Origin of the sequence: Streptococcus sp. k-402, assembly GCF_013277515.1 — a bacterium.
Taxonomy (GTDB): Bacteria; Bacillota; Bacilli; order Lactobacillales; family Streptococcaceae; genus Streptococcus.
In genome coordinates this window covers 51,261-108,931 of the sequence record NZ_VMNB01000012.1, presented here as the reverse complement: position 1 = coordinate 108,931, position 57,671 = coordinate 51,261, and the positions used below count along the sequence as shown (strand labels likewise).

At 39.9% G+C, this 57,671-nt stretch carries 49 protein-coding genes, 1 tRNA gene, 4 pseudogenes and 1 riboswitch (1 of these 55 only partly in view); of the genes and pseudogenes, 35 read left to right on the top strand and 19 right to left on the bottom strand.

From position 1 onward, the window contains the following. The 3 genes in view from HT724_RS08550 to coaB are tightly spaced (at most 11 nt apart) and all read right to left on the bottom strand, a layout consistent with a single transcriptional unit that may run on beyond the window. Nucleotides 1–57 carry the start of an ECF transporter S component gene (locus HT724_RS08550; protein ID WP_000747412.1) on the bottom strand. It extends 507 nt beyond the left edge of the window, so 57 of the gene's 564 nt are visible here — the first part of the coding sequence; the start codon lies at nt 55–57; its stop codon lies off the left edge, out of view. Next, on the bottom strand, nt 41–592 hold the full coding sequence (coaC, locus tag HT724_RS08545; protein WP_173276450.1) for a phosphopantothenoylcysteine decarboxylase: 552 nt from the start codon (nt 590–592) through the stop codon (nt 41–43). The genes HT724_RS08550 and coaC overlap by 17 nt, the downstream gene beginning before the upstream one ends. A gap of 11 nt (nt 593–603) precedes the next feature. Next, nucleotides 604–1,293 carry a phosphopantothenate--cysteine ligase gene (coaB, locus tag HT724_RS08540; protein ID WP_173276449.1) on the bottom strand — a complete coding sequence of 230 codons (690 nt, stop codon included), beginning with the start codon at nt 1,291–1,293 and terminating at the stop codon, nt 604–606. Between the two features lie 232 nt (nt 1,294–1,525). On the opposite strand from coaB, the gene HT724_RS08535 reads away from it, so the two are divergent. The 3 genes from HT724_RS08535 (at nt 1,526) to radC (ending at nt 6,369) form a co-directional block, all read left to right on the top strand. Then, nucleotides 1,526–3,196, top strand: coding sequence for a formate--tetrahydrofolate ligase (locus HT724_RS08535; protein WP_173276448.1), 1,671 nt, complete (start codon nt 1,526–1,528; stop codon nt 3,194–3,196). 158 nt (nt 3,197–3,354) lie between these two features. Then, nucleotides 3,355–5,646, top strand: coding sequence for a DNA helicase PcrA (gene pcrA / locus HT724_RS08530; protein ID WP_173276447.1), 2,292 nt, complete (start codon nt 3,355–3,357; stop codon nt 5,644–5,646). A 42-nt stretch (nt 5,647–5,688) separates the two neighbouring features. Then, nucleotides 5,689–6,369 (top strand): DNA repair protein RadC, encoded by a 681-nt coding sequence (gene radC / locus HT724_RS08525; RefSeq protein WP_173276446.1) that lies wholly within the window; start codon nt 5,689–5,691, stop codon nt 6,367–6,369. On the opposite strand, the gene HT724_RS08520 is transcribed toward radC, so the two are convergent. The 7 genes from HT724_RS08520 to HT724_RS08490 form a co-directional block, all read right to left on the bottom strand. Then, complete coding sequence (locus tag HT724_RS08520; protein ID WP_173276445.1) at nt 6,366–7,055, bottom strand: gamma-glutamyl-gamma-aminobutyrate hydrolase family protein; 690 nt, start codon at nt 7,053–7,055, stop codon at nt 6,366–6,368. The genes radC and HT724_RS08520 overlap by 4 nt on opposite strands. A gap of 17 nt (nt 7,056–7,072) precedes the next feature. Continuing rightward, complete coding sequence (locus HT724_RS08515; RefSeq protein ID WP_173276444.1) at nt 7,073–7,714, bottom strand: redox-sensing transcriptional repressor Rex; 642 nt, start codon at nt 7,712–7,714, stop codon at nt 7,073–7,075. A gap of 82 nt (nt 7,715–7,796) precedes the next feature. Further along, on the bottom strand, nt 7,797–8,012 hold the full coding sequence (locus tag HT724_RS08510; protein WP_173276443.1) for a DUF4649 family protein: 216 nt from the start codon (nt 8,010–8,012) through the stop codon (nt 7,797–7,799). Between the two features lie 7 nt (nt 8,013–8,019). Beyond that, nucleotides 8,020–8,367 carry a DUF1831 domain-containing protein gene (locus HT724_RS08505; protein ID WP_000863540.1) on the bottom strand — a complete coding sequence of 116 codons (348 nt, stop codon included), beginning with the start codon at nt 8,365–8,367 and terminating at the stop codon, nt 8,020–8,022. A 4-nt stretch (nt 8,368–8,371) separates the two neighbouring features. Beyond that, on the bottom strand, nt 8,372–9,487 hold the full coding sequence (locus HT724_RS08500; RefSeq protein ID WP_173276442.1) for a cysteine desulfurase family protein: 1,116 nt from the start codon (nt 9,485–9,487) through the stop codon (nt 8,372–8,374). A gap of 9 nt (nt 9,488–9,496) precedes the next feature. Beyond that, the gene (locus tag HT724_RS08495; RefSeq protein WP_001283823.1) at nt 9,497–10,456 is read right to left on the bottom strand and encodes a ribose-phosphate diphosphokinase; all 960 of its coding nucleotides are present in this window, start codon (nt 10,454–10,456) and stop codon (nt 9,497–9,499) included. A gap of 110 nt (nt 10,457–10,566) precedes the next feature. Continuing rightward, on the bottom strand, nt 10,567–11,136 hold the full coding sequence (locus HT724_RS08490) for a CYTH domain-containing protein (RefSeq protein WP_173276441.1): 570 nt from the start codon (nt 11,134–11,136) through the stop codon (nt 10,567–10,569). A gap of 128 nt (nt 11,137–11,264) precedes the next feature. Here HT724_RS08490 and HT724_RS08485 point away from each other — a divergent pair, with 128 nt between their 5' ends. Genes HT724_RS08485 through pta form a run of 4 tightly spaced genes read left to right on the top strand, consistent with a single transcriptional unit; the run spans nt 11,265 to nt 14,649 of the window. After that, on the top strand, nt 11,265–11,936 hold the full coding sequence (locus tag HT724_RS08485) for a GTP pyrophosphokinase family protein (protein WP_173276440.1): 672 nt from the start codon (nt 11,265–11,267) through the stop codon (nt 11,934–11,936). Further along, the gene (locus tag HT724_RS08480) at nt 11,920–12,738 is read left to right on the top strand and encodes an NAD kinase (RefSeq protein ID WP_173276439.1); all 819 of its coding nucleotides are present in this window, start codon (nt 11,920–11,922) and stop codon (nt 12,736–12,738) included. The genes HT724_RS08485 and HT724_RS08480 overlap by 17 nt, the downstream gene beginning before the upstream one ends. Continuing rightward, nucleotides 12,735–13,631, top strand: a complete 897-nt coding sequence (locus HT724_RS08475; protein WP_173276438.1) for an RluA family pseudouridine synthase — start codon at nt 12,735–12,737, stop codon at nt 13,629–13,631. The genes HT724_RS08480 and HT724_RS08475 overlap by 4 nt, the downstream gene beginning before the upstream one ends. Before the next feature lie 43 nt (nt 13,632–13,674). Continuing rightward, on the top strand, nt 13,675–14,649 hold the full coding sequence (pta, locus tag HT724_RS08470; RefSeq protein WP_173276437.1) for a phosphate acetyltransferase: 975 nt from the start codon (nt 13,675–13,677) through the stop codon (nt 14,647–14,649). 140 nt (nt 14,650–14,789) lie between these two features. Here the strand turns inward: pta and pepT are convergent, their stop codons facing one another. Beyond that, nucleotides 14,790–16,013, bottom strand: a complete 1,224-nt coding sequence (gene pepT / locus HT724_RS08465; RefSeq protein ID WP_173276436.1) for a peptidase T — start codon at nt 16,011–16,013, stop codon at nt 14,790–14,792. A 153-nt stretch (nt 16,014–16,166) separates the two neighbouring features. On the opposite strand from pepT, the gene hemH reads away from it, so the two are divergent. After that, entirely contained in the window at nt 16,167–17,261 is a 1,095-nt protein-coding gene (gene hemH, locus HT724_RS08460) for a ferrochelatase (protein WP_173276435.1), read from the top strand. Between the two features lie 41 nt (nt 17,262–17,302). Here hemH and mscL read toward each other — a convergent pair whose 3' ends face one another. Both mscL and HT724_RS08450 read right to left on the bottom strand, forming a co-directional pair. Further along, on the bottom strand, nt 17,303–17,680 hold the full coding sequence (gene mscL, locus HT724_RS08455) for a large conductance mechanosensitive channel protein MscL (protein WP_000916792.1): 378 nt from the start codon (nt 17,678–17,680) through the stop codon (nt 17,303–17,305). Nucleotides 17,681–17,761: 81 nt separating this feature from the next. Continuing rightward, complete coding sequence (locus tag HT724_RS08450; RefSeq protein ID WP_173276434.1) at nt 17,762–18,193, bottom strand: GtrA family protein; 432 nt, start codon at nt 18,191–18,193, stop codon at nt 17,762–17,764. A 28-nt stretch (nt 18,194–18,221) separates the two neighbouring features. After that, nucleotides 18,222–18,319, top strand: a riboswitch (PreQ1 riboswitch). Between HT724_RS08450 and HT724_RS08445 the strand changes: the two genes are divergently transcribed. From HT724_RS08445 to dapA, 4 genes are all read left to right on the top strand, one after another. Then, complete coding sequence (locus HT724_RS08445) at nt 18,317–18,826, top strand: QueT transporter family protein (protein WP_000737071.1); 510 nt, start codon at nt 18,317–18,319, stop codon at nt 18,824–18,826. Its footprint overlaps the riboswitch before it by 3 nt. 99 nt (nt 18,827–18,925) lie before the next feature. Beyond that, nucleotides 18,926–18,998, top strand: a tRNA-Thr gene (locus HT724_RS08440). A gap of 379 nt (nt 18,999–19,377) precedes the next feature. After that, nucleotides 19,378–20,454, top strand: a complete 1,077-nt coding sequence (locus HT724_RS08435; protein ID WP_173276433.1) for an aspartate-semialdehyde dehydrogenase — start codon at nt 19,378–19,380, stop codon at nt 20,452–20,454. Between the two features lie 55 nt (nt 20,455–20,509). Then, a complete protein-coding gene (gene dapA / locus HT724_RS08430) occupies nt 20,510–21,445 on the top strand; it encodes a 4-hydroxy-tetrahydrodipicolinate synthase (protein WP_173276432.1) in 936 nt (311 codons plus the stop codon). Nucleotides 21,446–21,490: 45 nt separating this feature from the next. On the opposite strand, the gene mnmE is transcribed toward dapA, so the two are convergent. Both mnmE and HT724_RS08420 read right to left on the bottom strand, forming a co-directional pair. Continuing rightward, nucleotides 21,491–22,864, bottom strand: a complete 1,374-nt coding sequence (mnmE, locus tag HT724_RS08425; RefSeq protein ID WP_173276431.1) for a tRNA uridine-5-carboxymethylaminomethyl(34) synthesis GTPase MnmE — start codon at nt 22,862–22,864, stop codon at nt 21,491–21,493. A 137-nt stretch (nt 22,865–23,001) separates the two neighbouring features. Then, nucleotides 23,002–23,184: a 4-oxalocrotonate tautomerase gene (locus tag HT724_RS08420; RefSeq protein WP_001117401.1), complete on the bottom strand. Its 183-nt coding sequence runs from the start codon at nt 23,182–23,184 to the stop codon at nt 23,002–23,004. Between the two features lie 122 nt (nt 23,185–23,306). Here HT724_RS08420 and HT724_RS08415 point away from each other — a divergent pair, with 122 nt between their 5' ends. The 16 genes from HT724_RS08415 (at nt 23,307) to HT724_RS08335 (ending at nt 42,376) form a co-directional block, all read left to right on the top strand. Next, complete coding sequence (locus HT724_RS08415) at nt 23,307–23,897, top strand: thymidine kinase (RefSeq protein WP_054392867.1); 591 nt, start codon at nt 23,307–23,309, stop codon at nt 23,895–23,897. Then, complete coding sequence (gene prfA, locus HT724_RS08410) at nt 23,894–24,973, top strand: peptide chain release factor 1 (protein ID WP_001028807.1); 1,080 nt, start codon at nt 23,894–23,896, stop codon at nt 24,971–24,973. Before HT724_RS08415 ends, prfA begins: the two co-directional genes overlap by 4 nt. After that, entirely contained in the window at nt 24,973–25,809 is an 837-nt protein-coding gene (prmC, locus tag HT724_RS08405) for a peptide chain release factor N(5)-glutamine methyltransferase (protein WP_173276430.1), read from the top strand. Before prfA ends, prmC begins: the two co-directional genes overlap by 1 nt. Next, nucleotides 25,793–26,395: an L-threonylcarbamoyladenylate synthase gene (locus HT724_RS08400; RefSeq protein WP_173276429.1), complete on the top strand. Its 603-nt coding sequence runs from the start codon at nt 25,793–25,795 to the stop codon at nt 26,393–26,395. The genes prmC and HT724_RS08400 overlap by 17 nt, the downstream gene beginning before the upstream one ends. A 1-nt stretch (nt 26,396) precedes the next feature. Beyond that, nucleotides 26,397–26,828: a GNAT family N-acetyltransferase gene (locus HT724_RS08395; protein WP_173276428.1), complete on the top strand. Its 432-nt coding sequence runs from the start codon at nt 26,397–26,399 to the stop codon at nt 26,826–26,828. A gap of 62 nt (nt 26,829–26,890) precedes the next feature. Further along, the gene (gene glyA / locus HT724_RS08390; protein ID WP_173276427.1) at nt 26,891–28,147 is read left to right on the top strand and encodes a serine hydroxymethyltransferase; all 1,257 of its coding nucleotides are present in this window, start codon (nt 26,891–26,893) and stop codon (nt 28,145–28,147) included. Nucleotides 28,148–28,154: 7 nt separating this feature from the next. Next, nucleotides 28,155–29,129, top strand: coding sequence for a nucleoid-associated protein (locus HT724_RS08385; protein WP_049547194.1), 975 nt, complete (start codon nt 28,155–28,157; stop codon nt 29,127–29,129). Then, entirely contained in the window at nt 29,129–29,743 is a 615-nt protein-coding gene (pmp23, locus tag HT724_RS08380; RefSeq protein WP_173276426.1) for a cell wall hydrolase Pmp23, read from the top strand. The genes HT724_RS08385 and pmp23 overlap by 1 nt, the downstream gene beginning before the upstream one ends. A gap of 73 nt (nt 29,744–29,816) precedes the next feature. Next, on the top strand, nt 29,817–30,791 hold the full coding sequence (locus HT724_RS08375) for a DUF1002 domain-containing protein (RefSeq protein WP_173276425.1): 975 nt from the start codon (nt 29,817–29,819) through the stop codon (nt 30,789–30,791). Nucleotides 30,792–31,006: 215 nt separating this feature from the next. Then, a complete protein-coding gene (locus tag HT724_RS08370; RefSeq protein ID WP_173276424.1) occupies nt 31,007–32,398 on the top strand; it encodes an amino acid permease in 1,392 nt (463 codons plus the stop codon). A gap of 340 nt (nt 32,399–32,738) precedes the next feature. Next, a complete protein-coding gene (adcAII, locus tag HT724_RS08365; protein WP_173276423.1) occupies nt 32,739–33,656 on the top strand; it encodes a zinc-binding lipoprotein AdcAII in 918 nt (305 codons plus the stop codon). 7 nt (nt 33,657–33,663) lie between these two features. Then, on the top strand, nt 33,664–36,756 hold the full coding sequence (locus HT724_RS08360) for a pneumococcal-type histidine triad protein (RefSeq protein WP_173276422.1): 3,093 nt from the start codon (nt 33,664–33,666) through the stop codon (nt 36,754–36,756). 351 nt (nt 36,757–37,107) lie between these two features. Continuing rightward, a complete protein-coding gene (locus HT724_RS08355; protein ID WP_173276421.1) occupies nt 37,108–37,779 on the top strand; it encodes a CPBP family intramembrane glutamic endopeptidase in 672 nt (223 codons plus the stop codon). 512 nt (nt 37,780–38,291) lie between these two features. Further along, nucleotides 38,292–38,546 carry an AzlD domain-containing protein gene (locus HT724_RS08345; protein WP_240156737.1) on the top strand — a complete coding sequence of 85 codons (255 nt, stop codon included), beginning with the start codon at nt 38,292–38,294 and terminating at the stop codon, nt 38,544–38,546. A gap of 885 nt (nt 38,547–39,431) precedes the next feature. Next, the gene (locus HT724_RS08340; RefSeq protein WP_173276419.1) at nt 39,432–40,697 is read left to right on the top strand and encodes a hypothetical protein; all 1,266 of its coding nucleotides are present in this window, start codon (nt 39,432–39,434) and stop codon (nt 40,695–40,697) included. A gap of 791 nt (nt 40,698–41,488) precedes the next feature. Further along, nucleotides 41,489–42,376, top strand: a complete 888-nt coding sequence (locus HT724_RS08335; RefSeq protein WP_173276418.1) for a YegS/Rv2252/BmrU family lipid kinase — start codon at nt 41,489–41,491, stop codon at nt 42,374–42,376. A gap of 67 nt (nt 42,377–42,443) precedes the next feature. Here HT724_RS08335 and HT724_RS08330 read toward each other — a convergent pair. Further along, nucleotides 42,444–43,754: pseudogene (locus HT724_RS08330) on the bottom strand (transposase). Between the two features lie 298 nt (nt 43,755–44,052). Here HT724_RS08330 and rexB point away from each other — a divergent pair. The 5 genes and pseudogenes from rexB to HT724_RS10320 all read left to right on the top strand — a co-directional run. Continuing rightward, nucleotides 44,053–47,328, top strand: coding sequence for an ATP-dependent nuclease subunit B (gene rexB, locus HT724_RS08325; protein ID WP_173276417.1), 3,276 nt, complete (start codon nt 44,053–44,055; stop codon nt 47,326–47,328). After that, on the top strand, nt 47,325–50,975 hold the full coding sequence (addA, locus tag HT724_RS08320; RefSeq protein ID WP_173276416.1) for a helicase-exonuclease AddAB subunit AddA: 3,651 nt from the start codon (nt 47,325–47,327) through the stop codon (nt 50,973–50,975). The genes rexB and addA overlap by 4 nt, the downstream gene beginning before the upstream one ends. Before the next feature lie 17 nt (nt 50,976–50,992). Next, a complete protein-coding gene (locus HT724_RS08315; RefSeq protein ID WP_173276415.1) occupies nt 50,993–52,171 on the top strand; it encodes a hypothetical protein in 1,179 nt (392 codons plus the stop codon). A 202-nt stretch (nt 52,172–52,373) separates the two neighbouring features. Further along, nucleotides 52,374–53,135: pseudogene (locus HT724_RS08310) on the top strand (YSIRK-type signal peptide-containing protein); the annotation flags it as partial. A 3-nt stretch (nt 53,136–53,138) separates the two neighbouring features. Continuing rightward, nucleotides 53,139–53,441 (top strand): annotated as a pseudogene (locus tag HT724_RS10320) (ZmpA/ZmpB/ZmpC family metallo-endopeptidase); the annotation flags it as partial. 297 nt (nt 53,442–53,738) lie between these two features. Here HT724_RS10320 and HT724_RS08300 read toward each other — a convergent pair. Together HT724_RS08300 and rsmG are read right to left on the bottom strand one after the other, a co-directional pair. Then, nucleotides 53,739–55,022, bottom strand: coding sequence for a solute carrier family 23 protein (locus HT724_RS08300; protein WP_173276414.1), 1,284 nt, complete (start codon nt 55,020–55,022; stop codon nt 53,739–53,741). Between the two features lie 203 nt (nt 55,023–55,225). Further along, the gene (gene rsmG / locus HT724_RS08295) at nt 55,226–55,939 is read right to left on the bottom strand and encodes a 16S rRNA (guanine(527)-N(7))-methyltransferase RsmG (RefSeq protein ID WP_173276413.1); all 714 of its coding nucleotides are present in this window, start codon (nt 55,937–55,939) and stop codon (nt 55,226–55,228) included. A gap of 93 nt (nt 55,940–56,032) precedes the next feature. Between rsmG and HT724_RS08290 the strand changes: the two genes are divergently transcribed. Together HT724_RS08290 and htpX are read left to right on the top strand one after the other, a co-directional pair. Next, nucleotides 56,033–56,593: a LemA family protein gene (locus HT724_RS08290; RefSeq protein ID WP_173276412.1), complete on the top strand. Its 561-nt coding sequence runs from the start codon at nt 56,033–56,035 to the stop codon at nt 56,591–56,593. Between the two features lies 1 nt (nt 56,594). Then, on the top strand, nt 56,595–57,494 hold the full coding sequence (htpX, locus tag HT724_RS08285; RefSeq protein ID WP_173276411.1) for a zinc metalloprotease HtpX: 900 nt from the start codon (nt 56,595–56,597) through the stop codon (nt 57,492–57,494). Here htpX and HT724_RS10080 read toward each other — a convergent pair. Next, nucleotides 57,480–57,671: pseudogene (locus HT724_RS10080) on the bottom strand (hypothetical protein); the annotation flags it as partial. The gene htpX and the pseudogene HT724_RS10080 sit on opposite strands and share 15 nt — an antisense overlap.

Sequence of the window (57,671 nt, the reverse complement as noted above, 5' to 3'; positions counted from 1 at the left end):
CACGAGCATGGTTGCAAAAAAGATAGCAATGGGTGCAATATTAGAGCGTTTTTTCATCGAGAGTTTCCTTTATTCTTTCTAAAATAATTGTGAGGTCAGCTAAGGCTCCTCGTCCGTGGTCTCCACAAGCTAGTAGGGATTCCTTAGGAGCAATCAGCTGATAGCCGTAGGCTTCTAATGTTTTCAGATTAGCCTGAGTTGCTGGATGGTCATACATTTTTGTATTCATAGCAGGAGCTATTAGTTTGGGAATATGACTTGGCAAGGCTAAAGCTGTACTGGTCACCATGTTGTCCGCAAAACCAAGGGCTAGTTTTGCAATAGTGTTAGCAGTTGCAGGTACCACGATAAATAGATCAGTTTCTTTTCCCAGTTCGATATGGTTGACCTGTTCGGGATAGGGTTCCTTCATGACATCCAAGTGGACAGGACTCTGTGAGAGTACTTGTAGTGTCAAAGGTTGGATAAACTCTGTAGCAGCCTGAGTCATTAAGACAGTGACTTGATGACCTTGTTTTTTTAGAGAACTGACTAAATCTGCCGACTTGTAAGAGGCGATTGACCCTGTTACAGCCAAGAGAATATGTGCCATATCTTTCCTTTCTAAGAATGGTAGGCTTGAATTTTTTTAAGGAGGAGTTCTGCAATTTCTTCTTTAGTCTGGACTGTTTGAAGCTGATTTTTCTCAACAAAGATAGCACGATGCTGGTTCGCTGAGATTTGAGTCAGGTCATTTGCAATGATTAAGTCTGCTTGGTTCTTGATAAGACTTTTTCTAGCAATGTCAACCAGATGGTCTTCGGTAACATCAACCAGTAGCTTAAAGCCAATCAGATGAATAGCAGGATTACATTCCTTGACTAGAGAGATGATTTTGGGTGTCTTTTTTAGGAACAAAACCTGAACCTCGTCAGTTGAAGAAATCTTAGCTTGATGATTTTGCTTGCTTAAAAATTCTTCCAAATTAGAGCTAGCCTGAACCTCCTCAAGCCCCGTCATATAAACAGGAGTGTAATCGGACACCGCCATTGAGTGAATCAAAATCTGATAATTTGCAACCCGTTCTTGCATTTCCAGTAGAAGGTCGTTGGTATTGGTAATTTCTCGAATGCTTAGATTAGGGTGAGCTTCTGGCTTCTGAGCTCGTTTTGTAGTAATTAAACAAACTTCATGCCCTGCAGCAAGCAAGGTTTCTGTGATGATTTTCCCCAAGCGACCTGTAGAATGGTTAGTGATAGAGCGGACGCTATCGATAGCTTCACTGGTACCGCCCGATGTAACTAAAATTTTCATAGCACTATTGTACCAAAAAAAAAATAATAAGCAAAAGAAAGCGCTTGAATATATATAGAAAATAAAAAGAATCTACTATAGTTTCAAACTATAAAGCCATATAAAATTTAAGAAAGGACTTTAAAAACCTTAAAAATAGGGATATTTACGAACGTTTAGAGAGTTTTGGGATGTTAAAAATCTTGTTTTGTGTTATAATGAATTATCATATAAGAGGTTAGAGGAGTTTTGAATGAAAACAGATATTGAAATCGCACAGAGTATTGAGTTGAAACCTATTGTTGATGTTGTAGAGAAGCTTGGAATTTCTTACGACGATTTGGAGTTGTATGGAAAGTACAAGGCTAAGCTCAGCTTTGATAAAATTCGTGCAGTTGAGAGCAATCCAGTTGGGAAATTGATTTTGGTTACTGCCATCAACCCAACACCTGCAGGTGAAGGAAAATCAACTATTACCATTGGTCTTGCGGATGCCTTGAATAAGATTGGCAAGAAAACGATGATTGCTATCCGCGAACCATCTCTTGGTCCAGTAATGGGGATTAAGGGTGGTGCTGCAGGAGGTGGTTACGCTCAAGTTCTACCAATGGAGGACATCAATCTCCACTTTACTGGGGATATGCATGCCATTACAACTGCCAACAACGCCCTTTCTGCCTTGATTGACAACCACTTACACCAAGGAAATGAGTTGGGAATTGACCAACGTCGTATACTCTGGAAACGTGTTGTGGACTTGAACGACCGTGCTCTTCGCCATGTGACCGTTGGACTTGGTGGCCCTCTAAATGGTATTCCACGTGAGGATGGCTTTGACATTACCGTCGCTTCTGAAATCATGGCTATTCTTTGCTTGGCGACTGATATTGAAGATTTGAAACGCCGTTTGGCGAATATCGTTATTGGTTATCGTTACGACCGTACACCAGTTTCTGTAGGTGATTTGCAGGTTGAAGGTGCCTTGGCTTTGATTTTGAAGGATGCTATTAAACCGAACCTGGTTCAGACAATTTACGGTACACCTGCCTTTGTACATGGTGGTCCATTTGCAAATATTGCTCACGGATGTAATTCAGTCTTGGCAACAAGCACAGCCCTTCACTTGGCTGATTACACAGTTACTGAAGCTGGTTTCGGTGCAGACCTTGGTGCCGAGAAATTCCTTGATATCAAGACACCAAACTTGCCAACTTCTCCAGATGCAGTAGTTATCGTCGCAACCCTTCGTGCCCTTAAGATGAATGGTGGTGTGGCTAAAGACGCGTTGACTGAAGAAAACGTAGAAGCTGTTCGTGCCGGTTTTGCTAACTTGAAACGCCATGTAGAAAATATTCGTAAGTTCGGTATTCCAGCAGTCGTAGCTATTAACGAATTTGTCTCTGATACAGAAGCTGAAATTGCAGCCTTGAAAGAACTTTGTGCTTCAATCGATGTACCAGTTGAGTTGGCAAGTGTCTGGGCTGATGGTGCAGAAGGTGGAGTAGCACTTGCTGAAGCGGTTGTCAAGACTATCGCTGAAAATCCATCTAACTATAAACGATTGTATGACAATGGCCTTTCTGTCCAAGAAAAGATTGAAAAGATTGTTACTGAAATCTACCGTGGTAGCAAAGTGAACTTTGAGAAGAAAGCTCAAACACAAATCGCTCAAATCGTTCAAAACGGTTGGGACAAATTGCCAATCTGTATGGCTAAGACCCAGTATAGCTTCTCAGACAATCCAAATGCACTTGGAGCACCTGAAAACTTTGAAATTACCATTCGTGAATTGGTGCCAAAATTAGGTGCAGGCTTCATCGTTGCCTTAACTGGTGATGTCATGACCATGCCAGGACTTCCAAAACGACCAGCAGCCCTCAACATGGATGTTGAAAGCGATGGAACAGTATTAGGCTTGTTCTAATAGTTAAATTGAATTCAAATGAGTTTGGAAATAATATCCAAGCTCATTTTTATCTAGATATAAGGAGTTACCTTCTACACGTAACCAGTCTAGGTAAAGATATTTTCCTTGAATTCTGATATAATAGAAATATTGACTTCAAGAGTAAGGAAGAGAAGATGAACGCATTATTAAATGGAATGAATGACCGTCAGGCTGAGGCGGTGCAAACGACAGAAGGTCCCTTGTTGATCATGGCAGGGGCTGGTTCTGGAAAGACTCGTGTTTTGACCCACCGTATCGCTTATTTGATTGATGAAAAGCTGGTTAATCCTTGGAATATCTTGGCTATTACCTTTACAAATAAGGCTGCGCGTGAGATGAAAGAGCGTGCTTATAACCTTAATCCAGCCACTCAGGACTGTCTGATTGCGACCTTCCACTCCATGTGTGTGCGTATTTTGCGTCGTGATGCGGATCATATTGGCTACAACCGTAATTTTACTATTGTGGATCCCGGTGAACAGCGAACTCTCATGAAACGCATTCTCAAGCAGTTGAACTTGGATCCTAAAAAATGGAATGAACGAACTATTTTGGGGACCATTTCCAATGCTAAGAATGATTTGATTGATGATGTTGCCTATGCTGCCCAAGCTGGCGATATGTATACGCAAATCGTGGCCCAGTGTTACACGTCTTATCAAAAAGAGCTTCGTCAGTCAGAGTCAGTTGACTTTGATGATTTGATTATGCTGACCCTGCGTCTCTTTGATCAGAATCCTGATGTCTTGACCTACTACCAGCAGAAGTTTCAATACATTCACGTTGATGAATACCAAGATACCAACCATGCCCAGTACCAACTGGTCAAACTCTTAGCTTCCCGCTTTAAAAACATCTGTGTGGTTGGGGATGCGGACCAGTCTATCTACGGTTGGCGTGGTGCTGATATGCAGAATATTTTGGATTTCGAGAAAGATTATCCCCAAGCCAAGGTTGTTTTGTTGGAGGAGAATTATCGTTCAACCAAAACCATTCTCCAAGCGGCCAATGAGGTTATTAAAAATAATAAAAACCGCCGTCCTAAGAATCTCTGGACCCAAAACGCTGATGGGGAGCAAATCGTTTACTATCGTGCCGATGATGAGCTGGATGAGGCTGTATTTGTGGCTAAAACTATTGATGAACTTGGTCGCAGTCAAAACTTCCTTCACAAGGATTTTGCAGTTCTCTATCGGACTAATGCCCAGTCCCGTACTATTGAAGAAGCCCTTCTCAAGTCAAACATTCCTTATACCATGGTTGGTGGAACCAAGTTCTATAGCCGTAAGGAAATTCGTGATATTATCGCTTATCTTAACCTCATTGCTAATTTGAGTGACAATATCAGTTTTGAACGTATTATCAACGAACCGAAACGTGGAATTGGCCCAGGTACAGTTGAGAAAATCCGTGACTTTGCGAATGTGCAAGACATGTCCATGCTAGATGCTTCTGCAAACATCATGTTGTCTGGTATCAAGGGTAAAGCAGCCCAGTCTATCTGGGATTTTGCCAATATGATTCTGGATTTGCGGGAGCAACTGGATCACTTAAGCATTACAGAGTTGGTTGAGGCTGTTTTAGAAAAAACAGGTTACGTCGATGTTCTAAATGCTCAAGCGACTTTAGAAAGCAAGGCTAGGGTTGAAAATATCGAAGAGTTCCTTTCTGTGACGAAAAACTTTGATGATACCTCTGATGGTCCAGAAGAGGAAACTGGTCTGGATAAACTGAGTCGTTTCTTAAATGACTTGGCCTTGATTGCGGACACAGATTCAGGTAGTCAGGAGACATCAGAAGTGACCTTGATGACCCTGCATGCTGCCAAAGGTCTCGAGTTTCCAGTTGTCTTTTTGATTGGGATGGAAGAAAATGTCTTTCCGCTTAGCCGTGCAGCTGAAGATCAAGATGAATTAGAAGAAGAACGCCGTCTGGCCTATGTAGGAATTACGCGTGCAGAGAAAATTCTCTATCTGACCAATGCCAACTCGCGCCTGCTTTTTGGTCGTACCAACTATAACCGTCCGACTCGTTTTATTAATGAAATCAGTTCAGACTTGCTTGAGTATCAAGGATTGGCTCGTCCAGCAAATTCAAGCTTTAAAGCATCTTATAGCAGTGGTGGTCTTGCCTTCGGTCAAGGTATGAGTCTTGCCCAGGCTCTTCAAGATCGTAAACGCAGTGCAGCCCCAAAAACTATCCAGTCAAGTGGTCTCCCATTTGGTCAATTTACAGCTGGAGCAAAACCAGCGTCTAGCGAGGCAAGTTGGTCCATTGGTGACATTGCCCTCCACAAGAAGTGGGGAGAGGGAACTGTTCTGGAAGTTTCAGGTAACGGAGCTACTCAGGAATTAAAAATCAATTTCCCAGAAGTAGGTTTGAAAAAACTTTTAGCTAGTGTAGCCCCAATTGAGAAAAAAATCTAATTTTCCATCCTTCTCACGAATAATAAAGTGAGGAGGATTTTTATGTACAGTATTTTATTCCAAGAAGATTCACTATTACCAAGAGAAAGACTGGCCAAGGAAGGAGTGGAAGCGCTCAGTAACCAAGAGTTGCTAGCTATTTTACTCAGAACAGGAACACGTCAGGCCAGCGTTTTTGAAATTGCTCAGAAAGTCTTGAGCAATCTTTCAAGCCTAACAGATTTGAAAAAAATGACCCTGCAGGAATTGCAGAGTCTGTCTGGTATCGGTCGTGTTAAGGCTATAGAATTACAAGCTATGATTGAACTGGGGCATCGTATTCATAAACATGAGACCCTTGAGATGGAAAGTATTCTCAGCAGTCAAAAGTTGGCCAAGAAGATGCAGCAGGAGTTGGGACATAAAAAACAAGAGCACCTGGTGGCGCTCTATCTCAATACTCAAAATCAAATTATCCATCAACAGACTATTTTTATAGGTTCAGCCACTCGCAGTATCGCTGAGCCACGAGAGATCCTTCACTATGCTATCAAGCATATGGCGACTTCTCTCATCTTGGTTCACAATCATCCTTCAGGAGCGGTAGCGCCCAGTCGAAATGATGATCATGTCACTAAACTTGTTAAAGAAGCCTGCGATCTGATGGGAATTGTCCTCTTGGACCATTTGATTGTCTCACATTCTAGTTACTTTAGTTACCGTGAAAAAACAGATTTAATCTAAAGTTCATTAACGACATAGTCAAAGAGGTTTTTATCTTTGGGACGATTTACAAATAGAAATTCTGGGTGCCATTGGACACCGAGAAAGGGAACATCATCCGTACTCATGACAGCCTCAATGATACCATCTTTAGGATCATGAGCTGCAATCTTTAAATTTGGTGCTAAATCCTTGATGCTCTGGTGGTGGAAGGAGTTGATATGGGAAATTTCTCCATAGATTTCTCGAAGAACTGTATCAGGCTCTGTCACCAAGCGTTGAGTTGTGTACTCGGCAGAACAATCCTGCCAATGGTCTTCGATATCTTGGTACAGAGTTCCGCCCATGGCAACGTTAAAAAGCTGAGTCCCACGACAGACAGAGAAAATCGGCTTTTGCTGTTTGATAGCTTCCTTGATGAGGGCTAGTTCGAAGATATCTCTTTGAAGGTGGTAGTCATCGCTATCAATGGTTTTTGGTTCACCATAGAATTTTGGATCAACATTTTGCCCACCTGTCAAGATGAGCTTGTCAATCATACTGATATAGTGGCAGGCCATTTCTTGATCACCAATCGGTAGGATGATGGGAATCCCTCCAGCGTCTTTAACGCCTTCAACAAAGCCTTTTGCTGCGTAGCTCATCATGATGTCATCATCAGGATGAGTTTTTTCGTTTCCTGTAATCCCTATAACTGGTTTTTTCATAAAATGATTTTCGCTTTCTAATCCTCTTTTCGCATGAAATAGAGGAGGGTTTGGAGTTCACTTGTCAAATCGACATACTGAACGACCACATCTTTTGGTAAATGCAGATGGACTGGTGAAAAACTAAGAATTCCTTTTACGCCAGCATCAATCAAGAGATTAGCGACCTCTTGTGACTTGACGCTGGGAACGGTCAGGATAGCAGTCTTGACATCAGCATCCTTGATTTTATCCTTGATTTGAGAAATTCCGTAAATGGGAATCCCGTCAGGAGTTTGGGTACCGACTTCAGGATGGTCATCTAGGTCAAAGGCCATGATAATCTTCATCTTGTTACGCTCGTGGAAGCGGTAGTGGAGAAGGGCATGGCCCATATTTCCAATACCTACTAGCATGACATTGGTAATGGAGTTATCATTGAGCAAATCGGCAAAAAACGTCATCAGTTTTTTGACATCATAGCCAAAACCACGACGACCTAGTTCACCAAAATAGGAAAAATCACGACGAACTGTCGCTGAATCAATACCGATAGCCTCTGCAATTTGTTTAGAGTTGGCACGTTCAATCTTTTCTGCATGAAATCTCTTAAAAATTCGATAGTAGAGAGAGAGTCTTTTCGCTGTAGCTTTTGGAATAGCAGACTGTTTATCTTTCACAAAATCACAACCTTTCTATTCTTCTATTTTATAGAAACATTGTGAAAAAATCAACAAAAACAAGAAAAAACTAAGAAAAATCTTAGTTTTGATGTAAAAATTCTGCATGTGATAGAAAACGGTAGAGGTCTCCAACCAATCCTTGGTAAACTTCCTGCCCCTCAAAAGTCAAAGAAGTCACATAAAGTGTATCTGGTAGGGTCACACATCCTGACAAAGCCAGCATGAGAGCTTCATAATCCTCATACTTGAGTGTACGCTCTACCCGATAGCTGTCCTTATAGGTCAATTCAAACATTTTGGACCTATCTTTCCGATTTTGTAAAGACACCACGCTCTACTAAGCTATCCATGAGGAAATAGAATTTTTCTTGATGAATGTGGTGGTCTTCTGATTTGAAAATATCAACTAGACGTAGCCCAAACTTGTCAGTGATATTGATTTTAGCCCCTGTGAGCTCCTTGTTAATGATGATTTTGAGTTGGAAGCCTTCACCGCTGTTTGGTACCTTTTCAAGTAGGCGAGTCAGTTCATAGTTACCAACCTTAGTCTCAAAAAAGGTGTTGTCCTTTAGGGTAAATTTTTTAACAGAAGGGCTAAGAGTGTAGTCGTAACGACAATTTTTTAACTGAATGGTTTTTTCAAATGCCATATGGCTAACCTCCGATAATTTCTTTTAAGGTTTTTGCGAGGGTTTCTAGGTCTTCAACAGTATTTTGTGGCGAGAGACTGATACGAACGGATTCCTTCAAGCGGTCTGAATTTGCCCCGTACATGGCTTCAAGAACATGGCTGGATTGGACAATGCCTGCCGTACAGGCTGAGCCAGTAGAGATTGAAATTCCAGCTAAATCTAGCCGAAGGAGTAAGAGGTCATTTTTCTGACCAGGAAATCCAATATTGAGAACATAAGGGAGATGGTGTTCGCCTCTATTCAGGTAATATTGAACTCCCTCAACCTCTGCTAGAAAGGCAGTTTCTAGATTTTGTACATGTTGAAAATGTTCTTCTTGCTTTTCTAGGTCTTCTTTTAGGGCTGCAACCATGCCTACGATGGCAGGCAGATTTTCAGTTCCTGCACGTTTTTTCTGTTCTTGGTCTCCGCCATGGAGATAGGAATCAAAGTCCATGCTAGATGCGTAGAGAAAACCGATTCCCTTAGGACCATGGAACTTGTGGGCAGAAGCAGTGAGAAAATCAATGCCCAATTCTTCTGGGTGTATAGGGATTTTACCAATAGCCTGAACTGCATCGACATGATAGGCGGCTGGGTGTTGCTTGAGTATTTGGCCAATTTCAGCAATGGGAAGTAGGTTTCCTGTCTCATTATTGGCAGACATGGTAGAAACCAAAATCGTATCGTCACGTAAAGCTTTTTGAATTTGTTGAGCTGTGATTTCTTGCTTTTCTGGTTGGATAATAGTTACTTCAAAATCAAAGTGTTGAACCAAGTAATCAATTGTTTCAAGGACAGCATGGTGCTCAATGGCAGTTGTGATGATGTGTTTTCCTTGTTCTTGGTGACGAAGGCAGTAGCCAATGATGGCAGTATTGTTGCCTTCTGTCCCACCAGAAGTGAAAAAGATATGTTGAGGTTTTGTCCCCAGTAACTGGGCTAGTTCCTGACGGGCTTCTCGCAAGAGTTTGCCAGCTTGACGACCATGCCCATGAATACTAGATGGATTGCCATGGGTTTCTTGCATAACCTTGGTCATAGCTGAAATAGCAACTGCTGACATAGGAGTCGTTGCAGCATTGTCCAAATAAATCAAAGAATCACCTTATTTCTTTTTGTTGTAAGCAAAGAGTGGGCTGACTGGTTTTCTTTCGTGGATACGGACGATAGCATCACCAATTAACTCACTAGCAGTGATGTAGCATACGTTTTTAGGAGTTTTTTCTTTTGTTGCTACTGAATCAGTCACAAGAATTTCTTTAATATTAGTATTGTCAAGAAGTTCAGCAGCTCCTTCGACGAAGAGGCCGTGGCTAGAAACAGCATAAATTTCTGTAGCTCCTTCACGTTCAACGATTTTAGCAGCTTCAGAGAAGGTACGTCCAGTATTTAAAATATCGTCAATCAAGATAGCTTTTTTGCCTTCAACATCACCGATGATATAACCTTCGTTACGAGTTGCATCGTCTTGAGGGTAGTCGATAATGGCGATAGGAGCATCAAGATATTCAGCCAGACTACGAGCACGTTTGACACCTGAATTTTTAGGGCTAACAACAACAACATCTGAGCCAAGTAAGCCCTTATCGCAATAATGTTTTGCAAATAGGGGAACTGTATAGAGGTTGTCAACAGGAATATCAAAGAAACCTTGCACCTGAACAGCATGCAAATCAAGGGTAAGGACACGGTCAACACCAGCTTTAACCAGCATATTGGCAACTAGTTTAGCTGTAAGTGGCTCACGTGGTGAAGCAATGCGGTCTTGACGTGCATAGCCAAAATATGGAAGGACAACGTTGATACTGTGGGCACTTGCGCGCACACAAGCGTCAACCATGATCAACAATTCCATTAGGTGGTTGTTAACAGGGAAACTTGTAGACTGGATGATGTAAACATCATAACCACGGACACTTTCTTCGATATTCACTTGGATTTCTCCGTCTGAAAATTGACGTGATGATAGTTTTCCAAGTGGGACACCAACAGCTTGTGCAATTTTCTGTGCAATCTCTTGGTTAGAGTTGAGTGCGAAAAGTTTCATGTTTTTTCTATCTGACATTATAGACCGTCCTCTGTAAACTTTTTAAATCCTAGCCATATCTGCCTAGCCTATATGACTAGGATTTTTGTATTTTATCTTTTCTATTTTACCAAAAAATAGAGATTATTTCAGCTATTTTTTATGCTTTTGACAAATCGGACCAATTTTGAGGGAGCTTTTTGGTAGGAAATCTGATTTTCCTCTAAAAATTGCTGGAAATCCTGCTTACCTTGCTCCTGATTTTCCACTTCGAGCTCTAATTCGTAATCTGTAATATCAAAGTACTGACTCTCATCCAGTGCCATGAGACCAATAGATGTTTGCATTTCATAGCGAAGCGTTGTTAGACAACCAAGCACCAGCCATTCACTAGTTTGGATACAATGTTTCACCAATTCATCAAGAACCAGTCCCTGAGGAAGTTCTTCTTTAGCCAGATAGTTTTCAGCATCTTTTAGTTGTAATTTTTGATTGTATTCCATGTTTCCAACACTTTGCGGGACTTTGAGTGTCAATTCAGCCCAGTCTTCAAAAGTTCGAATGCGCATAGCAACTTTCTTTTCTCGCAGTTCAAAATCAGGCGTGTCGATGTAGTAATTTTTTTGAAGAATAGGAGTGACACCTGTGAACTTGTCTTTTAGACGATCATATTCATCTTTTTTCAAGAGTGTTTTCAATTCAATTTCTAAATGTTTCATTTTTCTTACCTTTTCTTTATCGTTGAAAGCGGATTTATGGTATAATAAGCATTGTATTTATTGTATATGAATCTGGAGAAAAAATCAAAGATATTTTTGAAGGATAATATGAAAACAAGGGAGAATATATGACCTTAGAATGGGAAGAATTTCTAGATCCTTACATTCAAGCTGTTGGTGAGTTAAAGATTAAACTTCGTGGTATTCGGAAGCAATATCGCAAGCAAAATAAGCATTCTCCGATTGAGTTTGTGACTGGTCGAGTCAAGCCAATTGAGAGTATCAAGGAAAAAATGGCTCGTCGTGGCATTACCTATGCGACCTTGGAACACGATTTGCAGGATATTGCTGGTTTGCGTGTGATGGTTCAGTTTGTAGATGACGTCAAGGAAGTAGTGGAGATTTTGCGTAAACGACAGGATATGCGAATCATACAGGAGCGAGATTACATTACTCATCGAAAGGCTTCAGGCTACCGTTCCTATCATGTGGTAGTAGAATATATGGTTGACACCATCAATGGAGCCAAGATTATTTTGGCAGAAATTCAAATTCGTACCTTGGCCATGAATTTCTGGGCAACGATAGAACATTCTCTCAACTACAAGTACCAAGGGGATTTCCCAGAGGAGATTAAGAAGCGACTGGAAATCACGGCCAAGATTGCCCATCAGTTGGATGAAGAAATGGGCAAAATTCGTGATGATATCCAAGAAGCCCAGGCACTTTTTGATCCTTTGAGTAGAAAATTAAATGATGGTGTAGGAAACAGTGACGATACAGATGAAGAATACAGGTAAACGAATTGACCTGATAGCTAATAGAAAACCACAGAGTCAAAGGGTTTTGTATGAATTGCGAGATCGTTTGAAGAGAAATCAGTTTATACTCAATGATACCAATCCGGATATTGTTATTTCCATTGGTGGGGATGGCATGCTCTTATCAGCTTTTCATAAGTATGAAAATCAACTTGACAAGGTACGATTTATCGGTGTTCATACTGGACATTTGGGCTTCTATACGGACTACCGTGATTTTGAGTTGGATAAGCTAGTGACTAATTTGCAGCTAGATACCGGAGCAAGAGTCTCTTACCCTGTTCTAAATGTGAAGGTCTTTCTTGAAAATGGAGAGGTCAAGATTTTTCGTGCCCTCAACGAAGCCAGCATTCGCAGATCCGATCGAACCATGGTGGCAGATATTGTCATCAATGGTGTTCCCTTTGAACGTTTTCGCGGAGATGGCTTAACAGTTTCAACGCCGACTGGTAGTACGGCTTATAACAAGTCTCTTGGCGGTGCAGTGTTACATCCTACCATTGAAGCTCTTCAGTTGACGGAAATTGCCAGCCTCAATAATCGTGTCTATCGAACGCTGGGCTCTTCCATTATTGTGCCTAAGAAGGATAAGATTGAACTCATTCCAACAAGAAACGATTACCACACCATTTCGGTTGACAATAGCGTTTATTCTTTTCGTAGTATCGAGCGAATCGAGTATCAAATTGATCATCATAAGATTCACTTTGTCGCGACTCCTAGCCATACCAGCTTCTGGAACCGCGTTAAGGACGCTTTTATCGGCGAGGTGGACGAATGAGGTTTGAATTTATCGTAGATGAACATGTCAAGGTTAAGACTTTCTTAAAAAAGCACGAGGTTTCTAAGGGGCTTCTGGCCAAGATTAAGTTTCGAGGCGGAGCTATTCTGGTCAATGACCAACCTCAAAATGCAACTTATCTGTTGGATATTGGAGACCGAGTTGTCATCGATATTCCCGCTGAGGAAGGCTTTGAAACTCTAGAAGCTATCGAGCGCCCACTGGATATTCTCTATGAGGATGATCATTTTCTAGTCTTGAACAAACCCTATGGAGTGGCTTCTATTCCTAGTGTCAACCACTCCAATACAATCGCTAATTTTATCAAGGGTTACTATGTCAAGCAAAACTATGAAAATCAGCAGGTTCACATTGTGACCAGGCTTGATAGAGATACTTCTGGCTTGATGCTCTTTGCCAAGCACGGCTATGCCCACGCACGATTAGACAAGCAGTTGCAGAAAAAGTCTATTGAAAAACGCTATTTTGCTTTGGTTAAAGGTGATGGATACTTAGAGTCAGAGGGGGAAATTATTGCTCCGATTGCGCGTGATGAAGACTCCATTATTACCAGACGGGTGGCTAAAGGTGGAAAGTATGCCCATACTTCCTACAAGATTGTAGCATCTTATGGGAATATTCATTTGGTAGATATTCGCCTGCATACTGGACGAACCCACCAAATCCGAGTCCATTTTTCTCATATTGGTTTTCCTTTGTTGGGAGATGACTTGTATGGTGGTAGTCTGGACGATGGCATTCAACGTCAGGCTCTGCATTGCCATTCCTTAAATTTTTATCATCCATTTTTAGAGCAGGACTTGCAGTTAGACAGTCCCTTGCCGGATGATTTCAGTAACCTTATTATCCAGTTATCAACTAATACTCTATAAAAACTGATTCAGAGTATAATTATTATTCTAAAGGAGAAAACTCATGGAAGTTTTTGAAAGTCTAAAAGCCAACCTAGTTGGTAAAAATGCTCGTATCGTTCTCCCTGAAGGGGAAGAACCTCGTATTCTGCAAGCGACTAAACGCTTGGTAAAAGAAACAGAAGTGATTCCTGTTTTGCTTGGAAATCCTGAAAAAATTAAAATTTATCTTGAAATTGAAGGGATCATGGATGGTTATGAAGTCATTGACCCTCAACATTATCCTCAATTTGAAGAAATGGTTGCTGCCTTGGTAGAGCGTCGCAAGGGCAAAATATCTGAAGAAGATGCACGCAAGGTTTTGGTTGAAGATGTCAACTACTTTGGTGTTATGTTGGTTTACTTGGGCTTGGTTGATGGAATGGTATCAGGTGCGATTCACTCAACAGCTTCAACAGTTCGCCCAGCCCTACAAATCATCAAAACTCGTCCAAATGTGACTCGTACTTCAGGAGCCTTCCTCATGGTTCGTGGCTCTGAACGTTACCTATTTGGAGACTGTGCTATCAACATCAATCCAGATGCAGAAGCTTTGGCTGAAATTGCCATCAACTCAGCAATCACAGCTAAGATGTTTGGCATCGAACCTAAAATTGCCATGTTGAGCTATTCTACTAAAGGTTCAGGGTTTGGTGAAAGCGTTGATAAGGTCGTTGAAGCAACTAAAATTGCTCACGACTTGCGTCCTGACCTTGAAATCGATGGTGAGTTGCAATTTGATGCGGCCTTTGTTCCCGAAACTGCAGCTCTGAAAGCTCCGGGAAGTACAGTAGCTGGTCAAGCAAATGTCTTCATCTTCCCAGGTATCGAGGCAGGAAATATCGGTTACAAGATGGCTGAACGCCTGGGTGGCTTTGCGGCTGTAGGACCTGTTTTGCAAGGTTTAAACAAGCCAGTTAATGATCTTTCTCGTGGATGTAATGCAGATGATGTTTACAAGTTGACCCTCATCACAGCAGCTCAAGCAGTTCATCAATAAAGAGAAGTGCTACTAAATAATTCGCATTTATAATTAAAAAACGCACAGTATCAGGAGCCGAAAACCTTGATACTATGCGTTTTATTGTGTGAAGATTTACTTCATTTTCTCTTAAAATTTAGTTTTTGTCCAGCCTATTTTTAGTCTTTATAAGCTACGATGCCAATGATGGTATCAACTGCACGTTCCATAGTCTGAAGGCTGACGTATTCAAAACGACCGTGCATATTCTCGCCGCCAGCAAAGATATTAGGGGTTGGGATTCCCATAAAGGAAATCTTAGAGCCGTCTGTCCCTCCACGAATTGGTTCGATAATAGGAGTGATACCCAGATCTTCCATAACGGCTTTAGCAATGGTAATTGGAGTCATATCTTTTTCAATGACTTCTTTCATATTGTAGTACTGGTCTGTCAAGTTGAGGGTGACACGGTCGCTACCAAGTTCTTGATTCATCTTATCAGCGATAGACTTCATAGTTGCTTTACGCGCTGCAAAGGCATCTTTTTCAAAATCACGAATGATGTAGCTAGCACTTGCCTCCTCAACGCTACCTGTTACATCCATTAGATGATAGAAACCTTGGTAACCATCCGTTAACTCAGGTCTGTCCTTTTCTGGAAGTTGATTGTGAAAATCAATTGCTAGCTGAAGGGCGTTGACCATTTGCCCTTTGGCAGTACCAGGGTGGACATTACGTCCTTGGAAATGCAATTCAGCACCCGCTGCTGAAAAGGTCTCGTACTGAAGTTCACCTAGTGGGCCACCATCAACTGTGTAGGCAAAATCCACATCAAAATCTTCTGCATCAAATTGATTAGCACCAACACCGATTTCTTCATCTGGACCAAAACCAACACGAATTTCACAGTGTTTGATTTCAGGGTGGGCAGTCAGATATTCAATGGCTGTCATAATTTCAGCAATTCCTGACTTGTCATCAGCCCCCAGCAAGGTTGTTCCATCGGTTGTGATGAGCGTTTGTCCTGGATATTTCTCAAGACTCTTGAAGTCGGCTGGATCGAGTTTGAAACCAGAATTCCCTAGTTCAATCACACCACCATCGTAGTTTTCAATTACCTGAGGATTAACTCCTTCGGCATTAAAATCAGCAGTATCCATGTGGGAGATGAAGCCAATTTTACGTGTTAAAGATGGATCGTTAGCTGGCAAGGTTCCAATAGCAAAACCATTCGGAAGGTAGTAGACATTTTGCAGTCCAACACGTTTCATTTCAGGAATAAGAACATTGGTTGCAAAGTCAACCTGACTCTGTGTACTTGGAGTAGTAGTAGAGTGTTCATCAGAGCGCGTGTTGACCTTAACGTAGGTTAAAAAGCGGTCCAAGAGATTTGGATAAGTCATAAAAAACTCCTTTTGAATTCATTTTTTCCATTGTATCATAGAAAAGAGAGAAAAACAAAAGACAGAAGTTAGGGCAATCTGCTATGTTAGCGTTTACTTATCAGTGGATTCATGATAAAATAAACTTGATAAAAACATCACAAGGAATCGATTATGAAAAAAGCAATTTTAATGATGACCTTTGGTTCACCAGAAGAGATTACCTTTGAAGGTGTAGCTGATTTTTTCACAAATATTCGTCGTGGAGTGAGACCTCAAGACCATGAGATTCAAACTCTTTATGATAATTATGTGCGAATTGGAGGTACTCCTCTGCAAAAAATTACCCGTGAAGAGGTTGCCTTGGTAGAAGCTAGGCTGGGGAATGAATATAGTGTCTATTTTGCCAATAAATTTTCCAGACCTTTTATTACAGATGTGATTGGTCAGATGGAAGCAGACGGCATTGAACAGTGTATTTGCTTGATTTTGGAGCCCCATTATTCTTTCTACTCTATCATGGGTTATGAGAAATTTTTAGAAAGCAAGCAAATTCAATTTTTGGTCATTAAGGACTGGTATCAGGAAGAAGCGCTCTTAAACTATTGGGCAGATGAAATTGCTAAGATTTTAAAGGAAGAAGTAAAGCAGGATAGCTTTAAAGTCATCTTTTCAGCCCACAGTGTGCCCATTTTTGCCTTGGATTTTGGCGATCCTTATATCGATCAAATTTTTGAAAATAGCAAGTTAGTTGCTGAAAAACTAGGCTTGAGTTCTGAACAATATACCAATACTTGGCAGAGTGAGAGTGATATTGGGATTCCATGGATTAAGCCAGATGTTTTGGAGTATCTCAGAGAACAGACAGAACATCCAGACCATTATATTTTTGTTCCTATCAGCTTCATTAGCGAGCATATTGAGGTCTTGTTTGATAATGATGTGGAATGTTATGACTTATGTCAGGAATTGGGTGTCAACTACCATCGCCTACCAATGCCAAATACGGATTCTCGTTTAATTGATGCCTTGGTCAATACAGTCAGAGCCAATGAACATCAAGAGTTTAAGGAATTTCTCCCGGAAGAAGAAACCTTTGATGAATTAGTTCCTTCAGACGAGACGAAAAACATTTTGGCTGAATCTGAAGATTTACAAATGCCAGAATTTGTGAAAAAACTGATTGAGAAAAAAGGTCGGGAAAATGTTAAGATGCCTTATCTGATTAAGAAAATGCTTGAGAAAGCAGGCAAGTTACCCAAAGAGTAAAGAAAAAAGGATTTAGCTTTGCGCTAGATCCTTTTAATCGATTATTTTTTCTCCAAAAGTGCTTTTATTTCTTGAAGGACTTCCAATTCGGTTGGTTTTTTTTCGTCAGTTTTTTCTTCCTTTATACCAGTGAGTTTCTGTGCTTTTTCAATACCCTTGATAATAAAGAAGAGGGCGGTACCGACAAAGATAAAATTGATAATAGCACTTAAAAAGTTACCATAGCCGACTCCATGCCAAGAAAGTTGAGCGATACGTTCGACTTTAGCAGCTTTCAAAGCGGGATTTAAAATAAGAGGAGTGATAATGTCGTTTACAAGTGAAGTAACGATAGCACCAAAAGCAGAGGCAATGACAACACCGACAGCAAGGTCAATAACATTTCCTCGAAGCAAGAATGATTTTAGATTTTTTAACATACTGTTTTCCTTTCAATATTTCGTGTTTCATTGTATCCTAAATCATTATAGAAGGCAATTAAAAGGCTCATAAATGGAACATTATTTTCTAAAAATATAGATCTTGCTCAAGATATAATTGATGATAATAATGAGTATTTGTGCAATTATTGTTTCAATAGCATTTATCTTATCAATGTTTTCATTTACGAATTGACCTATGATGTGAGGAAAATGAGTTACAAACAGAAAAGTAAAGAGCAAATCTAACAGAAAAGTAGAAAGGCGAGCAAGAGAAAATTTCAATAAACGGATAAGGCGATTCTTCCTTGCTTGCTTAAATACAATCCTATCATTTGTGATAAAGGCAAAGAGGATACCAAATATATTTGCTAAGGCAGTAGCAAGGAGTTCCTGATGACTTAGTTGATAAATGACCAATCGTGAGAGAATCGAAACTAGAGTTGTTGCAAGGCCAAAAAAGAGATAGGCTAAGATTTCATTGTTAAAAAATTTTTGAATAGGAATTTTCATGTTTTAAGTATAGCATAAAGCAGGCTATTGTGCTATACTAGTAAGGTTGAATAAAGCAACCCTTGGTGCTTAGCTTCTTTCACCAAGCATATTTTACGCGGACAACCCGCTAAAGGAGAAAAGATGAAAAAATTAACTATTCGTGATGTTGCAGACATTGCAATCGTTGCTGCTATCTATGTCGTTTTGACTGTCACACCGCCCCTAAATGCCATTAGCTATGGTGCTTATCAGTTCCGTATTTCAGAAATGATGAACTTTATGGCTTTTTACAATCCTAAGTACATCATCGGAGTTACCATCGGTTGTATGATTGCTAATTTCTTTAGCTTCGGACTGCTAGATGTCTTTGTTGGTGGCGGATCAACCTTGGTATTCCTCAGTTTAGGTGTTTGGCTTTTTGCAAAATATAGCAAGGATTACCTCTTTAACGGATTGATTCGAAAAGATCATTTCTTCTTTTCAATCCTCTTTTCAATTTCCATGTTTACTATCGCTGCAGAGTTAAATATTGTAGCAGAATTACCATTTTTCCTTACTTGGTTTACAACAGGTATCGGTGAATTTGCCTCATTGATTATTGGAGCGATTATTATCGGTAAAATTGGTCGTCGAATTGATTTAAGTAAATAGAAGAAGATAAGCTAGGTAGCCTTTACCTGGCTTTTTCTTATAGAAAATTTCTAAGGAAACTTGACAAGTTTTTCTGATTATAGTATACTTCTTAAGTAAGCTGATTTAGCTCAGTTGGCAGAGCGCATCCATGGTAAGGATGAGGTCGCCGGTTCAATCCCGGCAATTAGCATGATATGTATAGGGAAACTCTTGAATACGAGAGTTTTTTCTTATGCTCGCGAGAAAAAATTCTGACTTTTGTATAATAAAAGTCATACTGCAAAAATTTATTATTGACAAAACCAATTATCTCTAGTAATATAATAGATGCGATGAGTCGATAGGTAGTCTTCGGACTACTATTGAGCATAAGGAGGTCATAACGCAGGAGCGGACCTTGATGAGTTGTGTGAACCTGCTCATCACATGAAGATGCCTCTTAGTCCCTAGTCTAGCGACTGGGGATTTTTATTTTTCAAAAAATGATGAAAAAGCTTTGCAATTCATGGAAAAAGTAGTATAATACTTCTATTATAGAAATTTTTAGAAAATTCCGAAAGAGGTTATTTATGGGATATACAGTTGCTGTAGTCGGCGCGACAGGTGCTGTCGGAGCTCAGATGATAAAAATGTTGGAAGAATCAACACTTCCAATCGATAAAATTCGTTTACTTGCTTCTGCACGTTCAGCAGGCAAGACATTGAAATTTAAAGACCAAGATATTACGATTGAAGAAACGACTGAAACTGCTTTTGAAGGAGTTGATATTGCTCTCTTTTCAGCAGGTGGTTCTACATCAGCTAAGTATGCACCATACGCAGTTAAATCTGGAGCGGTAGTAGTTGATAATACATCTTACTTCCGTCAAAATCCAGATGTTCCTTTGGTTGTTCCAGAAGTCAATGCTCATGCACTTGATGCCCACAACGGGATTATTGCTTGCCCTAACTGTTCAACAATCCAAATGATGGTGGCGCTTGAACCAGTTCGCCAAAAATGGGGCTTGGACCGTATCATTGTTTCAACTTACCAAGCCGTTTCAGGTGCTGGTATGGGAGCAATTCTTGAGACACAACGTGAACTTCGTGAAGTCTTGAATGATGGTGTAACCCCACGTGATTTGCATGCGGAAATCTTGCCCTCAGGTGGTGATAAGAAACATTATCCTATCGCTTTTAATGCTCTTCCACAAATCGATGTCTTCACTGACAATGATTACACTTACGAAGAGATGAAGATGACTAAGGAAACTAAGAAAATTATGGAAGATGATAGCATTGCAGTATCTGCAACATGTGTGCGTATTCCAGTCTTGTCAGCTCACTCTGAGTCTGTTTACATCGAAACAAAAGAAGTGGCTCCAATAGAAGAAGTGAAAGCAGCTATCGCAGCCTTCCCAGGCGCTGTTCTTGAAGATGATGTAGCTCATCAAATCTATCCGCAAGCTATCAATGCAGTTGGTTCACGTGATACCTTTGTTGGTCGTATCCGTAAAGACTTGGATGCTGAAAAAGGAATTCACATGTGGGTTGTTTCAGACAACCTTCTCAAAGGTGCTGCTTGGAACTCAGTTCAGATTGCTGAAACTCTCCACGAACGTGGATTGGTTCGTCCAACTGCCGAATTGAAATTTGAATTAAAATAGTCATATCGTTTAGGAGTTCAGATGAACTCCTTCTTTGAAATAGAGAGGTGTTTTCATGTCTTATCAAGATTTAAAAGAGTGTAAAATCATCACAGCCTTTATTACTCCCTTCCACGAGGATGGTTCTATCAACTTTGATGCTATTCCAGCCTTGATTGAGCATTTATTGGACCATCATACGGATGGAATTCTTCTCGCAGGTACCACTGCTGAGAGTCCAACTTTAACCCATGATGAGGAGTTGGAACTCTTTGCGGCTGTACAAAAGATTGTCAATGGACGTGTTCCTTTGATTGCGGGTGTAGGTACCAATGATACGCGCGACTCTATTGAGTTTGTCAAAGAAGTAGCGGAATTTGGCGGTTTTGCTGCTGGACTTGCTATTGTACCTTACTACAACAAACCTTCTCAAGAAGGAATGTATCAGCACTTTAAGGCCATTGCAGATGCTTCTGATCTACCAATTATTATCTATAACATTCCAGGGCGTGTAGTGGTAGAATTAACTCCAGAAACCATGCTTCGTTTGGCTGACCATCCAAATATTATCGGTGTCAAAGAATGTACTAGCTTGGCTAATATGGCTTACTTGATTGAGCACAAGCCTGAAAAATTCTTGATTTATACAGGTGAGGATGGAGATGCTTTCCATGCCATGAACCTTGGTGCGGACGGGGTTATTTCTGTTGCATCCCATACAAATGGGGATGAAATGCACGAGATGTTTACTGCCATTGCAGAAAGCGATATGAAGAAAGCCGCAGCAATTCAACGTAAATTCATTCCTAAGGTCAATGCCCTCTTCTCTTATCCAAGTCCTGCTCCAGTTAAGGCCGTTCTTAACTATATGGGATTTGAAGCTGGACCAACTCGTCTACCTCTTGTTCCAGCACCAGAAGAAGATGCCAAACGCATTATCAAGGTTGTCGTAGATGGCGACTACGAAGCAACTAAGGCAACTGTAACAGGTGTCTTAAGACCAGATTACTAATAAGACAATAAAATCCATGACCGCACGAACGATAATGGATTTTTCTTATTTTCCTAAACAGAATTGGCTAAAAAGTTGGGTAATGAGTTCATCTGGTGCAGCATCCCCAGTGATTTCTCCGAGGATTTCCCAAGTACGAGTCAAGTCAACTTGAAGCAAGTCAACTGGCATCCCCAGTTCAAGACCTTGGTTAACAGCTTGTAGGCTTTCAACTGCTTTTTCAATCAAGGAAATATGACGGGCGTTGGACAAGTAGGTTGCATCTTGCTCGACTAGACCAGCATTTTCAAAGAAGAGGTTGTTGATTCTCTCTTCGATTTTATCGATGTTTTGATTTTTAAGAACTGAAATGCGGATGACATCTTCAGGGAGTTCCGAAGTTTCAATTGTTTCTGGCAAGTCGGTTTTATTAAGTAGAATAATGCGATTGGTATCTTGGCTAATTTCAAGAAGTTGTCTGTCTTGCGCAGTCAGTGGTTCACTGGCATTTAGCACCAGTAGAACCAAGTCAGCTTCTTTGAGGGCTTTTTTCGAACGCTCAACTCCGATTTGTTCCACGATGTCATCCGTTTCACGGATACCAGCTGTATCAATCAATTTGAGAGGGACACCGTTGATGTTGACGTATTCTTCGATGACATCTCGAGTAGTACCAGCAATATCTGTAACGATAGCCTTGTCCTCACGCAAGAGGTTGTTGAGGAGGCTAGATTTCCCAACGTTGGGGCGTCCGATGATGGCTGTGGAAATTCCTTCACGAAGGATTTTACCACGACGGGCTGTTCTAAGGAGATTGGTTAGTAATTGCTCAAACTCTATTGTCTTCTCACGGACAACAGCAGTAGTCGCTTCTTCAACATCGTCATACTCAGGATAGTCGATATTAACCTCAACTTGGGCAAGTGTGTTAAGGATTTCTTGACGGGTATTGTTAATGAGGTCAGAAAGGGAGCCGTCTAATTGCTTAACTGCAATGTTCATGGCCTTGTCAGTCTTTGCACGGATGATATCCATGACCGCCTCAGCCTGGGTCAAGTCCACACGTCCATTTAGGAAGGCACGTTTGGTAAATTCACCAGGTTCTGCCAATCGAGCTCCTTCACGGATAGCTAGCTGGAGAATCTCATTGGTCACCGCAATCCCACCGTGGGTGTTAATCTCGATAATATCCTCACGAGTGAAGGTCTTTGGAGACTTCATAGCTCCAACCATAACCTCGTCCATGACTTTTCCTGTCTGAGGGTCAACGATGTGACCGTAGTTGAGAGTGTGACTAGCAACCTGACTCAAGTCTTTCCCTTTGAAAATTTTTTGCGCAATTGCAAAACTTTCTGTTCCGCTCAAGCGGACAATACCAATAGCTCCTTCACCTAGTGGAGTAGAGATGGCAGCGATGGTATCAAATTCACGTGTAATCATAATATTTCCTTTAATTAATAGCTCTTTTCTTGGAAATTTTTCCAAGTCTCTTTTCAAATTGTAACAAATTTGAACTATTTCTTCAATGGATGCCACTTGGAGATTGAAAAAGCCTAAGCAATTCTGCTTAAGCTAGCTTATTTGGTGCGCATTTCTCCTTGTGGGAAGTAAGTTCCTTCTGGCATGTCGTTGATGATGACATGGACAGCAGATTGAGGGGCTCCAGTGTTGCGAACAACAGCTTCTGTTACTTCCTTAGCAAGAGCCTTCTTTTGCTCGAGCGTGCGTCCTTCAAATAAATCGATGCGTACAAATGGCATAATGGCTTCCTCCACTAGTTTTGATTTCTTCTATTTTACCACATTTTGCCGTTTAAAGCTTCAGAAAATTATGATATACTAGAATGTAGCAAAAATTTAGAAATGGACGTGAAGCAAGAAACATGGCACAGTTGTATTATCGTTATGGGACCATGAACTCTGGTAAGACGATTGAGATTCTCAAGGTGGCCTATAACTATGAGGAGCAAGGAAAAGGTGTTGTGATTATGACCTCAGCTCTTGATACTCGTGACGGTGTTGGCTATGTGTCGAGTCGTATTGGCATGAAACGCCCTGCCATTGCGATTGAGGAAACAACTGATATCTTCGGCTATATCCGAGACCTATCAGAAAAACCTTACTGTGTGTTGGTTGATGAGGCCCAGTTTCTTAAGTGTCATCATGTTTACGATCTAGCTCGTGTTGTTGATGAGTTAGACATACCTGTCATGGCTTTTGGTTTGAAAAATGACTTTCGCAATGAACTGTTCGAAGGTTCCAAGTATCTCCTGCTCTTAGCAGACAAGATTGACGAAATCAAGACCATCTGTCAGTATTGTAAGAAAAAGGCAACTATGGTTTTGCGTACACAGGATGGATTGCCCGTTTATGATGGAGAACAGATTCAAATCGGTGGCAATGAAACCTATATCTCGGTTTGCCGTAAACATTATTTTGCCCCTGAAATCAATAAGGAGAATGAAGAAAAATGAACATCTATGATCAACTACAAGCTGTAGAAGACCGTTATGAAGAATTAGGAGAATTGCTTAGTGACCCTGATGTTGTATCAGACACCAAGCGTTTCATGGAGCTTTCAAAAGAAGAGGCTTCAAGTCGTGATACGGTGACGGCTTACCGAGAATATAAACAAGTCCTTCAAAACATCGTTGATGCTGAAGAGATGATTAAGGAATCAGGTGGAGATGCGGACTTGGAAGAAATGGCCAAGCAAGAGCTCAAAGATGCCAAGGCTGAAAAAGAAGAATACGAAGAAAAACTGAAAATCTTGCTCCTTCCAAAAGATCCAAACGATGATAAGAACATCATTCTTGAAATTCGTGGAGCAGCTGGTGGAGACGAAGCAGCGCTTTTCGCTGGAGACCTGTTAACCATGTATCAAAAGTATGCGGAAGCCCAAGGCTGGCGCTTTGAAGTCATGGAAGCCTCTATGAATGGTGTCGGTGGATTCAAAGAAGTAGTTGCTATGGTTTCAGGTCAATCTGTATACTCTAAACTCAAGTATGAGTCTGGTGCTCATCGTGTGCAACGTGTCCCTGTGACAGAGAGCCAAGGTCGTGTCCATACATCAACTGCTACAGTTCTTGTCATGCCTGAAGTAGAAGAAGTTGAATACGATATTGATCCAAAAGACCTTCGTGTTGACATCTATCACGCCTCTGGTGCTGGTGGACAGAACGTCAATAAGGTTGCGACTGCCGTTCGTATTGTTCACTTGCCAACCAATATCAAGGTCGAGATGCAAGAAGAACGTACCCAGCAGAAAAACCGTGAGAAGGCCATGAAGATCATCCGTGCGCGTGTTGCTGACCATTTTGCCCAGATTGCACAAGACGAACAAGACGCTGAGCGTAAGTCGACAATTGGTACTGGTGACCGTTCAGAACGGATTCGTACTTATAACTTCCCACAAAACCGTGTCACAGATCACCGTATTGGCTTAACCCTCCAGAAACTAGATACCATTTTGTCTGGTAAATTGGACGAAGTTGTGGATGCCTTGGTGCTCTATGACCAAACACAAAAATTAGAAGAATTAAACAAATAATGAAATTAGCTCAATTATTTTCAGATTTTGAAGAAGAGTTGATAAGACAAGGAGAGGAAGCAGAAAGCCTCTCTTTTGTCTATCGTAGCCTGAAAAATCTATCTTTTACAGATTTTGTTTTTGCCCTCCAGCAGGAAGTGACAACAGAGGAAGAATTATTTGTAGAGGAAATTTACAAGCAGTTAGCGGCTCATAAACCAGCCCAGTATATCATTGGTCATGCAGATTTCTTCGGAATGCAGTTAAAAGTGGATGAGCGTGTTTTGATTCCTCGTCCAGAGACAGAGGAGTTGGTTGAGCTTATCTTGGATGAAAATTCTGAGGAAAATCTTAAGGTCCTAGATATCGGGACTGGAAGTGGAGCCATAGCCCTTGCATTAGCAAAAAATAAACCAGATTGGTCAGTGACAGCAGCAGATATTTCTCAAGAGGCGCTTGACCTTGCCTCCGAGAATGCTAAAAATCAAAATCTTCAAATATTTTTAAAAAAATCTGACTGTTTTACAGAAATTTCTGAAAAATATGATATAATTGTTTCCAATCCACCCTATATCTCTCGTGAAGATGAGTCAGAGGTGGGTTTGAATGTTTTGCATTCAGAACCTCACCTAGCCCTCTTTGCAGATGAGGATGGCCTAGCTATTTACCGTAGAATTGCGGAAGATGCAAAAGACTATCTCAAAGATGGTGGTAAGATTTACCTTGAAATTGGATACAAGCAAGGTCAAAGTGTTCCTGAACTTTTTAGGAAGTATCTTCCTGCAAAGAGAGTTCGAACATTCAAGGACCAATTTGGTCAAGATAGGATGGTCGTGGTTGATGATGGACAGGATTAAACAAGAGTTGGAAAATGGTGGAGCTGTCGTTCTACCTACAGAGACAGTTTACGGTCTCTTTGCCAAGGCTTTAGACGAAAAAGCAGTTGATCATGTTTACCAACTCAAACGTCGTCCTAGAGACAAGGCCCTTAATCTCAATGTTGCCTCTTTAAAGGACATCTTGCATTTTTCAAAGAATCAGCCAACTTATCTACAAAAACTTGTAGAGACCTTTTTACCGGGTCCCTTGACCATTATCCTTGAAGCCAATGACCGAGTTCCCTATTGGGTCAATTCTGACCTTGCAACGGTGGGATTTCGGATACCAAGTCATCCCATCACGCTTGATTTGATTAGAGAGACGGGACCCTTGATTGGACCGTCTGCCAATATTTCAGGTCAGGCAAGTGGAGTAACCTTTGAACCAATTCTGAAGGATTTTGACCAAGAGGTTCTGGGTCTGGAAGACGATGTTTTTCTAACTGGACAGGATTCAACTATTTTGGATTTGTCGGGAGACAAGGTGAAAATCTTACGCCAAGGGGCCATTAAGCGAGAAGATATTCTTGCTCAGTTGCCAGAGATTTCTTTTGAGGAGGAATGAGATGCTGAGAGATTTAAGAGAAACTGATGTGAAAGCCATTTGTGACATCAACCAAGAGGCTTTGGACTATTCTTTTAGTCTGGAGGACACGGCTAGTCAATTAGCTAGTCTATCTCAGGATTTCCATCATTTCTTACTTGCTTATGAGGATACAGCTAGTCATGCCTTGCTTGGATATGTCCACGCTGAGGTCTATGAATCACTTTATTCTAAAGCAGGATTTAATGTTTTAGCTTTAGCAGTTTCACCTCAAGCGCAAGGTCAAGGTATTGGTAAAAGTTTACTACAAGGGTTGGAACAAGAAGCTAAAAGACGTGGTTATGGGTTTATCCGCTTAAACTCTGCCGATCATTGTCTGGGAGCTCATGCATTTTATGAAAAAGTTGGTTATACTTGTGATAAAATGCAGAAACGGTTTATTCGCATCTTTTAGTTTGATTTTCTAATAAGAAAATGAAACTAATGGACTAGTCACACAATAAAAGGAGAAGACCTATGATTTTTGATAAAGATGATTTTAAAGCATACGATGCTGATCTCTGGAATGCTATTGCTAAAGAAGAAGAACGCCAACAAAACAACATTGAGTTGATTGCTTCGGAAAACGTAGTTTCCAAGGCTGTTATGGCAGCTCAAGGGTCTATCTTGACAAACAAATATGCCGAGGGTTACCCAGGACACCGTTATTATGGTGGAACTGATGTGGTAGACGTGGTAGAAACTCTAGCCATTGAACGTGCAAAGGAAATTTTCGGTGCTAAATTCGCCAATGTCCAACCTCACTCAGGAAGCCAAGCTAACTGCGCGGCTTACATGGCCTTAATTGAGCCAGGTGATACCGTTATGGGGATGGATTTGGCAGCAGGTGGACACTTGACCCACGGAGCTCCTGTTAGCTTCTCTGGTCAAACCTACAACTTTGTTTCTTATAGTGTGGACCCTGAAACGGAATTCTTGGACTTTGATGCTATCTTGAAACAAGCCCAAGAAGTAAAACCAAAACTGATTGTAGCTGGTGCTTCAGCCTATTCTCAAATTATCGACTTTTCAAAATTCCGTGAAATTGCGGATGCTGTTGGGGCTAAACTCATGGTAGATATGGCTCATATTGCTGGTTTGGTTGCAGCTGGTCTACATCCAAGTCCAGTTCCATACGCTCATATCACAACAACAACAACCCACAAAACTCTTCGTGGACCTCGTGGTGGTTTGATTTTGACCAATGATGAGGACCTAGCTAAGAAGATCAATTCAGCTATTTTCCCAGGTATTCAAGGTGGTCCTTTGGAACATGTTGTAGCTGCCAAGGCTGTTTCCTTCAAAGAAGTTTTGGATCCAGCCTTCAAGGAATATGCTGTTAATGTGATCAAAAACAGCAAGGCTATGGTAGAAGTCTTCTTGCAAGACCCTGATTTCCGTATCATTTCTGGTGGGACTGAAAACCACCTCTTCCTAGTGGATGTGACTAAGGTTGTAGAAAACGGAAAAGTTGCTCAAAACTTGCTGGATGAAGTCAATATTACTCTAAATAAAAACTCAATCCCATACGAAACCTTGTCACCATTCAAGACAAGTGGTATTCGTATCGGATCTGCAGCCATAACTGCACGTGGATTTGGTGAAGAAGAAAGTCGCAAAGTGGCTGAACTGATCATTAAAACCCTTAAAAATGCAGAAAATGAGGCTGTATTAGAAGAAGTGAGAAGTGCAGTCAAAGAATTAACAGATGCCTTCCCATTATACGAGGACTAAAACTTTTATGGACATTTATATTAAGAAAGCCATTATCCATCAGTTCAGTCCGGATGATACCGAGCTGTTCTTGGCGGATAAGTTTCTCAATATCACTCCAAAAATCGAAGAATACCTGCGGAAAAAAATTGAACGTGTGTATTCAGATGAAGCCAAGACTGGGATTTTCGAAGAAGAAAATCCCTTCTTCAATCACATCACAGACGATTTGTTGGAGACATCAGTAACACTGGCTAATCTCTGGAAAGAAGAGTTCAGTATTTCTGAAAACCTCAAGACCAATGACTTGATTTTTGTGCAATTTTCTAAAGAAGGTGTGGAACATTTCGCTTTCTTGCGAATTGCCCTGCGTGAGACCTTGACTCACCTCGGTGGAGAAGTTGATAATCCAATCAAGCTAACTCAGAATAACCTGCCTGGATTTGGAACGGGTGCTGATGAGGCCTTAGTGGTTAATCTTCAAAGCCGTAAGTACCATCTGATTGAAAAACGCATCAAGTACAACGGGGCTTTCTTGAACTATTTTTCAGATAATCTCCTAGCCGTCGCCCCTAAGATTTCTCCTAAAAAATCTATCAAGGAATTAGAAAAAACGGCCCAGAGAATTGCTGAATCTTTTAATACAGATGATTTTCAATTTCAATCCAAGGTAAAATCAGCGATTTTCAATAATCTGGAAGAAAGCAATGAATTGTCACCAGAAAAATTGGCCAACGACCTTTTTGACAATAATCTGACGGCTCGTTTGAGCTTTATTGACCAAGTCAAAGAAGCCGTACCAGAACCAGTTCAATTTGATGAAATTGATGCCAGTCGCCAATTAAAGAAATTTGAAAACCAAAAACTCTCCTTGTCAAATGGAATTGAGCTCATCGTTCCCAATAACGTCTATCAAGACGCCGAGTCTGTTGAGTTTATCCAAAACGACAATGGAACCTACTCTATCTTAATCAAAAATATCGAGGATATCCAAAGTAAATAATGTTTAAACGAATTCGAAGAGTGCTTGTACTAGCAGTCTTCCTTTTTGCTGGCTATAAAACTTACCGCCTTCACCAAGATGTCAAGCAAGTTATGACTTATCAACCCATGGTGCGCGAAATCTTGAGTGAAAAAGACACCCCAGCAAACGAAGAGCTCGTGCTCGCTATGATTTATACTGAAACAAAAGGAAAAGAAGGCGACGTCATGCAGTCTAGTGAGTCTGCAAGTGGTTCAACCAACACCATCAACGATAATGCCTCTAGCATTCGGCAAGGTGTGCAAACTCTGACAGATAATCTCTATCTGGCGCAGAAGAAGGGTGTTGATGTCTGGACAGCTGTTCAAGCCTATAATTTTGGACCTGCCTATATCGATTTTATAGCCCAAAATGGTAAGGAAAACACCCTAGCACTGGCCAAACAGTACTCCCGTGATACTGTTGCTCCCTTGCTGGGCAATACCACTGGAAAGACTTATAGTTATATTCACCCTATTTCTATCTTTCACGGTGCTGAACTTTACGTAAATGGGGGAAACTATTATTATTCTAGACAGGTGCAACTTAACCTTTACATCATCAAATGTTTCACTCTCTTTTCAACATCTGGCTAGTCCAGGTGTTTTTGTTATAAGTTTTCTTTAAGATAGATATATTACTCTAGAGAGGTAAAGGAGGGAATTCCCCATGAGAAAGAAACTCTTTCTGACCAGTGCTGCGGTCTTGTGGGCAGTAACAGCTATGAATAGCGCCCATGCAGCAACAGATGTTCAAAAAGTCATTGACGAAACCTATGTTCAACCTGAATATGTTCTAGGTTCTTCACTATCTGAAGACCAAAAAAATCAAACCCTTAAAAAACTGGGCTACAACGCCTCAACAGACACCAAAGAACTCAAGACCATGACACCTGATGTCTATTCTAAAATCATGAATGTGGCAAATGACTCTAGCTTACAACTGTATTCATCAGCAAAAATTCAAAAACTGGGTGACAAGTCGCCACTTGAGGTCAATATTGAGACACCAGAAAACATCACTAAGGTGACTCAGGATATGTACCGAAATGCAGCCGTAACTTTGGGTGTGGAACACGCTAAAATCACTGTAGCTGCACCTATTCCAGTGACAGGTGAGAGTGCCTTAGCAGGAATTTATTATTCGCTAGAAGCTAATGGAGCTAAGGTGCCACAAGCCAACAAAGACTTGGCTCAAGAAGAGCTAAAGGCTTTGTCGGATATCAATGCTGAAAACAAGGATAAATCAGGCTATGATGCTAATAAATTAAACGTTGCCCTAGCTGATATCAAGTCAGGACTTGCCAAAGCGAAAGAAAGCAAGGGAAGTCTGACAGAAGAAGATGTTCGTAAAATCGTTGAAGATACCTTGAAAAATTACAAACTCGATCAGGTTATAACAGGAAACCAAATCAATATCATCATCAACTTTGCTTTGAATCTCTCAAAGAGTGATATCCTCAGCAATGCAGACTTCACTAAAACCCTAAATGACCTTAAACAAAGTATTGTTTCACAAGCTGGCGACAGTTTTAAAAATATCAACCTTAACTTCGATGCGGATAAGGCGCTAGAAGACGGGGGTAACTTCTTAAGTTCCCTCTGGCAAGCCATTGTCAACTTCTTCAAGAGTTTTGGTTCTTAATACTCTTCGAAAATCAAATTCAAACCACGTCAACGTCGCCTTGCCGTACTCAAGTACAGCCTGTGGCTAGTTTCCTAGTTTGCTCTTTGATTTTCATTGAGTATAAGCTATTACAAAAAGGTAGTCAGATTTTTTTAGAAAATTATTTTATAAATATTCACAAATCTCCTATATTTATGGTAAAATAGAATCATCAGTTTATTTTGGAGAAAAAGATGAATATATTTAGAACAAAGAATGTAAGTTTAGATAAAACGGAGATGCACAGACATTTGAAGTTATGGGATTTGATTTTGCTGGGTATTGGAGCCATGGTAGGGACAGGTGTCTTTACAATCACAGGTACTGCAGCTGCAACACTTGCTGGTCCAGCCCTAGTGATTTCAATCGTCATTTCTGCCTTGTGTGTGGGATTATCAGCCCTCTTTTTTGCAGAATTTGCTTCACGAGTACCCGCTACAGGTGGTGCCTACAGTTATCTCTATGCTATTTTAGGAGAATTTCCAGCTTGGTTGGCTGGCTGGTTAACCATGATGGAATTCATGACAGCCATATCTGGTGTGGCTTCGGGTTGGGCAGCTTATTTTAAAGGCTTGCTTTCTCAATATGGGATAGTCCTTCCTCAGGCTTTAAATGGCACCTTTAATCCTCAAGCAGGGACGTTTGTTGATTTATTGCCTATTCTTGTCTTGGTCTTGGTGACTTCGCTTGTTTTACTAAATGCTAAGGCAGCCTTGCGCTTTAATTCGATTCTAGTGATTTTGAAATTTTCCGCTTTAGCTCTCTTTGTTTTAGTAGGAATTTGGAATATTAAGCTTGATAATTGGAGTAATTTTGCTCCTTATGGTTTTGGACAAATCTATGGTGCTAGTACTGGTATTATGGCTGGTGCGTCCTTGATGTTCTTTGGATTTTTAGGCTTCGAATCCATTTCTATGGCTGTAGATGAGGTCAAGACTCCTCAAAAAAATATTCCCAGAGGGATTGTCTTATCGCTTTCTATCGTAACCATTCTTTATGCCTTGGTGACGCTTGTCTTGACTGGTGTGGTTCACTATAGTCATCTAAATGTTGATGATGCCGTTGCCTTTGCCCTTCGTAGTGTTGGGATTAGTTGGGCAGCCAACTATGTGTCATTGGTGGCTATCTTGACCTTGATTACAGTTTGTATTTCGATGACCTATGCCCTATCGCGTATGATTTACAGTTTAGCACGTGACGGCTTGATGCCTGCTGCCTTTAAAGAACTAACGAGGACTAGCAAGGTACCCAAAAATGCTACTATCTTGACAGGTCTAGCTTCAGCAGTAGCAGCAGGAATGTTTCCATTAGCTAGTATCGCAGCCTTCTTAAACATTTGTACCTTGGCCTACTTAATCATGCTGGCTTACGGCCTGATTCGCTTACGGAAAGAAAAAGGGATGCCAAAAGCTGGGGAATTTAAAACACCACTGGTACCCTTATTACCGATTTTATCAATCATCATTTGTTTATCCTTTATGTTGCAGTATAATATGGAAACCTGGATTGCTTTCTTGATTGCCTTGTTGATAGGAAGTTTTATTTACTTTACTTATGGTTATAAGCATTCTACCATAGAAGAATAATACTCTTCGAAAATCTCTTCAAACCATGTCAGCTTCGCCTTGCCGTATGTATGTGACTGACTTCGTCAGTTTTATCTACAACCTCAAAACAGTGTTTTGAGCTGACTTCGTCAGTTTCATCTACAACCTCAAAGTCGTGCTTTGAGCAGCCTGCGGCTAGCTTCCTAATTTGTTCTTTGATTTTCATTGAGTATATAAAGTGAAAGTCTGTTGAGTTGTTGAAACTCAGCAGATTTTTATATGTGAAAGAAATTTCAATTTTTTTCTAAAAATATCTTGACAGATTAAATTTTTAGGAGTAGAATGTTTACTAGTTAATTAAACGGTTAAGGAGTTGTTCATGAAGAAACAAAATTTATTTTTAGTCTTGTTAAGTGTTTTTCTTTTATTGCTAGGAGCCTGTAGTCAAAAGGAAAGCCAGACAGGAAAGGGGATGAAAATTGTGACCAGTTTTTATCCTATCTACGCTATGGTTAAGGAAGTATCTGGTGACTTGAATGATGTTCGGATGATTCAGTCAAGTAGTGGGATTCACTCCTTTGAGCCTTCGGCAAATGACATCGCGGCCATCTATGATGCAGATGTCTTTGTTTACCATTCGCATACGCTCGAATCTTGGGCAGGAAGTTTAGATCCCAATCTAAAAAAATCTAAAGTGAAGGTCTTAGAGGCTTCAGAGGGAATGACTTTAGACCGCGTCCCAGGGCTAGAAGATGTGGAAGCAGGGGATGGAGTTGATGAAAAAACGCTCTATGACCCTCACACTTGGCTAGATCCTGAAAAAGCTGGCGAAGAAGCTCAGATTATCGCTGATAAACTTTCAGAGGTGGATAGTGAACATAAAGAAACTTATCAAAAAAATGCGCAAGATTTTATCAAAAAAGCTCAAGAATTGACTAAGAAATTCCAGCCTAAATTTGAAAAAGCGAGTCAGAAAACTTTTGTAACACAACATACAGCCTTTTCTTATCTAGCGAAGAGATTTGGACTTAATCAACTTGGTATTGCAGGTATCTCTCCTGAACAAGAACCAAGTCCAAGACAACTAACAGAAATTCAGGAATTTGTTAAGACCTATAAGGTTAAAACGATTTTTACAGAAAGTAATGCTTCTTCAAAAGTAGCTGAAACTCTTGTCAAATCAACAGGTGTGGGTCTTAAAACTCTGAATCCTTTAGAGGCAGACCCACAAAATGACAAGACCTATTTAGAAAATCTTGAAGAAAATATAAGTGTTTTAGCAGAAGAATTAAAGTGAGGAAAGAATGAAAATCAATAAAAAATATGTAGCAGGTTCAGTGGCAGTTCTTGCCCTAAGTGTTTGTTCCTATGAACTTGGACGGTATCAGGCTGGTCAGGCTAAGAAAGAGTCTAATCGAGTTGCTTATATAGACGGTGATCAGGCTGGTCAAAAGGCAGAGAACTTGACACCCGATGAAGTCAGTAAGAGAGAGGGAATCAACGCCGAACAAATTGTCATCAAGATTACGGATCAAGGTTATGTGACTTCTCATGGAGACCATTATCATTACTATAATGGGAAGGTTCCTTATGATGCTATTATCAGTGAAGAACTGCTGATGAAAGATCCTAATTATCAGTTGAAGGATTCAGACATTGTCAATGAAATCAAGGGTGGCTATGTCATTAAGGTAAACGGTAAATACTATGTTTACCTCAAGGATGTTGCTCACGCGGATAATATTCGGACAAAAGAAGAGATTAAACGTCAGAAGCAGGAACACAGTCATAATCATAATGCAAGCACAGATAATGCTGTTGCTGCTGCCAGAGCTCAAGGACGCTATACAACGGATGATGGTTATATCTTTAATGCCTCTGATATTATAGAAGATACGGGTGATGCTTATATCGTTCCTCATGGCAATCACTTCCACTATATTCCGAAGAGTGACTTGTCTGCTAGTGAATTAGCTGCTGCCCAAGCCTTCTTATCTGGAAAAGGCGGTCAATTAAGTACGGTTGAATACCGTTCTAACAGGGGAGAAACAAGATCTAGTGTGAGAAGGAGTCCATCTGAGACACCTCAAAATCCTGCAACAGATTCTGAAAGTCAAAGTGAGGATTTAGCTAGTCTCCTTCAAGAATTGTACGCTTTGCCACTTAGCCAACGTCATGTGGAGTCTGATGGATTGGTATTTGACCCAGCACAGATTATAAAACGTACTGCAAATGGTGTGGCAGTTCCTCACGGGGATCATTTCCATTTCATTCCTTATTCGCAAATGTCTGCTTTGGAAGAAAAATTGGCTCGAAATCTACCAATTGGAGGTCAGCCAGTTCAAAAGCATTCTGATAATACGAAACCAAGCAGTACAGATAAACTAAGTTCAACCATTAAACCAAACTTTAATCTCAATACGCAAGCACCGAATAGAGCAACTGGAGGCGCCTATACAACGGATGATGGGTATGTCTTTAGTCCGACAGATGTGATTGAAGATACAGGAGACGCTTTTATTGTACCGCATGGAAATCATTTCCACTATATACCAAAAGGCGCTTTGTCTGCAGGGGAATTAGCTGCAGCCCAAGCCTATTGGAATGGGAAGCAGGGGTCTCGTCCTTCTTCAAGTTTTAGTCATAATGCAAATCCAGCTCAACCAAGCTTGTCAGAGAACCACAATCTAACTGTCACTCCAACTTATCATCAGAATCAAGGGGAAGATATTTCAAGCCTTTTACGTGAATTGTATGCCAAACCTTTGTCAGAACGCCATGTAGAATCGGATGGCTTGGTATTCGACCCAGCACAAATAACAGATCGTACAGCAAATGGTGTTGCTGTGCCTCACGGAAATCATTATCACTTTATCCCTTATTCACAAATGTCTGATTTAGAGCAGAAGATTGCAAGAATGATTCTGTTAAAAGGGCAAAATGGTGCAGTCGTGCCAGGAATGCATTATTTGAAACCAGCACCAAAACCGCAAGCTCAACCGTCAACTGAGAAAAAACAAACTAATTTTGCAGTAGAACAGGTTGTTAGAAAAGTTGGAAAAGGCTATGTTGTGGAAATTGCTGGTGTCAGTCACTATGTTTTTGCTAAAGACTTGGCTAAGGATAAGATTGATGCTATTGAAAATCTCTTGTCTAAGAAAACTCAAGAGACACATGCTCTAGTTGCGAAGAAAGAAAACGTCTCTTCTCGTGACAAAGAATTTTATGATAAAGCTTATAATCTGTTAACCCAGGCTCATAAAGCCTTGTCTGAAAATAAGGGGCGTGCTGTTGATTTCCAAGCCTTAGACAAATTAGCAGAACGCTTGAATAATGAATCTTCTAATAATAAAGTAAAATTGGTAGATGATTTATTGGCATTTCTAGCACCAATTACCCACCCAGAACGCCTTGGCAAACCAAATGCTCAAATTGCCTATACAGACGATGAAATTAAATTAGCGAAATTAGCAGGTAAATATACAACCTCAGATGGCTACATTTTTGACGAACATGATATTGAAAGTGATGCAGGAAATGCCTACGTCACTCCACACTTGAACCATAGCCACTGGATTAAAAAAGACAGCTTATCTGAAGCTGAAAGGGCAGCAGCTCAGGCTTATGCTAAAGAAAAAGGCTTACAAGCTCCAAATTCTACTGAAGCAAAACCAGAGGCAACAGGGACAGAAGCTATCTATAACCGCGTAACAGCTGAGAACAAGGTACCATTAGAAAAAATACCAAATCATTTACAGTATACTGTAGCTGTACAGAATGGTTACTTTATCATTCCTCACTTTGATCACTATCATAATCTTAAGTTTGCATGGTTTGACGAAGGACTCTATAAGGCACCTGAGGGTTATACCTTAGAAGATTTATTTGCGACTGTAAAATACTACGTTGAACATCCGGACCAACGTCCTCATTCAGATAATGGTTGGGGTAATGCTAGCGACCATGTTCGTAAAAATCAGGCAGACCAAGACGGTAAACCTGATGAAAATAAGGAACATGATGAAGTAAGTGAGCCAACTCGCTCTGAATCTGATGAAAAAGAGAATCACGCTGGTTTAAATCCTTCAGCAGATAATCTTTATAAACCGAGCACTGATGAAGACGAGACAGAGGAAGAAGCTGAAGATACTACAGAAGAGCCAGAAGTCCATCAAGTAGAGACTGCAAAAGTAGAAGCTAAACTCAAAGAAGTAGAAGCTTTACTTGATAAAGTAACGGATGCTAGTCTGAAAGCTACTGCGACTGAAACCCTGGCTAGTTTACGAGGTAACTTGAGCCTGCAAACCATGGATAATAATGATATCATGACAGAAGCAGAAAAATTACTTGCTTTGTTAAAAGGTAGTGAGTCAGTTACGACGAAACCAGAAGCATAAGTTTATCCTATTAAATCAAGATGATGTAAGAGTCAGTAGCAATACTGGCTTTTATTTGTCTTGCTCCGTAAGGTGCAGGACAAATAAACCACCCGATTTTTTGGGGTCTTGATTTCATTTAGGAGAAAGCAATCTATATCCAAGGTTAGTAACTTAATCATAGGTCTTCCTTTGTTAGAGAAGATGATGATAAAAGGATAGGGTCTAATTGATTTTACAGTTTAGGATGTTTTGATGGCAATTCATGATTTGAGGAGGATATTTGGAAAATATATGCTATACTAAACTTGTGATTAAATTAAGCAAACTATTATATTCAATAAGTTAGTCAAGGAAAACAGAGGATTTAAGATGAAAAAACGAATTGTTCAAATTTTACTAGCCTTGTCCTTAATTTTTTACAAATCAACTTGGTTTTGGGGAATTTTCAATCACCTCGCAAAGCCTTATCTACCAGCAAGTCGTGAATTTTTTCAGATTCTACTTTGGATGGAGAGTGGAGGTCTTTTATTAGCGGTCATCTATCTACTAGTTTTTGCAGGAAAGAAGACTTTTCATTTCAAATGGCAGTTGAGGTACTTTATCTACCTTTTACTGGGCTACATCATTTCGTATATGTCGGACTTCTTCTTGTCTTATTTCATACCCTCGTCTTCAAATCAAATTTCTTTGAATGAAACGATAGAAATGATAGGGAGACAGGAATTACCCTATTTCTTGCTCATCGTTTGCTTCATCGCTCCTATTGCTGAGGAGTTGATTTATCGCGGTGTGCTTATGACAACCTTTTTCAAAAACTCACCTTGGTACGGAGATGTCTTGCTTTCTGCTATTATTTTCGGTTATATTCATATCAATTTTACTTTAACTCCTCTTGCTTTTTTCATTTATGCTAGTGGAGGTCTTATTTTGGCTCTATTGTATCGTATGACTAAAAATCTCTACTATCCAATACTAGTTCATATTTTCATCAATATCACTGCCTTCTGGAATGTGTGGTTACTCCTATTTTCAGGAAGTTAGCTTACTAAAACAATGTCGGAACTTTCCAGCATTTTCTTTTCGATATCGGAGTGGTGTGTAGCCACTTATTTTTTTGAATTGATTTTGAAAATAAGATTGGCTTGAGAAAGCTAGATAGCTACTGATGTGGCTAATGGATTTATCTGTGTGGACTAACAACTCTTTAGCCTCTTCAATTTTGGCTTCTATGATAACTTCGTTAATGGTCTTTTTGGTTTCAGATTTGAATTGCTTACCAAAGAAGGAGTAACTAAAACCAATGTGATTTGCGATCATTTGAACAGACAATGGGATATTATATTAGTATGACTTTGAATATGGTCAAGGGCCTCTTTCACAGGCTGACTAAGATTGGACTGTGATTTGCTATCTGCAACACGTTTTACAAAATCCATATACATGGTAAGGTCAGTCCGTATATGCTGATTTCATCTGACAAGCGCTCGTACTCCGTAATATAGATATCCTGATAGTTACAGTACTTCGAAAGGAATTGGAGGTAAATGTATAAAATGACGTTTGATCAACAAATTATAGCAATTGCTATGGTCATACTGGGAACTGTTATCACACGCCTTGTCCCGTTTATTCTTTTTTCATCCAAAGAGAAAACGCCAGCTTATATTCTCTACCTTGGGAAAGTTCTCACTCCAGCTATTTTTGGATTAATGGTCGTCTTTAGTCTCAAAGATACGAGTTTCACGAATACTAGTGATCTTCTTCCAAAGTTGCTAGCTATTTTAGTTGTTATCTTCTTGCATAAGTGAAAAAAGAATATGTTAATTTCGGTTGCTGGTGGCTCCCTATTTTATATCACCTTGTATTCTTTAGTTTTTTAGGAGGTTGGTATGTTGTAAAAATGGAATAGGTTTCATTTATTAAGAACTTTTGTCTCACTCTTGATTTGTCTCTTTCTCTTTTTCCGTAAAAATCTAGGATTACTTTTCTTTTCAGAGCTCTTATCTGTCTATTTTATCCTTATAGGTGGAAAAGATTTTCTATCATATTTGAGTAAGACAAGAAGTGTTTGAACTCTTGCACAGTCATTTTTCCCTATTCTTCTGTCCATCTGGTTGGTCTATGTTAGTTTTGAAGGCCTAGCTAGAGATATTCCTTACTACATTGGAACATGGGCGATCATGCTAGGAATAGCTAATATTATCATTGGCTGGTAAATCTGTCGACTATAAATAGAAAATGCCAAACAGACTGTCATTACAGGATTTATCTTGATTTTATTTGTTATGTTAGTACTGATTCAACAAAACATAAGTGGAAGTATCTTTGCTTATCTAATAGAACTGTTCTTCTTGATAGATTGTCTGGTTTCAATTTTTAGATATCGGTCCAAAACAAATATTTAGTAAACCATTCTATTATTTACCTTGAAGAGTAGAATGGTCTTTTTCTCAAGAATTTTATCCTTTATAAGTTTACTATTTTGTGATATTTGTCTGGCGTAAGAGCAGCCAACAACTGATTACCATAGAATTTTAATTAGTAGCTGACTAGTCCTTGTGTTATCTTGCTATATCGTGCGGAAATATTTCTATGTACAGGGTTCTAATACCTATATTTTTGACAATAATATAAGAAAATAGTATACTAAATAGACAGTCATTGATTGTAGTGATAACGGTTAGGAGAAAATAGTGTTAAAACGTATTTTAAATATAGCATTAGCTTATGTCGGTGTTGTTATTGGTGCTGGACTATCTTCAGGCCAAGATTTAATGCAATACTTTGTTAGTTTTGGTAAATGGGGTATCATTGGAACGATTGTTCTTGGAATCATAAGTATTATTTTTGGTAAAATTATCATTACCTTAGGAAGCTATTTCCGTTCAAATGATCATTTTGAAGTTCTTTCCCAAATTGCCGGGCCTATTACTAATAAGATTCTTGATTTTGCTTTAATTGTTTCCTGCTTTGTAATTGGTTTTGTTATGATTGCTGGGGCTGGTTCAAACCTTAACCAACAATTTGGTTTGCCATTTTGGTTGGGAGGATTGATTTGTGCTATCTTGGTCATTATTGTCAGTTTTCTTAATTTTGAAAAGATTACCAGCGTTCTTGGGATATTTACTCCTTTGGTCTTTGTCATGATTATCATTATGGCAGTCCATACGTTCGTAGGGAAAAGTTTTGATTTTGAAGAATTAGAAGCAATCACAGCTACACTTTCTTCTCCGATGCCCAATGTCTGGGTTTCTTTACTAAATTATTTCGCACTAACTGTTATGACTGGTGTATCCATGGCATTTGTCTTAGGAGGTTCTGTCATGAGAATTGGTGTTGCAGAAAAAAGTGGTCTCTTAGGTGGACTTGTAGTTAGTTTGATTATTACCGTAGCAACTGGTATTTTATACGCCAATATAAAACTTGTTTCAACTGTTGATATTCCTATGTTAACCATTGCGGAGCAAATTCATCCTCTATTTTCTTTGCTGTATGCTCTAATTATTTTTGGACTTATTTTTAATACAGCTTTCAGTTTATTTTATGCCTTGGCAAAACGTTTCTCTTCAAACAAACCTAAGCGCTTTTACCCTATTCTAATTGCTACGGTCGCTATAGGATATGGTTTATCTTTTATGGGATTTAAAGAATTAGTCTCTATTATGTATCCTCTTTTAGGTTATGTCGGTTGTCTAATGCTGGTCATTTTAGCAGTGGCATGGATAAAAGAAAGAGGAAACATCAAAGGGGAAAAATCTTTAAGACGAAAGATGATTCGATTGATAACCAAAAAATATGACGATGACCAAGAATATACTATTAGAGATAAAGCGACATTTCACCAACTCGGTGAAGATTCTATTATAGATACTAAAAGTATCAAAAGTGATATCAAGGATTTGGTAAAAGAACAGTTTGTTGATGATGATGCAAAACATGATGGAAGCATCTTATCTTAAATGATAATAAAGTTGGAGAAAAATCTTTAAAATCAGAAAAGTGCATGTTATCAGGTGTCAAAAACACTTGATAATATGCCTTTTATTATAGCGATATTCATCTTCTTCAAAAATTTCTTCAAACCATGTCAGTCTAATCTACAAATTCAAAACAGTGTCTTGAGCTGACCGCGTTAGTTTGATCTGTAACCTCAAAGTCCTGCTTTAAGCAAGTTGTGGCTAGCTTTCTAGTTTGCTATTTGATTTTGATTGAGTATTATTTCATATTCTCTTAAAAATTGAGTTTTTTTCATCCTTAGCTGAACTGACTTTTGAAGTATTTTCATTTTCAGATTAGTAGATAATGAACATTAACTCATCTATCTGCTAGTCAGACAAGGACTGACTTATATATGGGGAAAATCTTCTTTCAAGTGAGTTTTATCTTTATTCGGAACTAGAAAATAGCAATAATATCTACGAACTATATTCCATCGTGTGGAGGAGAGAGACTAATTTGGATGATTAAGAATAACCTACTAGTAAAAAATAGATCATTTTTTAATATGAGATAAAAACCGATATTAAAAGCAATTTATTTCTATTTTTTAACATTTCATTGTATAATAGCAATATACGCAAATATCATGTGTCATCAGGTTAATACTATTAGAAAATCTTTTTAAACTACATCAGGCTAATATACAGACTCAAAACAGTATCGTGAGTAGCCTACGGCTAGTTCCCTAGTTTACGCTTTGATTTTCATCGAGAATAACCTTTCTATTTCAATTTTAAGGAGAAAATACAGAGTGAAAAAAATAATGCTAATTATCAATCCAACTTCTGGAGGAGAAAAAGCTTTAGATTACAAAGAGAAGCTGGAGAATAAAGCAAGAGAGTATTTTGATGATGTGGAAACTAAAATTACTCAAAAAGCTAAAGATGCTACAAATTTCGCAGAAGAAGCTGTTAGAGAAAGATATGAATCAATTCTAGTTTTTGGTGGAGATGGTACAGTCAATGAAGTTATTTCAGGGATTGCTGAAAGGGACTATATTCCTAAACTGGGAATTATACCAGGTGGTACTGGTAACCTGATTACAAAACTTTTAGAAATCAATCAAGATATTGACGGAGCTATTGAAGATCTGGATTTCAATTTAACTGATAAGATTGATATCGGAAAAGCAAATGGTCACTATTTTGGATATATCTTTAGTATCGGGTCTCTCCCTGAAGCCATTCATAATGTTGAAATTGAAGATAAAACGAAATTTGGTATCTTGGCTTATGCAGTTAATACCATGAAGTCTGTCATGACAGATCAAGTCTTTAACATTAAAGTTGAAACCGAAAATGGAAATTACCTTGGGGAAGCAAGTCATGTTTTAGTACTTCTAACAAATTATTTTGCAGATAAAAAAATCTTTGAAGAAAACAAGGATGGATATGCAAATATTCTAATTTTGAAAGATGCTTCTATATTCTCTAAATTATCTTTGATTCCGGATTTGTTAAAAGGAGATCTTGTAGAGAATGAAAATATTGAATATATAAAGGCACGTACTATTAAAATTTCTTCTGATATCGAATTAGAGTCGGATGTTGATGGCGATAAATCAGATAATCTACCAGTCGACATCAAGGTACTAGGACAACACATTGAAGTGTATTCCGTACCTAAGAAACAATCATAAAACTCAAAGCCTTGTTACCGAGGCTTTTTTTATGGCTCTTTGTCAACTGTAGTGGGTTGAAGAAAAGCTAAGCTCGAGAAAGGACAAATTTCGTCCTTTCTTTTTTGATGTTCAGAGCGATAAAAATCCTTTTTTTGAAGTTTTCAAAGTTCCGAAAACCAAAGGCATTGCGCTTGATAAGCTTGATGAGATTATTGGTCGCTTCTAATTTTGCGTTAGAATAGGGTAGTTGAAGAGCGTTGACAATTTTCTCTTTGTCCTTGATAAAGGTTTTAAAAACAGTCTGAAAAAGAGGATGAACCAGCTTAAGATTGTCCTCAATAAGTCCGAAAAATTTCTCTGGTTCCTTATTCTGAAAGTGAAAAAGCAAGAGCTGATAGAGATTATAGTGGTGTTTCAAGTCCTCTGAATAGCTAAAAAGCTTGTCTAAAATCTCTTTATTCGTCAAGTGCATGAGAAAAGTAGGGCGATAAAAACGTTTATCACTCAATTTATGACTATCCTTTTGAATGAGCTTCCAGTAGCGCTTGATAGCCTTGTATTCATGGGATTTTCTCTCAAACTGATTCATGATTTGGACACGGACACGACTCATAGCACGGCTGAGATGTTGCACAATGTGAAAGCAATCTAGAACGATTTTAGCACATGGGAGTGAAACAGTCTGGGAGACTGTTTCAGCCTGAGCCTAGAAATTCGAAAGCGAAGCTGTTTAGCTAAGTCATAGTAAGGGCTAAACATATCCATAGTAATAATTTTGACGCGACATCGGACAGCTCTATCGTAGCGAAGAAAGTGATTTCGAATGATAGCTTGTGTTCTTCCCTCAAGAACAGTGATGATATTGAGATTGTTAAAATCTTGCGCAATGAAGCTCATCTTTCCCTTTGTAAAAGCATACTCATCCCAAGACATAATCTCAGGAAGACAAGAAAAATCATGTTTAAAGTGAAAATCATTGAGCATACGAATAACAGTTGAAGTTGAGATGGAAAGCTGATGGGCAATATCAGTCATAGAAATCTTTTCAATTAACTTTTGAGCAATCTTTTGGTTGATGATACGAGGAATTTGATGATTCTTCTTGACTATAGAAGTCTCAGCGACCGCCATTTTTGAGCACTGATAGCACTTAAAACGACGCTTTCTAAGGAGGATTCTAGTAGGCAGGCATACCAGTTGTTTCAAGGTAAGGGAGCTTAGATGGTTTTTGAAAGTCATATTTCTTCATTTGACTTCTGTACTCAGGGCAAGACGGGGCGTCATAGTCCAGTTTAGCGAAGATTTCTTTGTGAGTATCCCTATTAACGATATCTATAATTTGGATATTTGGGTCTTTGATATCAAGAAGTTTTGTGATAAAATATAATTGTTCCATAGGATTCTTTCTAATGATGGTTTTGTCGCTTTTCATTATAGATCTTATGGGACTTTTTTTCTACAACAAAATAGGCTCCATAATATCTATAGGGGATTTACCCACTACAAATATTATAGAGCCTTTTTTATTATGTGATTTTCAGTAGCCAGATTTATTCTATCTAATACAAGTAAAGCTAAGTATTTAATATTTAGCAGATGATGAAGAAAAGAAAGGATGGCCTAAATATTTTAACAGATTTACGAGACTAATCATGGTATAATAAAAGGTAATGAAAAATTCCAACGAGGCAGAGATGAAATTACTTTATACTGATATTCGGACTTCTTTGACTGAAATTCTAACCAGAGAGGCGGAAGAGCTAGTTGCTGCTGGCAAGCGGGTCTTCTACATCGCCCCCAACTCTCTTTCTTTTGAAAAGGAACGCGCCGTGCTGGAATGCTTGTCCCAGCAGGCTTCTTTTGCGATTACCGTCACGCGCTTTACTCAAATGGCTCGTTACCTGATTTTGAATGATTTGCCTGCCAAGACCAGTCTTGATGATATTGGTCTTGGGATGGCCTTTTACAAATGCCTGGCCGAACTTGATCCCAAAAACTTACGAGTATACGGTGCCATCAAGCAGGACACTCAATTTATCCAGCAGTTGATTGATCTTTACCACGAGATGACCAAGGCTCAGATGAGTTTTTTGGACTTGGAGAGTTTGACGGATGAGGACAAGAGGGCCGATTTACTCTTGATTTTTGAGAAGGTAACGGCCTATCTTAATCAAGGTCAATTGGCTCAGGGAAGTCAGTTATCCCATTTGATTGAGGCTATTGAGAATGACAAAGTTAGCAGTAATTTTACTCAAATCGCCTTGGTTATTGATGGATTTACCCGTTTTTCTGCCGAAGAAGAGCGAATTGTGGCCTTACTTCACGGCAAGGGTGTTGAGGTTGTCATTGGGGCTTATGCTAGTAAGAAAGCTTATACTAGTCCTTTTAGCGAGGGCAATCTCTACCAAGCCAGTGTGGAGTTTCTCCATCATCTAGCCTCTAAATACCAAACACCTGCTCTGGACTGTTCTCAAACTCATGAGAAGATGGATAGTTTTGACAAGGCCTCTCGTTTGCTAGAGTCTTCTTATGATTTTTCAGAATTAACATTGGATGTCGATGAGAATGATCGTGAAAACTTACAAATCTGGTCTTGCTTGACGCAAAAGGAGGAGTTGGAGTTAGTAGCCCGTAGCATTCGTCAGAAATTACATGAAAATGCAGACCTGAGTTACAAGCATTTTCGTATTCTCTTGGGGGATGTAGCTGCTTACCAGTTATCGCTAAAAACGATTTTTGACCAGTATCAGATTCCTTTCTATCTTGGTAGAAGCGAATCCATGGCTCATCATCCCTTGACACAGTTTGTCGAGTCTATTTTGGCTTTAAAACGCTACCGTTTTCGTCAGGAGGATTTGATTAACCTTCTTAGAACAGGTTTGTATACCGACCTTAGTCAGGCTGATATTGATGCTTTTGAGCAATATATCCGTTATCTTGGTATCAATGGCTTGCCAGCCTTTCAGCAAACCTTCACCAAATCCCACCATGGAAAATTTGATTTGGAACGTTTGAATTCCCTTCGTCTGCGTATTTTAACACCTCTTGAGACTCTCTTTGCCAGCCGAAAACAAAAGGCTGAAAACCTCCTACAAAAATGGAATAGCTTTCTAAAAGAAAGTTCAGTGACTAAGCAATTACAAGATTTGACAGCCACTATGGAAGCTCTTGAACAGGAAAGACAGGCCGAAGTTTGGAAGGCTTTCTGTCATGTTTTAGAACAATTTGCGACCGTTTTTGCTGGTTCGCAAGTTAGTCTGGAGGACTTCCTAGCCTTGCTTCATTCTGGAATGAGCCTATCTCAGTATCGCACCATTCCAGCAACAGTAGACACTGTTCTGGTGCAGAGTTATGATTTGATTGCTCCTCTGACAGCTGACTTCGTTTATGCCATTGGGCTGACTCAGGACAATTTACCAAAAATTGCGCAAAACACCAGTCTTTTGACAGACGAAGAAAGACAGAGACTAAACCAAGCGACAGAAGATGGGGCACAATTGCTGATTGCCAGCAGTGAAAACCTCAAGAAAAATCGCTATACTATGCTTTCCTTGGTCAATTCTGCCCGTAAGCAGTTGGTTTTGTCGGCTCCAAGCCTTTTTAATGAAAGCGAAAGCAAAGAATCTGCCTATCTTCAAGAGCTGGTCCATTTTGGATTTAGTCGGAGAGAGAAGAGGATGAATCACAAAGGGCTGTCTAAGGAGGATATGGGCTCATATCACAGTCTTTTATCTAGCCTAGTTGTCTATCACCAGCAGGATGAGATGAGTGAGACTGGGCAAGATTTGACATTTATTAAGGTTCTGGCGCGTGTCATGGGTAAAAAACTAGACCAGCAAGGTCTGGAAAATCCTGCCCTCCCAACCAGTCCAAGCAGTAAGCCCTTGACCAAGGACACCTTGCAAGCTCTCTATCCAACTGATCAGGAGTTTTACCTGTCTACCTCCGGTTTGACGGAGTTTTACCGCAATGAATACAGTTATTTCCTACGTTATGTCTTAGGCTTACAGGAGGAATTACGTTTGCGTCCTGATGCCCGCAGTCACGGAAATTTCTTACACCGCATTTTTGAACGTGCCTTGCAGTTTCCTGACGAAGATTCCTTTGACCAACGTTTAGAACAAGCTATTAAAGAAACCAGTCAAGAACGCGAATTTGAAGCAATTTATCAGGAAAGTTTGGAAGCCCAGTTTACCAAGGAAGTTCTGCTTGATGTTGCACGGACGACTGGGCATATTCTCCGACACAATCCATCAATCGAGACTATTAAAGAGGAAGCAAATTTTGGCGGCAAAGACCAAGCTTTTATTCAATTGGACAATGGTCGCAGTGTCTTTGTACGAGGTAAGGTTGACCGTATTGACCGTTTGAAAGCTGATGGGGCGATAGGAGTGGTAGACTACAAGTCTAGTCTAACTCAGTTCCAGTTTCCTCATTTCTTTAATGGACTCAATTCCCAGTTGCCAACCTATCTAGCTGCCTTAAAAAGAGAAGGAGAGAACAACTTTTTTGGTGCTATGTACTTGGAAATGGCTGAGCCCGTCCAATCTCTGATGGCCGTTAAAAATCTAGCAGGTGCAGTAGTAGAAGCCAGCAAGTCAATGAAATACCAAGGCCTCTTTTTAGAAAAAGAAAGCAGTCATTTGGGCGAATTTTATAACAAAAACAAGGCTAATCAGCTGACGGATGAGGAATTCCAGCTCCTACTGGACTACAATGCCTGTCTTTACAAGAAAGCTGCTGAGAAGATTTTAGCAGGCCAGTTCGCCATTAACCCTTATACCGAAAATGGCAGAAGTATTGCACCGTATGTTCAACAACATCAAGCCATCACAGGATTTGAAGCTAATTACCACTTGGGCCAAGCCCGTTTTCTAGAAAAGTTGGACTTAACTGATGGCAAGCGTCTGGTCGGAGAAAAACTCAAGCAAGCTTGGTTTGAAAAAATAAGAGAGGAGTTGAATCGATGAATCCCATTCCCTTTTTAACTGAGGAAGAAATTCAAAAATTGCAAGAAGCTGAAGCAAATTCGAGCAAGGAACAAAAGAAAACTGCCGAACAAATCGAAGCTATCTACACTTCTGGTCAGAATATACTTGTCTCAGCGTCGGCTGGTTCTGGAAAAACCTTTGTCATGGCCGAGCGTATTCTAGACCAATTGGCGCGTGGTGTCGAAATTTCTCAACTCTTTATCTCAACCTTTACGGTCAAGGCTGCCACAGAGCTTAAGGAACGCTTGGAGAAAAAAATCAGCCAACAAATCCAAGAAAGTAATGATGTTGACCTCAAACAACACTTGGGCCGCCAGTTGGCAGACCTACCCAACACTGCCATCGGTACCATGGACTCTTTTACACAAAAATTCCTTGGTAAACATGGCTATCTGCTTGATATTGCGCCTAATTTCCGTATTTTACAAAACCAAAGCGAGCAACTTCTTCTCAAAAACGAAGTCTTCCATGAGGTATTTGAAGCCTATTACCAAGGCAAACAGAAAGAGACCTTTAGTCATTTGCTGAAAAACTTTGCTGGGCGTGGCAAGGATGAACGGGGGCTGCGCCAGCAAGTCTATAAAATCTATGACTTCCTCCAATCCACCAGTAATCCTCAAAAGTGGCTGAGTCAATCTTTCCTCAAAGGCTTTGAAGAGGCTGATTTTACCAGTGAAAAAGAAAAACTGACTGAGCAAATCAAACAAGCCCTTTGGGATTTGGAAAGCTTTTTCCGTTATCATCTGGATAATGATGCTAAGGAGTTTCCCAAGGCTGCTTATTTAGAAAATGTTCAGTTAGTTCTGGATGAAATTGGCTCCTTAAATCAAGAGTCCGATAGTCAGACTTATCAGGCAGTGCTTGCGCGTGTTGTCTCCATCTCTAAGGAGAAAAACGGCCGAGCTCTGACGAATGCCAGTCGCAAGGCTGATTTGAAGCCACTGGCTGATGCCTACAACGAAGAAAGAAAGACCCAGTTTGCTAGGCTAGGACAACTGTCAGACCAGATAACCATTCTCGATTATCAAGAACGTTATCATGGAGATACATGGGAACTAGCTAAGACTTTCCAAGCCTTCATTAGTGATTTCGTGGAAGCTTATCGTCAGCGTAAACGTCAGGAAAACGCCTTTGAATTCGCTGATATCAGCCATTATACCATTGAAATTTTAGAGAATTTCCCGCAAGTCCGTGAGACTTATCAGAAGCGTTTCCACGAAGTCATGGTCGATGAGTATCAGGATACCAACCATATTCAAGACCGGATGTTGGAATTGCTGTCGAATGGTCACAATCGCTTTATGGTGGGAGATATCAAGCAATCTATCTATCGTTTCCGTCAGGCAGACCCGCAGATTTTCAATGAAAAGTTCCAACGCTATGCGCAAAATCCAAAAGAGGGCAAGCTCATTCTCCTCAAGGAAAATTTCCGTAGTAGTTCAGAAGTGCTATCAGCAACCAATGATGTTTTTGAGCGTCTTATGGACCAAGAAGTCGGAGAAATCAACTATGATAACATGCACCAGCTTGTTTTTGCCAATACCAAACTGACTCCCAATCCAGACAACAAGGCGGAATTTCTCCTCTACGATAAGGACGACACAAATGAGGAAGAAGAGGGGCAGGCAGAAACGAAACTAACAGGCGAAATGCGATTAGTCATCAAGGAGATTCTGAAACTCCATCAGGAACAAGGTGTTGCCTTTAAAGAAATTGCCCTTCTGACCTCCAGTCGCAGTCGTAATGATCAGATTCTTCTCGCCCTGTCTGAGTACGGGATTCCTGTTAAAACTGATGGAGAGCAAAACAATTATCTCCAATCTCTAGAAGTGCAAGTCATGTTAGACACCCTTCGTGTCATTCACAATCCCCTGCAAGACTATGCCTTGGTTGCCCTTATGAAGTCTCCAATGTTTGGCTTTGATGAGGACGAGTTAGCACGTTTGTCCCTTCAGAAATCAGAGGATAAAGTCCAAGAAAATCTCTATGAGAAACTGGTCAATGCACAAAAACTGGCAAGTAGTCAAAAAGGCTTGATTCACACAGCTCTAGCTGAGAAACTAAAGCAATTCATGGATATCTTGGCTTCTTGGCGCTTGTATGCCAAAACCCACTCCCTCTATGACCTGATTTGGAAGATTTACAACGACCGTTTTTATTATGACTATGTTGGGGCTTTGCCAAATGGTCCTGCTAGACAGGCCAATCTCTATGCCTTAGCTCTGCGTGCTGATCAGTTTGAAAAGAGCAATTTCAAGGGTTTGTCTCGTTTTATTCGTATGATTGACCAAGTCTTGGAAGCCAAGCACGATTTGGCAAGCGTGGCTGTCGCACCGCCAAAAGATGCAGTAGAGCTCATGACCATCCACAAGAGTAAAGGGCTGGAGTTTCCTTACGTCTTTATTCTCAATATGGATCAAGACTTCAACAAGCAAGACAGCATGTCAGAAGTCATTCTCAGCCGTAAAAATGGACTTGGTGTTAAATATATTGCCAAGATAGAGACAGGAGCAGTGGAAGATCACTATCCTAAAACCATCAAACTCTCCATTCCTAGCCTGACTTATAGGCAGAACGAAGAGGAATTACAGCTGGTAAGCTATTCTGAGCAAATGCGTCTCCTTTATGTTGCCATGACGCGAGCTGAGAAAAAGCTTTATCTTGTCGGCAAGGGTTCTCGTGAAAAGCTGGAGGACAAGGATTATCCAGCAGCTAAAAATGGAAAACTAAATAGCAACACTAGACTTCAAGCAAGGAATTTCCAAGATTGGATGTGGGCTATCAGTAAAGTATTTGCCAAGGACAATCTCAACTTTAGCTATCATTTTGTTGGTGAAGACCAGCTGACTAGAGAAGCTATCGGAGAATTGGAAAACAAAAGCCCTCTCCAAGCTAGTTCCCAAGCAGACAATCGCCAGTCTGAAACCATTAAAGAAGCTCTTGAAATGCTGAAAGAGGTGGAAATCTATAATACTCTTCACCGCGCAGCCATTGAACTTCCTAGTGTTCAAACCCCAAGCCAAATCAAGAAATTCTATGAACCTCTTATGGATATGGAAGGTGTTGAGATTGCAGGCCAAGGCCAGTCAGTAGATAAGAAAATCAGCTTCGATTTGCCAGATTTTTCAAGCAAAGAAAAGGTAACTGGAGCTGAGATTGGTAGTGCTACCCACGAACTGATGCAGAGAATTGATCTCAGTCAGCAACCAACGCTTACTAGCCTGACAGAAACTCTCAAACAAGTTCAAACCAGCCCAGCTGTCAGAGACAAGATCAATCTTTCTAAAATTCTTGCATTCTTTGACACAGCACTCGGTCAGGAAATTCTCGTTAATACCGACCATCTCTATCGCGAGCAACCCTTCTCCATGCTCAAACGAGACCAAAAGAGTCAGGAAGACTTCGTTGTCCGTGGTATCCTAGATGGCTATCTGCTTTATGAGGATAAAATCGTTCTGTTCGACTATAAGACAGATCGCTATGATGATCCAAGTCAACTCATAGACCGCTATCGTGGTCAGTTAGCCCTATACGGAGAGGCTTTATCTCGAGCCTATTCGATTGAAAATATTGAAAAATACTTGATTTTACTCGGTAAAGACGAGGTTCAAGTTGTAAAAGTATAATCTAGAAAGGAGACCTCATGACACTTCCAGTTAGAAAATCCCTGCACGATGCGGTTTTACAGGCTTCAAAAGCTGATACTTGGGAACAAGCTACTAAGGAATGGAATGAAGTTTCCTTGATTTTTAACGGTATCGGCCGTAGCAATTGTGTCTGTGGAAATGCCATCAAGTACGCCTACGAACTCTTTAACGGAGTGACTGGTCAACGCCTCTTTCCGATTGGTAGCGACTGTGTTCGTCATTTTCATCGATTGACCCTTGACCAGCAACTGGAAGAGGAAGAAAAATTGCTCAGAAAAGTTGAAAATCTGACCAGAAAAGCCCAGAAAAAGGAAAAAATCAAGGTTAATAAAAGTGACTTTGACGAGCGTCTTCTCAAATGGCTCTGGGACAAAGGTGTTTTTAAACCTAATCGTGGCAATCAGTTCTCACCTGAGAAAGACTACCAGCTCTTCCTAGAAGTCTTTCAAGGAGGAAGTTGGACCAAGGCAGAGCCCAAGAAAAAAGCTCGTATGGAAGAAGTCCTTGAAAAGTATATCAAACCATTTTTACTTGGAAAACCAGACGATCAACTCTACCTTGTCAAGCTAGGTAAGGAGAAAATTGACTACGAACAGGAACTCCGTATCCAAGCAGAGAAAGAGCGCAAAAAAAGAGACAAAATCGCCAAGCAATATGCAGACAATCTAGTCCTAGCCATGGGACCAGCAGAGCGAGCCTATCAAGATTACTTTGGCTTTACAGAGACCCTAACTCAAGAAGAACGCAAGTGGGAGAAAATTCTTTTTGGTAAAAATCGAACAGAACGGGCTATCAAGGCCAAACAATATCAAAAAGAGCTGGAAAAAGACCAACGAATTGCAGGTCAGGATCCAATTGAAAGAAAGCAAAAGCAAATCTGGCTCCTCAATTCCTATTTTCGTGAGCTTACTGAAGAAAAAGCCCGATTTGCTCGTCTCTTATTAGAATATCGAAAAAGTGGAGAAGTGCCCTTTTCAACGGAATACTTATCAGACCATCTGCTCGACTTTTTCTATAAAATGAAAGCCTTTGAGTTTGAAATCGCACCAGAACAAGTCCGAGATTTTCTAAAAGAAAGCCTCCAGTCAGATCATCTCTCCTCAGCACAAGAAAGCTGGATAGAAGGCATTCTCCTCAACTGTATTAAACCATTTTTAGAACGATTAGTGATATGAGTAACACCTGCCGTGGAAATGCCATGGTAGGTGTTATTGTATCCCCAAAATAATATAAAACAAAGTATGAAAACGCTACGCAATTTTAAGACATTTCGGTAAATAAAGAGTATAATTAAGGTATATTGCCTTTTTTATAGATAATACACTAATATAATAAAGGTCTTTGTAACATTTATAAATTGTATTTCAAGGAGGAATCATGGAAAAGTATTTTGGTGAAAAACAAGAACGTTTTTCATTTAGAAAATTATCAGTAGGACTTGTATCTGCAACGATTTCAAGTTTATTTTTTATGTCTGTATTAGCTAGTTCATCTGTGGATGCACAAGAAACTTCAGGAGTTCACTATAAATATGTGACAGATTCAGAGCTATCATCAGAAGAAAAGAATCAGCTCGTTTATGATATTCCGACATACGTGGAGAATGATGATGAGACTTATTATCTTGTTTATAAGTTAAATTCTCAAAATCAACTGGCGGAATTGCCAAATACTGGAAGCAAGAATGAGATGCAAGCCCTAGTTGCTGGAGTTAGCTTAGCTGCTCTGGGGATTTTAATTTTTGCTGTTTCTAAGAAAAAAGTTAAGAACAAAACGGTACTACATTTAGTATTGGTTGCAGGAATAGGAAACGGTGTTCTTGTATCGGCTCATGCTTTAGAAAATCATCTTTTGCTAAATTACAATACGGACTATGAATTGACCTCTGGAGAAAAATTACCTCTTCCTAAAGAGATTTCAGGTTACACATATATTGGATATATTAAAGAGGGGCAAACGACTTCTGATTCCGAAGTAAGTAATCAAAAGAGTTCAGTTGCCACTCCTACAAAACAACAAAAGGTGGATTATAGTGTTACACCGAATTTTGTAGAAAATCCATCAACAGTACAAGCTATTCAGGAACAAACACCTATTTCTTCAACTCAGTCCACAGAAGTTCAAGTAGTTGAAAAACCTCTAGGTGATGATTTCATTATTAAGAAAGTTTCTAAGGATAAATTCAATAATCTTGAAGAGTGGAAAAAAGAATGGTTCAAAGAGGTTAAATCAAAAGCAGAAAAAGGATTTGAAACTATTGAAATTGATGGTCGTCAAATTACCAACTATACACAATTGAAGGATATCTTTGTTAAAGCAGTTGAAGAAGATTTGAAGAAACCAGATGACTTCTCTCACACTGTTGCTCTTAAATCTAAGGTATTCAAAGCCCTTCTTAAAAACACAGACGGTTTCTTTAATAAACTGTTTAAAGAAGACATTTAAATGTTTAAAATATAAAGAGGACAGTTTTTTGCTCCCTCTGAAAAGTCACCATTTGATGGCTTTCAAAAAGCACCTCAAAAAGGTATTGCCAAGTTGCAATACCTTTTTTTGATGCTCTTTTGTCTTGTTCTTGTTTCAGACGATACCACATGATGTACTGTTTTGCTTCATTTTACTATAAAAGGACTTAGTCTTGTGCAGTACAGAACTAAATCCTTTCAATAATTATTTGTGCAACTTTTTGGGGTTAGTAAAGAGAAGCTCGTTTTTGTTCATTCTCTTTCTGCGTCAAGTCTCTTAGTCTTTATTTTCGTATGGCAAGATCAAGTTCAAGATGATTCCTGTCATGGCTGATAGGGCAGTTCCTGAAAGGGTAACTGGACCAAGTTTAAGGATAGCTCCTCCAAGTCCAAGGACCAACATAGCACTTGCGATGATTAGGTTACGCATTTGAGCGAAATCAACACGTTCTTTGATCAAGACTTTCAAACCGTTGCTGGCGATAACTCCATAGAGAAGAATTGACATACCACCAAGTACAGAGTTTGGAATAGTTGAAATCAAGGCAGTGAATTTGCCAAGGAAGCTAAGGGCAATTGCGATGAAGGCAGCGTTACGGATAACTGAGACAGAAGCGATACGAGTCATACCGATAACCCCTGTATTTTCTCCATAAGTTGTATTGGCTGGTCCACCAAGGAAGGCAGAAACAGAAGTTGCGATACCGTCACCAAGAAGAGTACGGTGAAGACCTGGTTCTTTCAAGAATTGACGGCCACAGATTTGACCCAAAACAGTATGGTCTCCGATATGTTCAGAAATTGTTACGATAGCGATTGGCAAGATGGCAATGGTTTCTGGACCGAAGTAAAGATTGTACTCTTTAAAGGCACCACCTGTGCTAAATGGCAAGTAGAAACCAGGAATTTCAAACCAGTTAGCTTTAAGAACTGGTGTAAAGTCAACTAGCCCAAGAGCTAGTGCGAAGAGGTAACCACCGATAATGGCAAAGAGGAATGGAATGATTCGTAGGAAGCCTTTTCCTTTTGTATTGATAAAAGCAGCAATCAAGAACGTAACAACGGCTACCAGAGCATTTTTCCAATTTCCGTCTGCCACAAGTCCAGCGTTAGTAACTGCTGAACCTGCAAGTCCAAGACCGATAACGATGATCATAGGACCGATAATGATTGGTGGCAAGAGTTTATCAATCCATTTTGTTCCCACAAATCGGATGCTGGTAGCAACAAGGACATAGACCAAACCAGTCAAGATAACCCCTGTTTGAGCAGCAGATACATCACCACCCATTTCTTTCATAGCCAGTGACATAGCTGTGATAAAGGCAAATGAAGAACCTAGATAAACTGGAACTTTAAAACCAGTAGCAATCATGTAGATGAGTGTTCCAACACCTGAAGCAAAAAGGGCAACAGATACAGGCATTCCCAAAATCAATGGTACTAAGATGGTCGCACCAAACATGGCGAAAACGTGTTGGAAGCTAAGGAGAATTCCTTTTCCAGCCGAAGGACGTTGGTCAACGTCTAGTAACAAATCAACAGTTGATTCTTGTTTCATATAAACCTCACTTTTGGGCATCAAAAAAGAGCCCATTATTTTACAGCAATAGGCCCTCAGAGTAAGACTTCTTTAAAATCTAGACTTTAAAGAGTTTCAAATATTTCTGCGTCTTCGTCACCTCACGGGATGACATTAAAAACCTTTGCTTGTGATAGTATAGCAAAAATTGCAAACTTTGTAAATATTTTTTACTTAAAAATTTAAAGCGGGCGTTTATTTGGCATGCCAGTCTTACGTGGATATTTATTTGGTGTTTCTTTTTTCTTTTCTACCACTGTGATGTAGCGCGGATCTCCATTAGGTAGAGCGTAGCTGAGGTTGTCTTCGACCTTACTAAAAAGGAGGTTGAGGGCATTCTTAGCTTCTAACAATTCTTCAGGCGCATTGCTGGCCTTTAGTGCCAATAGTTTTCCGCCAACTTTAAGGTAAGGAATTGTCAATTCAGACAAGACCTGCATACGGGCAACCGCACGAGCTGTTACAAAATCATATTGAGCACGGAAGTTCTTGTCTTGTGCAAAATCTTCGGCACGTCCATGGTAGAAATGAACATCGTCTAAATCCAGTTCTTGAGCCAAAAGTTGGAGGAAGTTGATGCGCTTGTTGAGCGAATCAATGATGGTCACATCTAACTGAGGATAGAGGATTTTCATGGGAAGACTAGGAAATCCTGCCCCAGCTCCAATATCAAGAAGTTTGATAGTTTCATTGGGAATCAAACCTTGCAGAATAGGTGCAATCGAATCGTAAAAATGTTTGAGATAAACTTCATCCTTGTCCGTAATGGCTGTTAAATTAATCTTTTCATTCCACTCGACCAAGAGTTCAAAATAACGTTCAAATTGTTTTTTTTGCTGGTCCGAAAGTGGAAGATTTTGCTCGGCAAGCAGGTTGTAAAATGTTTCTGGTTTCATAATTATTTCCTTCTTTAGTATCATCTTATTTTACCACAATCATTAAAAATTTGATATACTGGTACTAATCTAAAAGCAGAAAGGACTTATATCATGACTTGGATTATTCTTGGAGTTATCGCTCTTGTTGTTATTTTTGTGATTGTTAGCTATAACGGTTTGGTTAAAAATCGTATGCAAACAAAGGAGGCTTGGAGCCAGATTGATGTTCAGTTGAAACGTCGAAATGATCTCTTGCCAAACTTGATTGAGACTGTAAAAGGTTATGCCAAATATGAAGGTTCTACCCTCGAAAAGGTGGTAGAACTACGTAACCAAGTGGCGGCAGCAACTTCACCAGCAGAAGCTATGAAAGCTAGTGATGCCCTTACTCGTCAGGTTTCAGGTATTTTTGCAGTTGCAGAAAGCTATCCAGATTTGAAAGCTAGTACAAACTTTGTTAAATTGCAAGAGGAGTTGACAAACACAGAAAATAAAATTTCTTACTCTCGTCAACTCTACAACAGTGTTGTAAGCAACTACAATGTAAAATTAGAAACTTTCCCAAGCAATATTATCGCTGGAATGTTTGGATTTAAAGCAGCAGATTTCCTTCAAACACCAGAAGAGGAAAAGGTAGTTCCTAAAGTTGATTTTAGCGGTTTAGGTGACTAAGATGTTGTTTGATCAAATTGCAAGCAATAAACGAAAAACCTGGGTTTTGTTGCTGGTATTTTTCCTACTCTTAGCTCTTGTTGGCTATGCGGTTGGTTACCTCTTTATGCGATCTGGGCTTGGTGGCTTGGTTATCGCACTGATTATCGGCTTTATCTATGCCTTGTCTATGATTTTTCAATCGACAGAGATTGTCATGTCCATGAATGGAGCGCGTGAGGTTGATGAGCAAATGGCACCAGACCTCTACCATGTAGTAGAAGATATGGCTATGGTCGCTCAGATTCCTATGCCCCGTGTTTTCATCATTGATGATCCAGCCTTAAATGCCTTTGCGACAGGTTCTAACCCGCAAAATGCGGCGGTTGCTGCGACGTCAGGCCTCCTAGCTATCATGAATCGTGAGGAGCTAGAAGCTGTTATGGGACATGAGGTTAGTCATATTCGTAATTACGATATCCGTATTTCGACTATTGCCGTTGCCCTTGCCAGTGCTATCACTATGCTTTCTAGTATGGCAGGTCGTATGATGTGGTGGGGTGGCGCAGGTCGCAGACGAAGTGACGATGACAGAGAAGGAAATGGCTTAGAAATCATTATGCTAGTGGTTTCCCTACTAGCTATCGTGTTGGCGCCTCTCGCTGCAACCTTGGTGCAACTAGCTATTTCTCGTCAGAGGGAATTTCTAGCTGATGCTTCAAGTGTTGAGTTGACGCGTAATCCACAAGGAATGATCAATGCTCTACATAAGTTGGATAACAGTAAACCAATGAGTCGTCCTGTCGATGATGCCAGCAGTGCACTTTATATCAATGATCCCAAGAAAGGGGGAGGGTTCCAAAAACTCTTTTACACCCACCCACCTATCTCAGAACGGATTGAACGTTTAAAACATATGTAAAATTTGCCTATACAATCCTAAAAAATGAGCATTCTCGTAGTTGGAGATGCTCATTTTCTTATATAGATTAGACTCAGAAATCAATTTGTTAGGATCCAACTTATATTCTTCGAAAATCTCTTCAAACCACGTTAGCTTCGCTTTGCCGTAGGTATGGGTACTGACTTCGTCAGTTCT

Bases quoted from the DNA above. Each gene is read 5' to 3' on its own strand.
- HT724_RS08535 (WP_173276448.1), top strand. From the start codon at position 1,526: ATGAAAACAGATATTGAAATCGCACAGAGTATTGAGTTGAAACCTATT.
- coaB (WP_173276449.1), bottom strand. From the start codon at position 1,293: ATGAAAATTTTAGTTACATCGGGCGGTACCAGTGAAGCTATCGATAGC.
- HT724_RS08300 (WP_173276414.1), bottom strand. From the start codon at position 55,022: ATGAAACAAGAATCAACTGTTGATTTGTTACTAGACGTTGACCAACGT.
- radC (WP_173276446.1), top strand. From the start codon at position 5,689: ATGTACAGTATTTTATTCCAAGAAGATTCACTATTACCAAGAGAAAGA.
- HT724_RS08385 (WP_049547194.1), top strand. From the start codon at position 28,155: ATGGACATTTATATTAAGAAAGCCATTATCCATCAGTTCAGTCCGGAT.
- HT724_RS08400 (WP_173276429.1), top strand. From the start codon at position 25,793: ATGATGGACAGGATTAAACAAGAGTTGGAAAATGGTGGAGCTGTCGTT.
- HT724_RS08450 (WP_173276434.1), bottom strand. From the start codon at position 18,193: ATGAAAATTCCTATTCAAAAATTTTTTAACAATGAAATCTTAGCCTAT.
- htpX (WP_173276411.1), top strand. From the start codon at position 56,595: ATGTTGTTTGATCAAATTGCAAGCAATAAACGAAAAACCTGGGTTTTG.
- coaC (WP_173276450.1), bottom strand. From the start codon at position 592: ATGGCACATATTCTCTTGGCTGTAACAGGGTCAATCGCCTCTTACAAG.
- addA (WP_173276416.1), top strand. From the start codon at position 47,325: ATGAATCCCATTCCCTTTTTAACTGAGGAAGAAATTCAAAAATTGCAA.
- HT724_RS08395 (WP_173276428.1), top strand. From the start codon at position 26,397: ATGCTGAGAGATTTAAGAGAAACTGATGTGAAAGCCATTTGTGACATC.
- HT724_RS08505 (WP_000863540.1), bottom strand. From the start codon at position 8,367: ATGGCATTTGAAAAAACCATTCAGTTAAAAAATTGTCGTTACGACTAC.
- HT724_RS08435 (WP_173276433.1), top strand. From the start codon at position 19,378: ATGGGATATACAGTTGCTGTAGTCGGCGCGACAGGTGCTGTCGGAGCT.
- mscL (WP_000916792.1), bottom strand. From the start codon at position 17,680: ATGTTAAAAAATCTAAAATCATTCTTGCTTCGAGGAAATGTTATTGAC.
- HT724_RS08510 (WP_173276443.1), bottom strand. From the start codon at position 8,012: ATGTTTGAATTGACCTATAAGGACAGCTATCGGGTAGAGCGTACACTC.
- pcrA (WP_173276447.1), top strand. From the start codon at position 3,355: ATGAACGCATTATTAAATGGAATGAATGACCGTCAGGCTGAGGCGGTG.
- HT724_RS08420 (WP_001117401.1), bottom strand. From the start codon at position 23,184: ATGCCATTTGTACGCATCGATTTATTTGAAGGACGCACGCTCGAGCAA.
- rsmG (WP_173276413.1), bottom strand. From the start codon at position 55,939: ATGAAACCAGAAACATTTTACAACCTGCTTGCCGAGCAAAATCTTCCA.
- HT724_RS08475 (WP_173276438.1), top strand. From the start codon at position 12,735: ATGAGGTTTGAATTTATCGTAGATGAACATGTCAAGGTTAAGACTTTC.
- HT724_RS08360 (WP_173276422.1), top strand. From the start codon at position 33,664: ATGAAAATCAATAAAAAATATGTAGCAGGTTCAGTGGCAGTTCTTGCC.
- HT724_RS08290 (WP_173276412.1), top strand. From the start codon at position 56,033: ATGACTTGGATTATTCTTGGAGTTATCGCTCTTGTTGTTATTTTTGTG.
- HT724_RS08445 (WP_000737071.1), top strand. From the start codon at position 18,317: ATGAAAAAATTAACTATTCGTGATGTTGCAGACATTGCAATCGTTGCT.
- HT724_RS08345 (WP_240156737.1), top strand. From the start codon at position 38,292: ATGACGTTTGATCAACAAATTATAGCAATTGCTATGGTCATACTGGGA.
- HT724_RS08370 (WP_173276424.1), top strand. From the start codon at position 31,007: ATGAATATATTTAGAACAAAGAATGTAAGTTTAGATAAAACGGAGATG.
- HT724_RS08520 (WP_173276445.1), bottom strand. From the start codon at position 7,055: ATGAAAAAACCAGTTATAGGGATTACAGGAAACGAAAAAACTCATCCT.
- pta (WP_173276437.1), top strand. From the start codon at position 13,675: ATGGAAGTTTTTGAAAGTCTAAAAGCCAACCTAGTTGGTAAAAATGCT.
- pmp23 (WP_173276426.1), top strand. From the start codon at position 29,129: ATGTTTAAACGAATTCGAAGAGTGCTTGTACTAGCAGTCTTCCTTTTT.
- pepT (WP_173276436.1), bottom strand. From the start codon at position 16,013: ATGACTTATCCAAATCTCTTGGACCGCTTTTTAACCTACGTTAAGGTC.
- prmC (WP_173276430.1), top strand. From the start codon at position 24,973: ATGAAATTAGCTCAATTATTTTCAGATTTTGAAGAAGAGTTGATAAGA.
- dapA (WP_173276432.1), top strand. From the start codon at position 20,510: ATGTCTTATCAAGATTTAAAAGAGTGTAAAATCATCACAGCCTTTATT.
- HT724_RS08480 (WP_173276439.1), top strand. From the start codon at position 11,920: ATGAAGAATACAGGTAAACGAATTGACCTGATAGCTAATAGAAAACCA.
- mnmE (WP_173276431.1), bottom strand. From the start codon at position 22,864: ATGATTACACGTGAATTTGATACCATCGCTGCCATCTCTACTCCACTA.
- adcAII (WP_173276423.1), top strand. From the start codon at position 32,739: ATGAAGAAACAAAATTTATTTTTAGTCTTGTTAAGTGTTTTTCTTTTA.
- rexB (WP_173276417.1), top strand. From the start codon at position 44,053: ATGAAATTACTTTATACTGATATTCGGACTTCTTTGACTGAAATTCTA.
- HT724_RS08315 (WP_173276415.1), top strand. From the start codon at position 50,993: ATGACACTTCCAGTTAGAAAATCCCTGCACGATGCGGTTTTACAGGCT.
- HT724_RS08415 (WP_054392867.1), top strand. From the start codon at position 23,307: ATGGCACAGTTGTATTATCGTTATGGGACCATGAACTCTGGTAAGACG.
- HT724_RS08490 (WP_173276441.1), bottom strand. From the start codon at position 11,136: ATGAAACATTTAGAAATTGAATTGAAAACACTCTTGAAAAAAGATGAA.
- hemH (WP_173276435.1), top strand. From the start codon at position 16,167: ATGAAAAAAGCAATTTTAATGATGACCTTTGGTTCACCAGAAGAGATT.
- HT724_RS08375 (WP_173276425.1), top strand. From the start codon at position 29,817: ATGAGAAAGAAACTCTTTCTGACCAGTGCTGCGGTCTTGTGGGCAGTA.
- prfA (WP_001028807.1), top strand. From the start codon at position 23,894: ATGAACATCTATGATCAACTACAAGCTGTAGAAGACCGTTATGAAGAA.
- HT724_RS08355 (WP_173276421.1), top strand. From the start codon at position 37,108: ATGAAAAAACGAATTGTTCAAATTTTACTAGCCTTGTCCTTAATTTTT.
- HT724_RS08485 (WP_173276440.1), top strand. From the start codon at position 11,265: ATGACCTTAGAATGGGAAGAATTTCTAGATCCTTACATTCAAGCTGTT.
- HT724_RS08495 (WP_001283823.1), bottom strand. From the start codon at position 10,456: ATGTCAGATAGAAAAAACATGAAACTTTTCGCACTCAACTCTAACCAA.
- glyA (WP_173276427.1), top strand. From the start codon at position 26,891: ATGATTTTTGATAAAGATGATTTTAAAGCATACGATGCTGATCTCTGG.